Genomic DNA, 55,922 nt, shown 5'->3' on the forward strand with positions numbered 1-55,922 from the left:
CTTCGCCGCCAAGGCACCACGGACTCGATCCCACCCTCCGCCCAGCGTCCACTCCCACATTCGCAACGTGAGCCGGGCGCGGCGTGGCGACGTCCTGTCACACGTCCGTGGGGGTCTGTCGGCGTCCGAGTCCCTCGGTCACCTCATCCATGAGGCAGTGGCGGCTGCAGGATCCATTTCTGACACCCCCGGACAATCTGATGACAGTTCACCACCATAAGTGTCAACAGAATGAGTGTCGAGCCTTGTTCGTCCTGCGGCCAGTGGGGCCCGCACGTGCCAGATGCACCTGCGGGCCCCGTGGGATGTCAGAGGTTGTTGATCCAGGCCCGGCGGTGCCCGAACAGCGAGAGTGTGGGCTTGTAGAGGAGCACGTACTGTCCTCCGGCCGACACGTCGGCATCGAAGCAGACATCGCCGCTGACCGAGCCACCCGCGATGAGCTTGGAGGAGGACAGGTGGTTGCTCGACCCCAGGAAGCCGCTGTTGCTGATCGCCCCGGCCGGGTCCTGCAAGGTGAAGTCCAGGGCGTTGACGTCCAGGGTGTTCTTGGAGCCGTTGGTGATCGTGATGGTCGAGCAGGCGGTGGGGCCCAGGGTGGCGTCGCCCGCGGCCACGGGCGTGGCACTGACCTTGATGCCGCCGTCGTCGATCGTGTCACCGGCGTTTCCGACGACGTCGCTGCTCTGCTTTCCGGGGAAGCTCAACCCGGAGTCCGACTTATCGCCGTCCTTTGTCGGCTCCTGCTGCTGCGGGCTGGGTGCGGCTGCGGAGTCCTGGCCGGCGGTCTCCTGAGCGGGCGCGCTGGCCATCGACTGGACGGAGGGCGGGGTGGTGGCGGCAGTGCTCGAGTCGCCCGAGCCCCCACCACCGTTGAGTGCGGAGGCGATCATGCCGACGGCGACGAAGGCGCCGATACCGGTGAGGATCTTGTGCCGGGCGAACCAGGAGCGCTTCGGCTCGGGGGCGGGCATGCCCATGCCTGCGGCCGGGGCGGGGAAGCCCGCGGCGGGGACACCGGCGGGCGAGGACGGGACTGGGTTGACGGGGCTGGTCATGATGGGTCCTTCGAGATGCGGGAGGTGAGGCACTGAGCGGGATGCGGCAGTGCCCATCACGGTGTGAGTCGTCACCGGAGCTGACGGGATCAGCTGACGGGAACAACGATGGCCCCGGCCGTGCGGCGCGCACATCGACCGATGAGTTCGAGGCGGCCATCCGAAAGGGCACTCATCGCGACTGTCCAAAAGGACGATGCCTCCCGCGCCCTAGCGCCCGAATCGTGTCCTATCGGGCGATCATGCGTGTCAGTGCCCGGTTCTACAGTGAGCACATGTCAGTCCCCACCTACCCGCCCACTCCTGCACCCGGCACGCCACCCGTGTCGGGCTGGAGCGGTGGCCCTGGGGGCGGTCAGACTGAGCCCACTGCGCCTCCCTTCGGGGCGCGGGCCCTGCCATACCCGCCGAGCCCACCGGCCTACCCCTACCCCGCCTATCCGGGATATCCGGGGTACCAGGGGTACGCGGGGTATGCGGGACTCGCCCCGCATCCCTCATACCCCGCTGCTCCCGGTACTCCTGCGGCGCCGGGGCCGCGCCTCCGGTCCCCGATGACTGCGGCTCCCGCCAGTCCTGCGCCGTACACGCCTGTAAGACCGGCTCCGTCGTTCACAGGGTCCCTGTCCCCGTCGCAACGCCGCGCCCTGCACGTCACCCTGACGATCCTGCGATCCGTGGGCCTGTTCGCCCTGTGCGCCATGGGGCTCCTCATCGCGCTGGGATCACGCTTTGATCATGAGCAGGCTCTTAAGACAAGCAACCCAGTCCTTGATGTCGCAGGGTTTCTGGTAGGGCTAGCGCTCCTCGTGGCGGTCTTCCTGCGTCGGCGCTGGCCGGTGCCCATCACGGTCGTCTCGGCGCTCGCGAGTGTTATCGCCGCCCTGGACACCACGGTGGGACTCATCGCCTTCACTACCGTGGTGCGCCGGGCCCGGTCCCTGCGCGACCCTGTCCCGTGGGCCACGGGTGCGCTGCTCGCCGTCGGCACCCTGACGGCGCTCTTCCGAGACGCGAGCTACGGATCCACCGGGAGCTCGATGATCGGCGTCATCAACTCCTCCTCCCCTGATCCCCATGCCGTGACCCATGTCTCGGTGCAGCAGGTACTGTTTCTCGCGGTGGTGGCCATGTCCCTGCCGGTCGGCGTCGGACTGTGGCTGCGCGCGCGTGACGGGGAGAAGAAGGCCCGACGCCGCGCCCAGGAGGCGGCCGACGCCTCAGCCCAGGCCGAGCGCACCGCCCAGGAGCAGACTCGGACCTCCACCCGGTTGGCGGACACCGTCAGCCTGCAGGCCGAGCGTGAGCGCGTGGCTCGCGAGGTGCATGACGGACTCGGCCACCGCCTGTCGCTGCTCGCCCTCCACGCCGCCGCCCTGGAACAAGGCGTGCTGGAGACGTCGGAGAACGCGAATGGCCCAGAGGGCTCGGACGCCCCGGACTCAGCCGACGCTGTCGGTGAGGATGATCCGCGGGCCGCCGCCCAGCGCGTGCGGCAGGAGGCCCAGGGCGCCATGCGGGACCTGCGTTCTCTGCTCGCCGTGCTGCGTGAGCCAGTGGGGGCGGTCGAGCCCGCCCCGCGCCTGGAGGACCTCAGAGAGGTGGTGGACGGGGTCCTTGCCGCCCGCCAGCCGCTCAGCTCCTCGATCTAACCTTGACCGCGCTGCGCAGGCCGACGAGGTGCTCTCGCGGGCCGTCTACCGGATCGTCCAGGAGTCCCTGACCAACGCCCGCAAGCACTCGCCCGGTACAAGTGTCCAGCTGCGCGTCGAGGGCGGCCCGGACACCGGCATCGACATCACCTGCTCCAACCGGATCTCTCGGACCGAGCCGGAGGCTGACGACGCAGAGGCCGGTGAGGCGCCGCAGGCCGCGGGCGCTGACCGAGGTGCAGCGTCAGGACCCGGAGTCGTCGTCGGTGACCCCCAGGGCGGCTCGGGCCTGCGCGGCATGGCCCAACGGGCGGCGATCTGCGGCGGCACGTTCCACGCCGGCCCCGACGGCCAAGGCAGATTCGTCGTGAACGCGCACCTGCCCTGGCGCTCGGCGGAGTCACGCCGTACCGACCGCTGAGCGGCCGCCCACCAGTATCTGAACAGCCCGAGATCAGAGATACCGGTCGGTGCGCAGCTCACCGGCCTGCACCATCCGGGGCCTGGGCCGTTGGGATGGTGATTGTGTGGGCGCACGCACCTAGGCTGGGCTCCGTGCCCAATCCCTCCGCCGCCCCGGCCGCCTCGGCCTCCTGGTCCGCGTCCCCCGCACCGGCCTGCCCGGTCCGTGTCATCCTCGTCGACGACGACCCACTGACTCGCGCCGCCATCAAGCCGCTCCTGCGGCCGCGCGAGGACTATGTCGTGGTCGCCGAGGCCGGTGACGGCCGTGAGGCGATCGACATTGTGGGCCGTATCGAGGCCGATATCGTGCTTATGGACCTGGGTATGCCCGTCATGGACGGGATCGAGGCCACACGCCAGATCTGTGCGGCACCGCGCCACCCCCACGTCGTGGCGCTGACAACCTGGGACGTCGACGACGCCGTCGTGCGCGTCATTGAGGCCGGTGCCGTGGGCTACCTGCTCAAGTACTCCGCCTCCGAGGAGCTCCATGCCGGATTGCGTCGGGTCATGGCGGGTGAGTCGGTGCTCTCGCCGGGGGCGCTTGCGGAGCTGCTGCGATACGTGCGTTGCCAGCCGACGACACCGACGGCTGCGGCTTATGACGTTCGCTCTCAGGAGCGTCAGCACGCGGTGGCTCAGGCCCGGCAGGCAGCGGCAGGGCTCAGTCGACGCGAGCTCGAGGTCATTGCGGCGGCCGCCGAGGGGCTGACCACTGAGGAGATCGCGAACCGGCTGTACATCTCGGTCTCGACCGTCAAGGCCCACCTGCGCAGCGCGCAGGAGCGGGTCGGTGCCCGTAACCGGGTGCACCTGGCGGTCCTCGCCGAGCGCGCTGGGCTGCTGGGATAGGGACGGTCCACCCCTGATCGGTGAGGGCCGGTGGCGAGAGCCTGCTGGATACGGGTGCCCAGACGCTCGACGACGCACCTGAAAGCGCGCGGGCTGTAGCCGAAGGGCCGTACTCACAGACTGAGGCGCGTTCTCGACGACGCGCTGCTCACCTGTCTGCGTGCAAGGCGTCATAGGCCGAGGACGGGGTGCGCCGGCAACGGACCCCGGGGTCGGTTGTCCGCGTGCAAGGAGTGACAGGACGACAGCGGGTGCATCCCGACGCGCAGAGCTGGCCGCACCTCTAGGGTCGACGTTGATCGTCACCACACGGCCCCATCGAAAGGATGCGGCCGGCGTCCCAGCTAGGAAAGCCTGAGGCGCCAGTCACTACGTTGTGGGGACCACGGGGTTTGGCGTCGCGGTAACTACTTGGCGACGTACAGAGTGATCTCCTTGTTAGGGCCGATCGGTTGGCCCTGCTGTGGGTTGGAACTGATCACCATTCCAGGTTGGGTTTGCGGATCGTTGGCCTTCTGCTTCTCAACCTTGACTTTGAAACCTCGACTCTCGAGGTCCGACTGCACGGTTTCGTAGTCCTTCCCGTTCACTTCCGGCATGATGGTGGCGTTGGGATCTCCTGTGGCAGTCGGGTTCGGCGTCGGCGTTGCCCCAGCGCCGCTGGAGAAGCTCACAGTGATCGTGTCTCCCGCGGAGACGCTGGTGCCCGCGACCGGGTTGGAGGAGACGGCCTTGCCGCGCTCGACGTCGTTGGAGGTGACGTCGTTGCCCTTCTTGAACTGCAGGCCGGCGTCCTCGATGGTCTTCTTCGCCGTGGCCTCGTCCTGGCCGGAGACGTCGGGGACGGAGGTATTGCCGGTGGAGAGCACCAGGTCCACCGTGGTACCGCGCGCAACGGAGTTCCCCGCCTGCGGGTTGGTGTAAATGACCCGGTCCTTCGCGACCGTGGCGGAGTCCTCCTGGGAGGTGTTTCCACCCTCGAGCCCGACATCCTTGAGGGCCTTGCGGGCGTCCTCCTGGGTCTTGCCGGACAGGTCGGGAACCTTGACCATGGCCGATCCGGTGGAGAAGTGCACGGTGACGGTGGAGCCCGGCTCGACCTTCGTACCGTTGCCCGGGTCGGAGGAGACGGCCAGGCCCGCGCTGACCTCCTCGTTGGCGACCTCGTCCTTGGCGAACTTCAGGCCGGCGCCCTCAATGGTCTTCCTGGCCGAGTCCTCGTCCTGCCCCTTGGTGTCGGGGACCTCCACCTTGCTGATGGTCGGGCTCGGCGTCGGAGTGGGCACGTTGTCGAAGGCCCCCGAGGCCCACCGTCCGGCGACGACGGCCAGCGCCACGAACAGCAGGAACACGAGGACCCAGATCCAGGCGTGGCTCTTGGACTGCTTCTCGGGCTCCTCGCTCTCCTTGACCGTGGACGCCGGAGAGGGCTCGGAGGCCACCTGGGCGAAGGTGGAGGTGGGCTGAACCGGCTCGGTGGCCGGTGAGGCCATGACCGAGGTGGCCGGGGACCAGGAGTCGGCGGCCGGCGCGGCCACGGACAGGCCCCGGGCAGCCGCCTGCAGGTCGGCGCGCATGTGGGCGGCATCCTGATAACGGTCCTCGCGGCTCTTGGCCAGGGACTTGAGGATCACCCGGTCCAGGGACTCTGGCACGTCGGCCGCCAGCGACGAGGGGCGCTTGGGGATCTCCCGCACGTGCTGGTAGGCGATGGCCACGGCGGAGTCGCCCTGGAAAGGCGGCTGGCCGGTGAGCAGCTCGTAGAGAAGACACCCGGTGGAGTACAGGTCCGAGCGGGCGTCCACGGACTCGCCGCGGGCCTGCTCCGGGGAGAGGTACTGGGCGGTGCCCACCACCGTGTGGGTCTGGGTGACCGTGGAGGCGGAGTCCTCAATGGCCCGCGCGATGCCGAAGTCCATGACCTTCACCGCGCCGGTGGAGGTCAGCATGATGTTTCCGGGCTTGATGTCACGGTGGACGATCCCCACCCGGTGGGAGTACTCCAGGGCGTCCAGGACCCCGGAGACGATCTCCACCGCCTCCGCGATCGGGACGGCCTCGCCCTCGCTGAGGAGCTCACGCACCGTGTGCCCCTCGATGTACTCCATGACGATGTAGGGGACGGTGCGGCTGGCGCCACCGGGCTGGAGGAGCTCCTCCTCCCCGGAGTCGTAGACGGCGACGACGGCGGGGTGGTTGAGTGCCGCCGCGGACTGGGCCTCCCGGCGGAAGCGGGCCTGGAAGGTGGGGTCGCCGGCGATGTCCGAACGCAGCAGCTTGATGGCCACGACCCGCGACAGGCGAGTGTCGTAGCCGAGGTGCACCTCTGCCATACCACCACGTCCGATGAGGTCGCGGATCTCGTAACGGCCGGCGAGGACCTGGGGGAACTGACTGGTCACAGTACCTCCTTGACAGGGATGCTCAGCATCAAGGCTGGCATGACCTGATGCGCATGGGCAAGCGTACCCGTGCTGTGCAGGGCGATGAGCGAGAGGACCGGGATGATGACCCTCAGCGTCAGCAGGTTGAGGCCGAGGAAGGAGCGTCCTGAGGCGTGCCGGGCGGTGCGCGACGGCGTCGGATTCTCGGCTGCGTGACGGCCGGGACGCATGGCGGCGGGCTGGGGCAGCTCGCGGGTCTGCGGGCCACGGCGGCCGGTGGACTCCCAGCTGAGCGCCTCACGGGGATCCCACGCATCCGTGGGCAGGTTCACCACCGCCCGGTCCAGGGCGCGGGCCACCTCGCGGGCGGAGCGCGGCCGGTCGGAGGGCTTCTTGGCGAGCAGCTTGAGGATGATGGCCTGGACCTGAGGCGGGACGGTGTCGGGGAGGGCGGGCACCTCCTCGTTGACGTGCGCGAAGGCGATATCAACCTGGGTGGCTCCGCTGAAGGGGCGCCGCCCCACCAGGGCCTCGTAGGCGATGATGCCCAGCCCGTAGAGGTCCCCGGCCGGGGTGGCCATATTGCCCATGGCCTGCTCGGGGGCGAGGTACTGGGCGGTGCCCATCACCATGCCGGAGGCCGTCAGCGGGCGCTGGTTGATGCCGGTGGAGATACCGAAGTCGGTGAGCTTGGCCAGGCCCTCGCGGTTGATGAGGATGTTGGAGGGCTTGACGTCCCGGTGGACGACGCCGGAGTCGTGGACGACCTGGAGGGCGCGGGCGACCTGCGCCAGGACCGGTAGGATCTCGGCGGGTGACAGGGTCCCCTTCTCAGCGATGATGTCGGACAGGGCGCGCCCCTGGACGAGCTCCATGATGAGCCAGCCGGTGCCGTCCTTCTCCCCGGAGTCCAGGACGACGGCGAGGTTCGGGTGGCGCAGGCCCTTCGAGTTCTTGGCCTCCGCACGCAGGCGGGACAGGAAGATCTCGTCGCCGGTCAGCTCGGGGCGCAGGATCTTGGCGGCCACTGCCCGGCCCGAACGCAGGTCGGTGGCTCGCCACACCTGGCCCATGCCGCCCAGAGCGATCTGCTCGACCAGCTCGTAGCGGCCCTGGAGCTGGAGCCCGGCAACAGGTTTCACTGGTTCACCGCCGCATCGATGACCTTGGCGGCGACGGGTCCGGCGATCTTGCCGCCGGTGGCGCCGTCCTCGGTCTCCGCATTGCCGTCGAGCACGACGGCCAGGGCAATCTCAGGCTTGTTGATGTCGGTGCCGGCGAAGCCCACGAACCAGGTGGTGGGTCCGTTGTCCGAGCCGGTCTCGGCGGTACCGGTCTTGCCGGCGACCTGGACCCCGGAGACCTGGGCGCTCGTGCCCGTGCCGGTGGCCACGGCCTCCTGCATGAGGGAGGACAGGGAGGTGGCGGTGGCCGAGTCGATCGGGGTGCGAGCCACCTTCTTGGAGGTGGAGCTGACCTCGTTGAGGTCGGGGTCCAGGGTGCGCGAGACCAGGTAGGGGGTCATCTGCTCGCCCTTGTTGGCCACGGTGGCGGCCACCATTGCCATCATGAGCGGGGTCGCCTGCACCGAGGCCTGACCGATGCCGGCCATCGCGGTCTGCGCCTGCGAGTCGTTGTCCGGGTAGGTCGACGGCGTGACCTTCAGCGGGATGGACAGCTCGGAGTCGAAGCCCCAGTTCTTCGCCTCCTTGGAGAGCTCCTCGTCACCGACGTTCATGGCCAGCTGGGCGAAGGGGGTGTTGCAGGACTCGGCGAAGGCGTGGGAGAAGCTGGTCCGACCACCGCCGCAAGACTCCCCGCCGTAGTTCTCCAGGGAGTGGCTGGTGCCCGGCAGGGTGATGGAGTCGGGGGCGTCGACCTCCTGATCCGGGGTGATCTTGCCGGTGCGCAGCGCCGCCGCCGTCGTGATGATCTTGAAGGTCGACCCCGGCGGGTAGCGGTTGCCGGCGATGGCCCGGTTGTCCAGGGGGCGGGAGGAGTCCTGGCTGAGGGTCGTGTTGGCCTCATTGGCGGCGTTCCCGTTGCGGGTCGCGAAGGCCGAGGGGTCGTAGGAGGGGGTGGAGACCAGGGCGAGGATGGCCCCGGTCTTGGGGTCCAGGGCGACGACGGCGCCCTCGCGCCCGGCCAGGGCGTCGTAGGCGGCCTGCTGGATCTCGGGCTTGATAGTCAGCTCAACGGCCCCTCCCCGCTGGGAGTCACCGGTGATGAGGGTCTTGATCCGCGAGGAGAACAGGGAGGGGTCGTCCCCGTTGAGCACGGAGTTGCCCTCTTTCTCCATGCCGGTCATGGAGGCGAAGGCGGGCGAGAAGTACCCGGTCACCGGGGCGTAGAGCGGCCCGTTGGCGTAGACGCGCTGGTAGTCCTCGGCGCCCTGGCCGTCGTCGGACTTCTGGGTGCTGGCGATCGTGGTGCCGCCGGCCACGAGGATCGGGCCCCGCTCGGTGTCGAAGTTGCGGCTGACGGTGCGGCGGTTGCGCGGGTCGGAGTTGAGGGCCCCGTTGGCCGACCACGACTCCCACACGGAGGGACGGGCCAGGCCCTGGACGCTCGTGACGGACAGGGCCAGCGTGGTGAACATGACCAGCACCAGGAAGGCGACCTGGCGGATCTGTCGGTTCATGGCAGCTGCCTCCTGTCAGAGTCCTCAGTGAAGCCCGGGGCCCGCGATGAGCGCAGGGTCGCCCCGTCCGGTGCGGTGTGCGGCGGAGGCGGCGCCTCCGGACTGACGGCGACAGTGGGGCGGGCGTCATCCGCCAGGTCGCCGAAGCCGGGTGCGGCCTGCGGGGACGCGTAGCCCCCGGCGTCGGCCGGTGCGCCTTCGGCGGGTGCATCGCTGCCGGCCTCCGGCGTCGACTCCTCGGCTCCGGCGTCCTGGACCCGGCGGCGCAGGGAGAGTGGCAGCTCGGCCGTGTCAATGATCCGCGGCGCATGGGTGGCCGGCCGCCGGGCGGCGTCGGACAGGCGCAGCAGGAGAGCCAGGATGACCCAGTTGGCGATGAGTGAGGAACCGCCGTAGGCCAGGAAGGGCAGGGTCAGTCCCGTCAGCGGGATGAGCCGGGTGACACCGCCGATGACCACGAAGATCTGCAGGGCGACGGCGAAGGACAGGCCCACGGCCAGGAGCTTGCCGAAGCCGTCGCGCAGCAACACGGCGGTGCGCAGGCCCCGCTGGATGAGCACGAGGTAGAGCACGAGGATGACGAGTGTGCCGGTCAGACCCAGCTCCTCACCCAGTGAGGCGAAGATGAAGTCGGAGTTGGCGAAGGTGACCAGGGTCGGCGAGCCCTTGCCCCAGCCGGCGCCCATGAGCCCGCCCGAGGACATTCCGAACATGCCCGTCAGCAGCTGCCAGGAACCGCCGGCGGCGTTGTACACGGCGTCGTCGGTGGCGTGGAGCCAGCCGCTGATGCGCTGCTGGACGTGGTGGAGGTGCGTCGCCGCGAACCAGGCCGCCGGAAGGAACAGCGCGCCGCCGATGAGCAGCCAGGAGGGCCGGTCGGTGGCCACGTACAGGACGACGACGAATAGGCCGAACAGCAGCACCGAGGAGCCCAGGTCCTTCTGAAGGACCAGGACGCAGATGCTCACGACCCACACGATGAACAGGGGGCCCAGGTGCCGGGCGCGCGGCAGGCTCATCCACAGGACCTTGCGGCCCGCCAGGGCCAGGTTGTCCCGGTTGGCCACCAGGTAGGAGGCGAAGAAGACCGCCAGCAGCACCTTGGACAGCTCGGCCGGCTGGAAGCTCATCGGACCGATCCGGATCCAGATGCGGGCGCCGTTGATGCTCTGGCCGATACCGGGGATGAAGGGCAGGACGAGGAAGACCAGACCGGACCACATGGCCCAACGATCCCAGCGCCTCAGACGCCGGTAGTCGCGCAGCAGGAGGAGCGTGACGGCGAAGAGGATGACGCCCAGCAGTGTCCAGACCAGCTGCTTGGAGCCCACATAGAACTGCCACTGCTCGTTGGCCTCATAGGCCAGGTCCAGGCGCCGGATCATGGCCAGGCCGATCCCGTTGAGCGCCACCGCCGTCGGCAGGAGGACCGGATCGGCCCACGGGGCGGCGTAGCGCACACACAGGTGCATGAGGACGGTCAGGACGAGGAAGGCGATGGCCACGCCCACGGTCTGCGCCGGGGAGGAGCCGGTGCGGTTGAGGGCGGTGAGTACGAAGCCGCCCAGCCCCAGGACCAGGGCGACGCCGAGCAGCGCGGCCTCCGCCCACCGTCCCGGGTACTTCGCGACGCCGGCGGGTTGGATGGTCGCGACGCCCGCGGGGGCGCCCAGGGGGCTGGGAGCAGCAGTCATCTCACCCCTCCTGCCCGGGTTTGGCGGGCTGGGTCGGTGTGGCAGGGGCAGGCGACGGGGTGGAGGAGGGCAAGGATGAGGGCTTGGCCGTGGGACTCGAGGTGCCCTGCGGGGCGGGGGCCTGCTTGCGGTAGGAGCGGACCGTCTTGTCCACGTAGGTCTCCGCGTCACTCATCGACGGCTGGGTGACGGTGGCCTGCAGGCGCTCGCGGATGTTGTGATCGAGGGCCTCCACGGGCAGGTCCGCGTAGGTCTTGACCGAGTGGCTCAGCTTGAGCGGGCCGACGGACTGGGGGATCCCCTGGTAGATGGCGACCTCGCCCTTGTAGGTGGAGACGTAGTAGCGGGTCTGGGTCCAGCGGTAGAACAGGGCGCCGGCACCGACGAGCGTGGCCAGCAGGACGAGGCTGCCCACGAGGACCCGACGGCGGTGGCGGCGTCGGGCCTTCTCCTGGGTGGCGGCCTCGGCGGCGATGGCCTCGTTGACCTCGGAGGACTCCTTGGTGGAGGCGGCCTCGGGCTTGTCCTCCAGGGTGGCCATGAGGGCCGCGGCCTTGGCGGCGGGGCTGGCGGCCTCGGACTCCTTGTCCTCGGCCTGTCCGTCGCCCGCGCGGTGGGCGGCGGCGGCACGCTCCTGGGCCAGGCGCTCGGTGGCGGCGCTGCCCACCACCTGCGGGACGGTCTGGGGCTCGGGGTCGTCCTTGACGACGTCGAAGACGACGGCGGTGACGTTGTCCGGTCCGCCGGCGCGCAGAGCCAGGTCGATGAGCTGGTCGGCGGCCTGACCGGGGTCGGCGACGCCGGCCAGGACCTCGCCGATGGTCTCAGCGGTCACCGGGCCGCTCAGACCATCGGAGCACAGCAGCCAGCGGTCGCCGGGAACGGCCTCGCGGATCGACTCGTCGAGCTGGACCTCGCCCTCGGTGTCCCCCAGGACGCGCAGGAGGACCGAGCGCTGGGGGTGCTGGCGGGCCTGGTCCCGGGTGAGGCGCCCGGTCTCCACGAGGTACTCCACGAAGGTGTGGTCGGTGGTGACCTGGGTGAGGGTGCCGTCGCGCAGCATGTAGGCGCGCGAGTCGCCCACGTGGACCATGGCGAGCTTGTTGCCGCTGCGCATGACGCCGATGCAGGTGGTGCCCAGGCCGGCGAGGTCGGGGTCCTGCGAGGACAGGGTGACGAGCTCGGTGTGGGCGGCCTGGACGGCGTCGCGCATGAGGCCCAGCAGCTCGCCGGCCTGGTGGGAGTCGGCGTCCAGGGGCATGAGGTGCTCGACGGCGACCGCCGAGGCGATGTCTCCGCCCGCCGGTCCGCCCATCCCGTCGCACAGGAGGCACAGGTGGGGGCCGGCGTAGCCCGAGTCCTGGTTGGACTGGCGGACCAGGCCGACGTCGGAGCGCGCGGCGAAGCGCAGGGAGATGGTCATGAGCGCAGCTCCAGCGTCGTTTGGCCGATTCTGACAGGAATGTTCATGGGGAGCTCCACGGCGCCGTGCACGGGGCGGCCGTCCATCATGGTTCCGTTGGTGGATCCGAGGTCCTCCAGCCACCAGGTGCCGTCCTTGGGGAAGACGCGGGCGTGGCGCGATGAGGCGTAGGAGTCGTCGAGGACCAGGGTGCAGGAGGGCGAGCGGCCGATGATGATCGATGAGGGGCTCAGGGGCACGGTCGATCCGGCCAGGGGGCCCTCGGTGATGACCAGGCGGGTGGCGCTGCGGCGTCGTCCCCTGGGGGGAGGGCCCGACGGCTGCTCGGAGCCGCCCATGGAGCGTCGACGTGACGGGCCGGCGACGGGGGAGTCGGCCATATCGCGGCGCATGACGCGCACGATGAGGTACAGGAAGAACCACAGCAGGACCAGGTAGCCCAGCCGCAGGATCGTGAAGGCGAGTGCGCTCAACCGTTGACTCCGCTGTTCTGGGTGCCATCCCAGAACAGGATCTGGGTGCGGCCGATGGTGAGAGTGTTGCCGTCCACGAGCGTGACGGCGTCAACCCGCTGGCCCTCGACGAAGGTTCCGTTGGTGGAGCCCAGGTCGCTGGCGATGGCGTTGCCGTGCGTCAGGCGGATCTCCAGGTGACGGCGGGAGACGCCGGAGTCGTCGACGATGATGTCCGCCTCCGAGCCGCGCCCGATGACGGTGACCGGCCCGGTGAGCAGGTAGCGCTGGCCGTTGATGTCGACGATCGGGTGCGCCGGGGTGGCGGTGGCGGCGGCGGCCGGGGCGGCGGCGCCGCGCCGCGTGGAGGACTCGATCTCGATCGCCGGGGCGTTGGGGTTGTTGTTGACGAGGAAGGAGACCTCGACCGGGCCGACGAAGGAGTAGCCCTGGTCCGCGGCGTGTGAGGTGGCGACCTCCTCCATCTGACGCACCATTTCGTCCTGGCCCCAGGCGGTGATGCGCTCGATGCTCGGCGGGGTGAGGTGGATGCGGAAGATGTTGGGAACCACGGAGCGGTCGCGGGCGAAGGACGCGGCGCGCTTGTCCATGGTCTCGCGGAGCTTCGAAGCGATCTCGATGGGCTCGATGTCGTCCGAGAAACGGGACATGGCGCGGTTCGTGACGTTCTCGACGCCCTTCTCGAACTTGTCCAGGAATCCCATGGACAGTACCTCCCCCAAATTTGGTGTGGCGGCCCCCGGGATGGAGCCGGGAGACGGGACTGTCCCGCCTCGCTATGGGCCTGCACGGACCTGCGTGCAGGTCGATACCGTTCCCATCGTAACGGTAGCGAAGCCATCGCAGGGAAGACGGCCCCCTCTGTGTGAGGTAATTGTGTCGTGAGCGGTCTCACGGCCGGATATGACGGTGAGGATTGGACGCGGGCCGGGATGGCAGGCTAGTCTCATGCTCGCTTCTCGCGCGAGTGGCGGAATTGGTAGACGCGCACGGTTCAGGTCCGTGTGATCTTACGATCATGGGGGTTCGAGTCCCCCCCCGCGCACAGAATGGAAAGGCCCGGGCCACATGGTCCGGGCCTTTCGCCGTCTCGGGGTCCCCGCCCTTGAGTCAACGCAGTCCGCGCGTGGCGGTACGGCGTCGTTCCAGTGATGACAGGGGAGTCAGGCGGAGGCGGGCCGGGGGTGCAGGTGGCGCAGCAGGTACCAGGCGGCCAGGGCCCCGGCCCAGGCGCCGACGGCGTTCTGGCCGACATTGGCCAGCGAGGGGCGCCGCTCCAGCATCGGCAGGAGGCTCTGAAGCACCTCGGCGCTCAGCCCGACCACGCAGCCCACCAGCGCCCACATCCACCAGGGGATGTCCCGCCAGCCCGCGACCGCGCAGAAGGTGGCCGGAGCCAGCATCACCAGGTTGAGGACGACGTCCTTGCCCTCGGAGCTGAGGAAGGCCGGTCCTATGGTGTCCTTGAGCTCGGCGATCTCGCGCCCGGAGGGCCACACGACCGCCACGCAGACGATGGCCAGGAGGATGACCGCCGCGACGCGGGCGATCCGTTCGTAAGGGGAGGTGCTCGGGGGGAGGGGCGTGGGCGGGTTCGGGACCGTGGCGCGGCCGGCCGACGCCGGTGTCGTCCCCCGGGGGGTGTCGGGGGAGTCGGCGGACGTCAGTGCGTCGGGCGCGGGCTGCTGGGCAGGCACGCTCACGACGTTACCGCCCGCCGTCGGGGAATCCCGGAAGGCGGGCGGTAACGATCAGAGCACAACAGAGCGCAGGAGCGTGTCCCGGCTCAGCAGCAGCTGGCGTTGATCTCCGTCTCGGCCTGCTTGGCCCGGGCACGCCAGAACTCGCGCTCGCTCATGGGGCCGTGCCCAGAGCCGTGCCCCGGGTCGTGGACGCCCTCGTGCCCGTGGGGGCACTGCGCGTGCTCGCGGGCGTAGCGCTCCAGGTAGCGGTCGTAGGCGGACTCCCCGGTCATGTCCCGCCACAGGGTGCGGGCCCGCCTCAGGACCTGGCGGATCCGACGTCGGGCGCTCACCCGAACCGCCGGCTGCGGCGTCGAAGGAGGAGGTGTCATGACTTCTCCGCGTGGGCCTTGTGCGGGATGAGGGCCGGGTCGCCCACCTGCTCGTACTCCCGGGAGACCTTCTTCATGAGGGAGGAGGCGATCATCGTCTCGGGCGCGTAGAAGTTGGACTCCTGGTACGGGTCCTCCGACGTCGTCGTGTCCCCGTTGCGGATCGTCTGGACGATGCGGATGAGGGCGCAGACCATGACGAAGGCCACCATGACCAGGAAGACGACCGACAGCGTCCCCTGGATCATCGTGTTGCGCACGATGGCCCGAGTCTCCTCGATCTTGGCCGGGTCGGTGAGCGTGCCCAGCTTGGCCACGGCCTCACGATGCTGCTGGAAGTAGCCCACGAGCGGGTCGGTGGAGAAGATCTTCTGCCACGAGGCCGTGAAGGTGACGGCCGTGTCGAAGACCAGCGGGATCGCGGGGATCCACACCCACTTCGTGTAGCCCTTGCGCACCACCATGACGGTGACCACCAACAGGGCCACGGCCGCGATGAGCTGGTTGGCGATACCGAACAGCGGGTAGAGCGTCTGGATGCCGCCGCGGGGGTCGGTGACCCCCATGAGGAGCAGCGCCCCCCAGGAGGCGACGACGACGGCCGTGGTCCCCCAGGCGCCTACGTGCCAGGACGGGTCCTTGAACTTGGGGAAGGCGTTGCCCAGCGCGTCGGAGAGCTGGAAGCGGGCCACACGGGTGACGGCGTCGACGGCCGAGAGGATGAACAGGGCCTCGAACATGATGGCGAAGTGGTACCAGAAGCCCATCATGGCCCGGCCTCCGCCGATCTGGTGGAGGATGTGGGCGATACCCACCGACAGGGTGGGGGCGCCGCCGGTGCGCGAGACGACGTTGGGCTCGCCGACGTCGCTGGCCAGGCGCTCCAGGGCCTCAGCGCCCGTGTAGGTCTTGGGGTTGCCCTGATCGTCCCAGGAGTCCCACTCGGGGGTGGGCTTGCGGCCCTGGGCGTCGGTGACGCCGAGCTTGGCGACGGCGGCCTCGGCGAGCTTCTCGCAGTGGTGCTCGGGGTCGTTGGTGGTCTTGCAGGGGGCGGCGGCCACCGTCTCGGGGCCGGCGAGCTTGTTCATGGTCGCCGTCGAGGTGTTCATGGAGAAGTAGATGCCCGGGCTCAGGGAGACCGCGGCCGCCAGCGCCATGATGGCCACGAAGGACTCCATGAGCATGCCGCCGTAGCCGATCATGCGGACCTGGGTCTCCTTCTCCACCATCTTGGGGCTGGTTCCCGAGGAGACCATAGCGTGCATGCCGGACAGGGCGCCGCAGGCGATGGTGATGAACAGGAAGGGGAAGAGGGTGCCGGCGAAGACCGGGCCCGCGGTGTTGAAGGCGAACTCGGTGACGGCGGACATCTCCACCAGGGGGCGCACGATGATGATGCCCAGGGCCAGGATCGTGATCGTGCCGACCTTCATGAAGGTCGACAGGTAGTCGCGCGGGGTGAGCAGGACCCACACCGGCAGGACCGCGGCCAGGAAGCCGTAGATGATCATGGCCCACACCAGGGTCTTGGGGGACAGGTGCAGGTAGCGGCCGAAGGAGGACTCGGCCACCCAGCGCCCGCCGATGATGACGGCGATGAGCAGGCCGAAGCCGACGAAGGAGACCTGCGTGATCTTGCCGGGCTGGACGAAGCGCAGCCACAGGCCCATCGCGATGGCGATCGGGATGGTCATGCCCACCGAGAAGACGCCCCAGGGGGAGGCGGCCAGGGCGTTGACGCAGACCATGGCCAGGACCGCCAGGACGATCATGAGCATGACGAAGACGACGACGGTGGCCACGATGCCGCCGACCTTGCCGATCTCGTCAGTGGCCATCTGGCCCAGGGAGCGGCCGCCGCGGCGCATGGAGAAGAACAGGACGAGCATGTCCTGGACGGCGCCGGCCACGAGCACGCCGATGATGATCCACAGGGTGCCGGGCAGGTATCCCATCTGGGCGGCCAGGACCGGGCCGACCAGCGGGCCGGCGCCGGCGATCGCCGCGAAGTGGTGGCCGTAGAGGACGACACGGTGGGTGGGGTCGAAGTCGCGCCCGTTGTTGATGCGCTCGGCCGGGGTGGCGTTGGTGTCGTCGGGGCGCATGATGCGCCGCTGGATGTAGAGGGCGTAGAAGCGGTATCCGATCGCGTAGGTGCACACGGCGGTGACCACGAACCAGATGGTGTTGACGTGCTCGCCGCGCACAATCGCCAGCATCCACCACCCCAGGACGCCCAGGGCGGTGATGGCCACCCAGGTGGCGATCCGCGCGGGTGTCCATCGATTGTCAGGATGTATGCCGACGGGGACGCCGGCGGCGTTGCGGATGATCCGCTTCTCCTCCTGCGGTGAGTAGGTGGGCAGAGAGGCTTCTTTCTGGGGCATCGGGATTCCGCTCTCGTCGTCGAGAAAAGGTATGACGTCGTCGTCTTCGGTGACTCGTCCAGGGTATTCCTCCCGCTCGCAGAAGGGAAGCAATAGCGAGTCCGAAGGCGGGGCGTTCGTCTTTTGACCTCAATATCAGTGCCATTTATCCCACTCATTGAACAGTGCTTCCGGTGGCCGCTTCGCGGCGTCGCGCATGACGCTGCCGAGCCTGGGCCGGGAACCGGTGGTGCGCGGTTCGGGGCCTTCGGGGCGTGCGGCTACCCTGACCTCGTGTCCGTGCTCCATCCCGTCCTCGACGTCCTCGCGCAGGCGCCGATCCTCACCGTCTTCCTCGTCATCGGCCTGGGGACCGCAGCAGGGCAGATCCCGTTGGGGCCGATCCGCTTCGGCGCCGCCGGGGCGCTCTTCGTGGGGCTGGCGGTAGGCGCCCTCGACCCCCGGCTCGGCGCGAACCTCACCCTGCTGCGCAGCCTCGGCCTGGCCCTGTTCTGCTACACCGTGGGCCTGGCCGCCGGCAACACCTTCTTCCGCGACCTGCGCAGGCAGCTGCCGCTCATGGCCATGTGCGTCGTCGCGCTCGTGATCGCCGGCGCGGCGGGCGGCCTCTACTCCCACCTGGCCGGCGTGAGCCCCGCCATGGACTCCGGCGCCTACGCGGGAGCCCTGACCTCGCCGGTGCTCGACGCCGCCATCGAGGCGGCCGGCACCCAGGAGCCCGCCGTCGGCTACGCCCTGGCCTACCCCGTGGGCGTCGCCGTCGCCATCCTCATCGTGGCCGGGGTCGTGGGGCGCACCTGGCCCGGGCGGCGCGACCCGCGGCCCGCCAGCGCCGACGGCATCACCGCCACCAGCGTCTACCTCCTCCAGCGGGTGGCCCTCGGCGAGATGAAGGCCTTCAAGGAGGGCAGCATCCGCATCTCCTACCTGGAGCGCGACGGCGAGACCCGGGTCGTGGCCCCCGGTGAGGAGCTGCTGCCCGGGGACAAGGTCGTCATCGTCGGGGCGCCGTCCGCCGTCGAGTCCGCCGTGCACGACTTGGGCACCGGGCTCAACAAGTGCCTGGCCAAGGACCGCACCGTCGTCGACTTCCGGCGCCTGACCGTCTCCTCGACGCGGGTGGCCGGGCGCACCATCGCCGAGGTGGACATGCCTGGGCGCTTCCAGGGCGTCATCACCCGCGTCAAGCGCGGCGACCTGGACCTGCTGGCCCGTGAGGACCTCGTCCTGGAGCTCGGCGACCGGGTGCTGGCGGTCGTCCCCAGTGACGAGCTGGAGAAGGCCGCCGACTGGTTCGGTGACTCCGAGCGCTCCATCGCCCAGATCGATGCCTTCTCCGTCGGGGCAGGCATGGCGCTCGGTGTGCTCCTGGGGCTGGTGGCGATCCCGCTGCCCGGTGGCATCACCCTGCGGCTCGGGGTGGCGGCCGGGCCGCTCGTCGTCGGCATGGTCCTGGGGTGGGTGGGGCGCACCGGGCCCTTCGTGTGGGGGCTGCCGCATGCCGCCAACTCCACCATCCGGCAGCTGGGACTGCTGTTCTTCCTGGCCGCGATCGGGCTGGCCTCGGGGCCGGACTTCGCGGCCTCGGCCTTCTCGATGACGGGGCTCAAGGTGGGGGTGCTCGCCGCGCTCATCGTGGCGGTCAACGCGATCATCCTGCTGGCCGGGGCGCGGTGGGCCGGGGTGTCCGCGCAGCGCGCCGCCGGCGGCCTGGCCGGGCTCGTCGGGCAGCCCGCGATCCTCGCCTTCGCCCTGTCCAAACGCGATGACGAGCGCATCGAGGCCGGCTACGCGACCCTGTTCGCCCTGGCCATCGTCGTCAAGATCGTCATGGTTCAGGTCCTTGTGGCGCTGTAGGTGCGTGCATCGGGTCGTGATGATGGTGCGGAGTGCTGGTGACGTAATCGGCTGTCGATCTGGCGCCGAGGAACGTAACGGTGTCCAAATCTGTGACAAAGGCGGGGGCAGGTGCTGAGCGTGCCAGATGAAACCGCATGGTCCTGCGGTTCCTGCTGCTCAGTAAAAGGTGCTTGGACCTCTTTGTCACAGATTTGGACACGTACGCCTCTGTCGCGACCTGCTGAGGCCGCGCGATACGGGCCGATGCGGACGATCAGTCGGCGGCGTCGCGCTCGGCGAAGACCTCGCGGGCCACGAAGGTGGCGTTGAGCGCTCGCGGGAAGCCGGCGTAGACCGAGGCGTGCAGGATCGCCTCGACGATCTCCTCGCGGGTCAGCCCCACGTTGAGCGCAGCGCCGATGTGGATCCTCAGCTGCGGCTCGCAGCCACCCAGGGCCGTGAGCACGCCGATTGTGACGAGCTGGCGGCTGCGCGGGTCCAGGCCGGGGCGGGCGTAGACGTCCCCGAAGCCGAAGGCCGCGATGTGGTGGGCGAGCGCCGGGCTGATGTCCGCCAGGGAGTCGATGACGGCCCGGGCGGCCTCGCCGTCGACCGAGCGGGCGACTTCCAGGCCGCGCTCGCGCCGGGCCAGGTTCTCGGGGCTGTTGACGTCGTGCTGGGGGTGAGTGGTCTCAGCGGTCATGAGGGGTTCTCCTTGTCAGTGTCGAAGGTGTCGATGTCGTGTGCGGTGGCCTGCTCCTGCAGCTCCCGCGTGTAGGCGGCGATCTTGTAGTCGGTGGCGGATAGCGCCAGCTGGAGCTCATCGATTCGGGTGCGCAGGACACTGCGGTGCTCGGTGAGCATGGCCAGGCGCTCGGGTACCGTGTCCCGACCGGCCTCGACCATGTCGACATAGCGCTGCAGGTCGCTGATCGTCATGCCCGAGGTGCGCATCCGGGTAAGAAAGACCAGGCGCCGCACGGCCGTGGCGTCGTAGCGGCGGTACCCGGAGGCGTCGCGCCCGACCCGCACGAGCCCGATTCGCTCGTAGTAGCGCAGAGTGTGGGCGCTCACCCCCAGGCGGTCGGCGGTGGTCGCGATGTCCCATCCGGCCGCACCGGGCCCGTCTGTAGGCCCGAGGTTGTCGCTGCGTGGGACGGAGGCGAGCCGGAGAACCTCGCGGAGCCGGGCGTCGTCGGGCTCGCTGCCTGGGGCGATCGTGCTGGTCATGCCTGAGACCGTAGAGCTTCGAGCGCGCTCGAAGGCAAGAACGCTCGGAGCGGCGGTCCGGGCAGCGCGAGGCTAGCCTGGCCGCATGCTTGTTGCCTTTTCCGTGTCCCCGACCACCACCGACGACCCTGATGGCTTGGTCTCCGAGGCGGTGGCCCGGGCTGTGCGCGTGGTGCGCGACTCCGGCCTGTCCCATGAGACGACCTCGATGTTTACCACGCTCGAGGGTGAGTGGGACGAGTGCATGGACGTGGTCAAGCGAGCCTGCGAGGCGGTCGCCGAGGTGAGTCCGCGCGTGGCGCTCGTCCTCAAGGCCGACATCCGCCCCGGCTGGACCGGCCAGATGACCGCGAAGGTCGAGCGCGTCGAGGCCCGCCTGCGCCAGGCCGACTGAGCGGCGCCCGACAAACCGACCAAAACTTCACAAACGACGCGGCTCCGGGTCGATTCTGAAGATTCTGTCGAAGTGTGGGTGGGGAGGGAGGCGCGGGGCGTCAGCGACTCATCCGAGCAGAGCCAGGGCGACCGCGGCGCTGCGGGCGGCGGCCTCCTCGGCGGCGATGTGGAAGTCCTGGCCCGCCTCGGGGCCGCACAGGTCTGACACGCCGCGCACCGAGACGAAGGGGATGCCGGCGCCCGCCGCCACCTGCGCCAGCGCCGTCGACTCCATGTCCGTGCTCAGTGCCGTGGGGAACACCTCGCGGGTGTCGGCCATGTTCGCGGCCGTCACGAAGGAGTTGCCGGCCAGCATCTGACCGACGCGCAGCCGCGCCGAGCCCGACGATGCCGTGGCGCCGCGCAGGGCCTCCTGGCCCACCTGCTCCAGACGCTCCAGCAAAGCCGGGTCGCCGGTGAAAGTTTCTGGCTGGCCCGGGGTCTGGCCGCGGGCATAGCCGAAGGCGGTGGCGTCGGCATCGGTGTAGGCCAGGCTCGCCGAGGCGCACACGTCGCCGACCTCGACCTGCCGGCCGAGCCCGCCGGTGGTTCCCGCCGAGACGACGGCGCTGGGACGGACCCGGGCCAGGACCGTCGCCAGCGCGCTCGCGGCCGCCACGAGCCCGATACCGCTGCGCACCACGATGAGCTCGCGCTCGTCGCCGGGAAGCTGGAGGGACCAGGCGCGTGCGGCCCCCGGCAGGATCGGCGCCTGGGCCGCCGCGCGCTCGGGCAGGGCGTCCAAGAAGGGCTGGACCTCCTCGGCCATGGCGCAGGAGACGATGACGGGCGCGGCACAGGTGCGACTCACACGCCGAGCCTACAGGGGCGGCCGAGCCCTGAAAGTGTCCAGAGGGGACGGCTTTGACGGCCGATCGCAGCCACGATCAGGAAGTAACAGGGCGATGACCTGGGCTTTTGTCAACCGCGGTGCGGCTGCCGTGATTCAAAGTCGTCCCAGATGGACAGAATCGCTGCATGGTGACTCTGTCGGTGTCGTTGCCTCTGGAGACATGCTGCCGTCACACGCCCGCGGGTCAAGAGCTGGGGCGTCTGGTTCCTGGGCGGGGTAGGTACGGCGGATGCGCTCGCCAACGATCCAGGTGACGGTTCCCTCCGGTTCGTCTGCCGTGCCCGTCGCACTCGGAACCTATGAGGTAAGAGCGCCATCACCCTGCCTGGAGCGGGATGATCGGGGTGATCCCCATGCGCATGGCGATGGGGGCGACAATTTCGACCGTGCTGTGCTGGAGGACCTGTCGGCTAGTCAGACGCACTGGAACGTGACTCGCGGTGAGTGCGGCCTGGTCGCGCAGGTGGTCGTGCTCCCAGTCGAGATGGGAGGAGTGAAAGGCGTAGCCGTCCGTCTCGATGAGAAGTGCTGGGTGACTGTCTGCTCGAAGCGCCTTGGTGTCGGGCGTGAGACCGGGGATGAGGTCGTGTGGATGAGCTGTCAGCACCAGATCCACCTCTCCAACGCCCGGGACGAACACCGCCGTCGCCGGCCGGTATCCCGCCTCTTCCAGCTCGTAACGAGCGATCGTCTCCAGAAGAGAGCGGGCATCGGGGAGCGACCGCCACACAAGCGTGCGGGAGCGGTGGTTTCGCGGACCCCGTAGGAGGCTCTCAAGCTGAGAACGGGTCGTCAGCCCAAGTCGAAGGGCCGCATCGAGCGCGATGAGTGCATCAAGCTCATCCGCACAACGCAGGTAACAGATGAGTGCCTGCTCCACGGGTGCCACCGGTGCCGCATCTGCGGCGGGCAGAATGAGTCCACTCAACCGATGGGTGACGACGTGTCCGATTGCGTCCGGTATGTGACCCTGGTTGCAGGGGATGGCGATATGCAACGTTGTGGGCGCTGATTGCAGCGGTAGGCCGTAGTGCTGCATCGCGTGGGCGCAGGTGATGACACCCCTGATGCGTCGGCAGAGGATGAAACGAGGGTCGGCGCCCTTCAGTGCGGCCACGTGGTTCGGGTGAAGAGTGACGAGCCCGTCGGCGGCGGCTCGGGCAACCAGACGACGCTCGGTCCGCGTGCTGCACAGCGTGCTCAGGCGTGCTGCTCCCTGGTAAGCGGCGAGACGCGTCAGCAGTCCCTCGATCCTGGATGACTTATCCATATGTAAATGATGTCAAACATCATCAAAACGCGCCTTGCTGGAGTGGGGGGTTGTGGACTGAGGTGTGTCCGTTTTGTCCAGAGGGGACGACTTTGACGGCCGATCGCAGCCACGATCAGGAAGTAACAGGGCGATGACCTGGGCTTTTGTAGACTGCGGTGCGGGTGCCGTGATTCAAAGTCGTCCCATCTGGACAGATTCGCCGCACGGCAGTTCTGTCGAGGCGCTGTAGAGAGCGTGCAGTGGGGGTCGGTGGGGCGGTGGCCTTCTGTCGGGGTGGAATCCGTCGCTTCGCCAGGAGGCAAGCTCTGGTGCGGGGTGACGTCAGGCGTCGCCGGCCTTCGTCGGCGTGCTCAGCCCGATGATGACCGCCTCGATGAGGTCGCGCAGCCTGCCACAGTCGATGTTCGCGGCGATCGAGTCCATGAAGAGCAGGCTGACGATATCGGCCAGGCTCGCCGTGGGGACGGTGGGGCGGCGCCCCATGCGGGCGAGAACCTTCTCGACCGTCCCGGACAGTCTGGCGGTGAAATCGGCGCGCGCCGTGCCGGGGATCGTCGGGCTGTCGGGGTTGCGCAGCTGGAAGAGGGAGTACTCCGTGGTCAGCAGGTAGATGGTGCGGGCCTCGGGGCGGATGGCCTCGAGCAGCTCCATGAGCGAGTCCATCGTGGGGGCGCCCTCGAAGGAGTCGATGGCCTGCGTGACCCGTGACAGCAAGGTGTTGGAGCGCGTGACGATGGCCTCGGTGAGGATGTCCTGGAGCGAGGAGTAGTTGGAGTAGAAGGCGCCCCGGGTGAAGCCGGCCTGCTTGACGACGTCGTCAATGCGAGTGCTGGCGATGCCTTTGGAGGCAACGATGTCCGCAGCCGCCTCGATGAGGCGGGCGCGGGTGTTCTCCCGCTTGCGCAGCGTGCGCTCGGTGGCGGGCGGGTCGGTGCTCGGTGTCATGAGACCTCCCACCTTACCGGCGCCGTGGGGGTGCGAGGAGTCACAACGTCCTGGGTTTCAATACATGAATGTATCCAGTACGTTTGCGTATCGAATTCGATCATCTCCGTACCTTCTGGAAGGCCTGCCATGTCCAACTTCCTCTTATCCCTGGGGCGATGGTGCGCTCGTCACGCCACCCGGGTCCTCGCCGCCTGGGCGCTGCTCATCGCTGCCCTCGGCGGTGTCGTCGCCACTACCGGCATCCAGCTCGACGACACCTTCACGATCTCCGGCACCGAGTCGATGCGGGGCCTGGAAGTCCTCTCCGACCGGCTGCCCCAGGCGGCCGGCACCAGCGAGCAGATCCTCATCACCAGCTCCAACGGCCGCATCGAGAACCACGCCCCGGCGGTCAACGCCTTCGCCCTTCGGGCCTCACAGATCGACGGTGTCGCCACGGTCTCCCCGCCCTTCGGGGACAAGGCCGCCGGGGTCGCGTCAACCGTCTCCGCCGACGGCACCCACGTGCTCGTCCAGGTGCAGACGGACGCCTCGGTCGGCTCCATCACCACCGGAACCACGCCGAAGGCCAAGACCGTCGCCCAGGACCTCGACACCCTTGCCGAGCGCGCCGAGGCCATGGACCCGTCCCTGACGGTCCAGCGCAGCGGCAACATCGACCAGGAGGTGGGGATCGGTATCTCCGCCGTTGAGCTCGTCGGCGTCGCCATCGCCGCGATCGTCCTGCTCATCACCTTCGGCTCCCTCGCAGCCGCGGGTACCCCGCTCGTCGCCGCCACCGTCGGCGTGGGCGTCGGCATGCTCGGCATCCTCGCGACGGCGAGCATCACCGACATCAACTCCACCACCCCGGTCCTGGCCGTCATGATCGGACTGGCGGTCGGCATCGACTACGCCCTGTTCATCGTCTCGCGGGCGCGCGAGTACCTCGCCGACGGCGTCGATCCGGCCGAGGCCGCCGGGCGGGCCACCGCCACCTCCGGAGGGGCCGTCGTCTTCGCCGGCACCACGGTCATCGTGGCCCTGTGCGGTTTGAGCGTGGCCGGCATCAGGTTCCTGACCACGATGGGCCTGGCCTCGGCGGCGGTCGTGGCGGTGGCCGTGCTCGTTGCCCTGACGGTCGTCCCCGCACTCATCGGCCTCCTCGGTCAGCGCCTGCTCCCGCGTCGCCGCAAGGCCGCCGGCGTCGGTGCGGACGCGGACCGGAGGCCGGCGTCCCGCTGGGTGCGCACGGTGACCCGCCGGCCCTGGATGACCATCGGCGCCGTCGTCGTCCTCCTGGGACTGTGCGCCGTCCCCGCCAGCGGCCTGCGCCTGGCCCTGACCGACAACGGCTTCGCCGAGAAGGGGACGCAGCAGCGCGAGACCTACGACGCCGTCGCCGCGGCCTACGGCGAGGGCTACAACTCCCCGATCGTCGTGATCGCCGACATCTCGCAGCCCTCCGGTTCGGTCGCCGCGGTCCAGGGCCTGGCCCATGACCTCTCCCAGCTCGACGGCGTCGAGGGAGTCTCCCTGGCCACTCCCAACGAGGACGGGACGCTCGCCTTCGTCCAGCTCCGCCCCGAGAAGTCGCAGGCCGACCCCGCCACGATGGAGCTCGTGCGCAGTATCCGTTCCCACGCCGGTGATTACGAGAGCCGCTACGGGCTCAGCAACGTCATGGTCACCGGCCAGACCGCCGTCGCGATCGACGTCGCCGAGGAGCTCAACGCCGCCCTCATCCCCTTCGGCATCGTGGTGGTGGGCCTCTCGCTCATCCTCCTCATGGTGGTCTTCCGCTCCATCGCCGTCCCCGTGACCGCAACCCTCGGGTACCTGCTGTCACTGGGTGCGGGCATGGGGGCCGTGGGCGCCGTCTTCGGCTGGGGCTGGGCGGCCGACCTCCTGGCCGTCTCCAAGGTCGGTGCCGTCATCTCCTTCCTGCCGGTCATCGTCATGGGAGTCCTGTTCGGGCTGGCCATGGACTACCAGGTCTTCCTCGTCTCACGCATGCGCGAGGAGTGGGCCCGACGGCGCGGCGACGCGACTGCCGCAACGCCCGAGGCCCGCCGTGAGGCGGCCGCGGCGGCGGTCGAGGCGGGGTTCCAGGGCAGCGCGAAGGTCGTGGTGGCGGCGGCCGTCATCATGATCGGTGTCTTCATGGCCTTCGTCCACACCGACAACGTGTACGTCAAGCCCATCGCCCTCGGCCTGACCGTCGGGATCGCCGCCGACGCCTTCCTCGTGCGCATGACCCTCATTCCCGCGCTCATGGCGGCGCTGGGGGAGAAGGCCTGGTGGCTGCCGGCGTGGCTGGACCGGCTGCTCCCCGTCGTCGACGTCGAGGGGGAGGGCCTGGAGCAGGCACTGGAGCAGGAGGAGGCCGATGCGGGCCAGTCCGCCCGACCGGTGACGGACTGCTCGGACGATGAGGGCGAGGATGCTGAGGGCGCCGCGGACGCCGAGGGTAGGCAGGCCGCTGTCGTGTCCTGAGACTGGTGGCCGCGGTGTCTGGCGAGGGCGGGTCAGGTGGATTGCTGCCGGCCCGCCCTCGCCGGGGACATTGCGCGCGGTCGGATGCGTGTCCTTCCGGGCGGGGGCATTCGACGCCGTCGAGGGCCGTAGTCCGGTCCCCGGCCGTGCAGGATGTCCCCGCACGCATTGGGCCGGTCCACCGGGCCTCGCTTCGTCCCACCGCTGGGCCTTGCCTTGCCGCGCCCCATCACCAGGACCGGGCCCCATCACCAGGCCCCGGGGCCCGCTGTGTTCCGGCGGCCCGTGGTCTACGACGGCCTACTGACCGGTACCCTCGTCGTCCTGGGAGCCCGTGGCGGCGGTGACGGCCGCCGCCGGGTTGATGGGCAGCGCCCGGCGGGACTGGTCGCGGCGCAGCAGGAAGTTCCCCAGCCGGATCGGCCAGGCCACGTGGTTGATCCGCGGCCAGCGCAGCATGACGTAGTCGACGGCGTCGTCCACCTCCAGGCGCCGCGTCGAGTTGCCGACCCGCACCCACAGCGCCGCCCCGTCGCGCCCCTTGGCCGGCTTGAGGTAGACCGGCAGCGGGGACGGGGGCGCCGTCACCCGGCACACCTCCGCGGTCCCGTCCGGTGTGGGCGCGAAGTCCACCTGCGGCAGCGCCGCCGCGTTCGTGCCCATGCGCGTGCGCCACATGCCGCGCAGCCACAGCTCGAAACGGTCGGCGTCGGGCTGCTTGAGGGTGGCGTAGTCGGGGCCGAGCCCAATGAGGTTGCCGCCGTCATCGACGCCGAGCAGGAGCGTGCCGCCCGCGGAGTTCATGAAGGCCGCCACCGTCTTGGCCACGATCTCCTCCATGGCCTCATCGCGCTTGTCTGTGCGCAGGTTCCAGCGGGCCGAGGACTTGAACTCCAGGCGGTCGGACTCGCCCATCTGGGCGACTTCCGCGATCGGCAGCAGCGTGCGACGGTGCTGGACGCGCGCCAGCACCGCGGAGGTCGCGACCAGCACCACGACTGCCACGCCGCAGGAGGTCGCCAGCATCTTGACCGAGAACAGGTCGCCCTCGTCGAAGATCCACCCCGCCAGCAGCAGCCCCAGCCACAGGCCGATGAGCGCGATGAGCGTGGCCTCCGCATCCGACACGGAGACCCGTCCGCGCAGCAGGAACCGCGTCACCTGTCCCACGAGGTAGGACAGCAGGAGCAGCAGCGGCTGGGCGATGACCCACCAGATGAGGATGGGGTTGGCGGGATTGGCGATGACGGTGCTCTCCATGGTTGTCAATGCTTCTCGTCGCTTTTCGGGAAATCGGTGGGTTGGCGCCCCAGCGGGCGCGTGCGGAACAGCGTCAGGATACGGTGCCGGCCCCGTTGATCCGGGCCGACGTCGGAGCCCGGCGACGGCGCGACGTCTCACCCCGTCACTGTGCCGGGCCCGGTGTTGTCAGACTGTGAGGACTGTCCTCTCCTCGGCTCCTGGTCTTGGCGCTGTGTCAGGCCATGACCTGCGTCCACTCCTCGCGGGCGGCGAGGAAGTCGCGCACCGCCTCCTGGGCGGCGGCCAGCGAGTGGTTCGCCCCCCAGCCGCACTGGACCTCGTTGGCCGCCGGCACCTCCTGGGCGGAGAGGATGTCGCGGAAGGTCGCCTCCAGCAGCGGCAGGAACTCCTCGGTCCCCACCCCCAGCATGAGGGCGTAGAAGCCGGTCTGGCAGCCCATGGGGGAGAAGTCGATGAGCCGGTCGGTGTGGTTGCGCATGAGCTCGGCGCTCAGGTGCTCGATGGAGTGCACGGCCTCCATCTCCAGGTGTGCGCGGTTGGGCTGGCAGAAGCGCACGTCGTACTTGACGAGCACGTCCCCGCCGGGCAGCTCCTTGCGGTCGGCGACGCGCACGTAGGGCGCGGCCACCTTGGTGTGGTCCAGGTTGAAGGACTCGACGTTCATCCTCGGCGTGCTCTGCTGGCTCGTCTCGCTCATGGGCTCAGCCTACGGGGCGGTCACGGGGCAGGATGGGGGCATGACTTCACTGGCGCGCATCGTCGCGGGGCCCGACGCCGCCCCCACCCTGGTCCTGCTCCACGGCATCACCGGATCCGCGGTCTCCCTGGCCGAGGCCATCGACCACTGGGTGGGCCGCGGCTACCGGGTCGTCGCGGTCGACGCTCGCGGGCACGGCCTGTCCCCGCGGTGGGAGCCGGCCCAGCTCGAGCGGGCCGGGGAGGTCCTCGTGGGCGACCTCATCGCCGTCCTGGAGGACCTGGAGGCCGCCTCGCGCGGCCGGGCCGCCCTGGGTCTGCCGACGCCGCCGGCCCCGGTCGTCATCGGCCACTCGATGGGTGCGGCCACCGCCATGGTGGCTGCCGTCCGCCGCCCCGACCTGGTCTGTGGTGTCGTCCTGGAAGACCCCGCCCGCTTCGGCACCCGCAGCCCGCGCGAGCTCCTGGCCCGTGGCGCCGCCCGGGAGCGGGCCCGCGCCGCCGAGGTCGCCGACCTGACTGCCGCCGTCGGCCGCGCCCTGAAGACCATGCCCGACGCCGAGGCCCTCCCGGGCGTGTGGGCCTCCCAGCGCACCGACCCGGGCCTGCTGCTCACCGGCGTCGTCGCCCCCGAGGTCCCCTGGGACGAGGCCATGGCCGCGCTCGACGTCCCCGCCCTGCTGCTCACCGGCGACCGGCCCGGCAGCGCCCGCGTGGGCCGCGAGGGCCTGGCCACCGCCGCCCGCAACCCCCGCATCACCCCGGTCCTCGTGCCCGGGGCCGGCCACCAGGTGCGCCGCAGCGACCCGCAGACCTTCTACCGCGCCGTCGACACCTGGCTGGCCGAGGTCCTGCCGGTGGACTGAGGCGGGCCGGGGCCACCGGAGCGCCACCCGGCTGCCGCCGGACTGCCGCCCCAGCGCCGTCGCCGCGAGCGCGAAACGCGGAGAGCTCCCACGGCGCGCACAGGTCCGTCGGGGCGCAGCGCGCCGCCAGTCCGTGGGAGGATGCGCTCATGGCAGCTGTGTCGGAAAAAGCTCGGAAGGCCTCCGTTCCCGTCCCCGGGGAGCGCACGCAGGGGGAGACCATCGCCTACCTCCTGGCGGCACTGACCATTGGCGCGGTGGGGCTCTACCTCATCCAGGACCTCTTCGCCCCGGCCTTCTTCGCCCTGACCCTCGTGGTGACGGTCCGGCCGCTGGTGTCCTGGATGACGCGCCACCGGGTGCCGCGCGTGGTCGCGGCGACGGCGGCGATCGTGCTCATCTTCGCCTTCGTCGTCCTGCTGTTCGCGGCCCTGGCCGTCGCCGTCGCCCAGCTCGTCGACACCCTGCCGCAGTACGCCCCCAAGTTCCAGGCGATCTGGAAGCAGATCGAGACCCAGCTCAACAGCATGGGGGTCGACCAGTCCACGGTGCTCAAGCAGGTCACCAACGTGCTGGACACCTCCCAGCTCGTCATGGTGGCCCAGTCGGTCCTGGGGCAGCTGACCTCGGCCAGCGCGATGCTCGGCGTCATGTCGATGGTGGTCGTCTTCCTCATGTTCGACACCGCCAAGATCGAGATCCGCACTGCGGCTCTCAGTGTCCTCAAGCCGGGCATGGCCTCCGCCCTGGTCTCCTTCTGCGAGGCGGTGCGCTCCTACTGGATGGTCTCGACGGTCTTCGGTCTCATCGTGGCTGTCATCAACGCGGTCACCCTGTGGTACCTGGATGTGCCGATGGCCATCACCTGGGGCGTGGTCTCCTTCATCACCAACTACATCCCGAATATCGGGTTCGTCCTGGGCGTGGTGCCGCCGGCGATCCTGGGGCTGGTGGACTCCGGCCCCTGGACGGCGCTGTGGGTGGTGCTGTCCTACACGGCGGCCAACTTCGTCATCCAGTCCCTCATCCAGCCCAAGTTCACCGGGGACGCGGTGGGGCTCAACACGACGACGACCTTCCTGTGCCTGCTGTTCTGGTCCACCGTCGTCGGGGCGATGGGGACGATCCTGGCGGTGCCGCTGACCCTGTTCGTCAAGGCCCTCCTCATCGACTCCGACTCGCGCTCGCGCTGGGTGGGGATCTTCCTGTCCGCCGGCGACTCGCCCGTGCGTGACCCCGATGAACTCGACCAGGGCGTGCTCGACCAGCTCGACCTCGACGGCGACGGCGTCGGCGAGGCCGATCCCGACTACGGCCGGGCCGTCGTCGAGAAGCGCGCTGAGACGAAGGAGCCTGAGAAGGCCGGCGCCTTGGCCACGCGCGCCGACGGCGGAGGCGGCGTCGGGGGTGATGGCGACGGTGCCGGCGTCTCCGCGGCCGCGGACTCAAGCCGGGTCACCAAGGACTGAGCTCAGGCCTGCGCCCCGGCGCACTGATGGTCGCAGGGCGAGCCTGGCGCCCCAGGGAATCGGCGACTGCGTTTCGCCCCGAGAACGTACTTCTCCTCCAGATGACTGAGGTCCGCTTCCAGTCATCTGGAGGAGAACGCAGTCCTCGTGCAGAAAGTAAGTCCTCGACGACGTGGCCTCCGGTTCGGGCGGCCTGCGCCGGAGCCCTGCGGCCCTCAGGGCTGGCGGGCCAGGTCCGCGGCGCCGACGAGCCCGGCCTCCTGACCGCCCTCGGCCAGGCCGCCGGCGATGACGATGACCTCGGGGTCCAGCAGCGCGCACATGTCGGCCAGTCCCACCCCCAGCCAGTGGGTGAGCTGCTCGTAGCACTCCAGGGCTTCCGCGATGATTTCTGCAGTTGTTCGTCCTGCGGGGCTCATAGCGGGACCGCCTCGGAGAGGATCCGCTCGCGCATAGTTGGGCGGATGTTGGTGTCGGGCACGAGGTCGACGTCGGCATGCAGGATGGTCCCCAACTCGATCTCCAGCCCGGCCAGATCCATGAGCCCGAGTGGTTGATCCATGCGGAAGAGCAGGTCGATGTCGGAGCCCTCGTGCTCCTGCCCGGTGGCCACGGAGCCGAAAACGCGAACATTCGAGCCGCCGGCCGCTTTGACTGTCTCGATGACCTCTCGGCGTGCAGTCCGCAGCTGCTTGGCCAGCGGCGTGGTGCCGTGAAAGCGCAGAAGTCGGGAGACCTCTGGCTGGCTTCGGCCGATCAGCCGGGCGATCTCCTTCTGGGACAGGCCGTTTCTGGAAGCCTCGCGCACGGCCGCAACCAGCTGATGCCGAGCCTGACGGACTGCTTCATCCGTCTCCTGAGCGACGCAGACCAGGTTCTGACGCGTCTCCACAACAGACATGACACAAGTATAGCAAGTGCTATATCTGCTGAGTCGGCCTCAGTGCAGCCAGCTGGTTCGGCGACCGGTGCCCCGCGACCTTCAGGGCTGGCGGGCCAGGTCCGCGGCGCCGACGAGCCCGGCCTCCTGGCCGCCCTCGGCCAGCACCACCGGGATGGCGGGGCGGTGGGGGCCGGCCGTGAGGTTCTCGGCGAAGGCCCTGCGGGTGGGGGCGAGCAGGATGTCACCGGCCTCGGCCAGGCCGCCGGCGATGACGATGACCTCGGGGTCCAGCAGCGCGCACATGTCGGCCAGCCCCACCCCCAGCCAGTGGGTGAGCTGCTCATAGCACTCCAGGGCGGCCGGGTCCCCCTCGCGGGCCGCGGCGGTGACGGCCTTGCCGGAGATGTGCTCCGGGTTGCCGCCGGAGAGCTCGATGATGCGGGCCGCGTAGTCGGGGCGGAACTGCGCCAACTCCCAGGCGTTGATGCCCAGGGCCGTGCCGGCGCTGTAGCGCTCCAAGCACCCGCGCAGGCCGCACCCGCAGGGGCGTCCGCCGGGGACGACGTTGATGTGCCCGATCTCCCCGCCGAATCCGGCCGCCCCGCGCAGGAGGTGGCCGTCGACGATAATGGCCCCGCCCACGCCGGTGCCGATGGCCACGATAAGGGCGTTGCGCTTGCCCCGGGCCGCCCCGAAGCGGGCCTCGGCCCACCCGAAGGCGTTGGCGTCGTTCTCGACGACGACGGGCAGGCCCACGCCCTCGGAGACGACGTCGCCGATCCGCATCCCGGTCCAGTCCAGGTTGGTGCCGTGCGCCATCGTGTTGCGGTCGGAGGACACGAAGCCCGCCGCCCCGATGCCCACGGTGGCCGCGTCGGGGAAGTCCTCGCGCAGCCGGCGCACCACCGTCGTGATCGTGTCGATGATCGCCTGGCGGCTGAAGGCGGGGGAGTCGCGCCGAATCGTCTGAAGAACCTTCCCGTCGTCGTCGACGACGCCGGCTGCGATCTTCGTTCCGCCGACATCCACTCCGATGCTCAGTGCCATGCTCGCGCTCCTTAGTGAGATGACCGTTGGTGACGTCGCTGCTTGCGTCGTTGCTCGTCAGACGATCGATGGGACAGGTGGTGGAAGAATAGCGTCCCCCGGCCCGCCCATGGGGCGAGTCGGGGGAAGAGCCTCGGGGTGGAGTGGGCGTGCGTGCGCCGCCGGGCCCCGTCGGTGCTCCGCTGCGTGGTGGTCAGCGCGCCGGTGCCGCGGGGCTCGTCGGGCTCGCGGCACCTGTGGCTGCCTGGGCTCCCTTGGCCTCTTTAGCCTTGGCGGCCTGGCTCTTGACGACGGCCGTCATGTAGTTGGCGTCCTTGTACCCGTTGATGTAGGTCTCGCCCACGATCATGAACGGGGTCCCCTGAATGCCGATGGAGTGGACGTGGTTGGTGGACTCGGTGACGGCCTTGACGGTCTCGGCGGCGGTCATGTCGGTGCGGAACTTCTTCAGGTCCGGTACCCCGGCCTTCTTGGCGAAGTCGACCAGGGAGTCCTCGGTGTAGGTTGGGTGGCCCTTGGGGTCGGCGGCGGCGTAGACGACGTCGTGGAACTCCCAGAACTTTCCCTGATTGGCGGCGGCCCGTCCGGCCTGAGCGGCCAGGGGCGAGGTCTCCGTGATCTGAGCCAGGTCGCGCCACTCGATGCGCAGCGTGCCCTCCTCCACCAGCTTGTCCAGCTTGGGCTCGACATTCCGGGCGAACTGGGTGCAGAAGGGGCAGGCGAAGTCGGAGTAGATGACCATGACGACCGGTGCGTCGACCTTTCCCTTGGCCTGGGCGTCGGTCGGGTCACGGTGGATCTCGGAGTGGATGAGCTCCAGGGTCGACTGGTCGGCGACCGGCGGGGCCGGATCGGGCTCGGGGACCGCGGCGGCCGAATCGGAGGCGGAGGTCCGGCTGGTGGCGGCGGCTTGATGGCGCCGGGAGGCGACGTTCTGCAGCAGCACCGCGGCGAGGACGGCCAGGATGACGGCGATGACCACGAGGGTGATCACCGTGGCGCGGTTGGTCCGCGACTGCGTCTGCGTCGGCGTCGAAGAAGGCGGCTGAACACTCATGGCAGCGAGTCTGTCAGAGGAGGTACGCCCCGCAATACGCCTGATCAGGCTGATGAGAGCACAGTTCGTCACAGCCGTCTCGGGCTGATCTCGGCAGGCCCGCCAATCTCACGGGGCGCTCACGAGCCGCTTACGGCGCGCTCACGAAGGTCACCGAAGCTCATCGGTCCGGGGGCGGCGTCGTCTCGCATCCCTCGACCGACACACTTCGACCGAATCTTCACAAACGACCCGGAGCCGCGTCGTTTGTGAAGATTCGGTCGAAGTGTCGAAGTGAGGTGGGGGCCGGTCGGGTGACGCTCTAGCGCAGGGCTGCGCCGGCCACCAGCCCGAGCCCGACGGCGCCCAGCGTCGCCGCCGTCATGAGGGTCGCATGCACGAGGGCCAGTCCCCACCGCCCGGCCAGCAGCAGGCGCGCCCCCTCGACGCAGGCCGTGGAGAAGGTCGAGTACCCGCCCAGGAAGCCGGTCCCCAGGACGGTGAGCGCGGTGGCGGCCCAGGTCCCGGAGTGCGGCGGGTCTGCCGCCCAACCCACGAGCAGGCCCATGAGGAGGCAGGCGGTCACGTTGACGACGACGGTGCCCCACGGCATCCGTAGCATCCACGGCATCAACAGTGCCCGCACCCCGGAACGACGCCGCTGCCGGGCTCCCGCTGCGGCCTCCCGGGCGGCTCGGCCGCTGAGGCGGCTGACGGAGGCGTCCACGCCCCAGCGGCAGGCGGCCCCCACCCCGCCGGCCATCGCCAGGGGGAGCCAGTCGGCGAGCCAGGTCCCCAGCCCGGTGGCGGCCCCACTCATGACGCCTCCGGGACGAGGCTGCCGCCCACTCGGCCCGTGCCGTCGCCCGCGTCGCCCACACTGCCCGCTCGGCCTGCCTGGCCCATGTTGCCCACGCCGCCCGTGCGACCCGGACGGCGCAGACGGCCTGCCAGCCACAGCCCGAGCCCTGCCGCCACCAGCCCGGCCACCATCGACCCCACCAGGTAGGCGGCGCCGAGGACCGGGTGGCCGCCGTCCCCGCCGGAGGTCAGGAGCCGGTGGCTCTCCAGGATGAAGGTCGAGTGCGTCGTCAGCCCGCCCAGCACCCCCGTGCCCAGGGCCAGTCGCAGGCGGGGGCGCCCTTCGCCGAGAGCCCCGAGCAGCAGCCCCAGGGCCAGGGCCCCGACGACGTTGAGGGCCAGCGTCGTGACCGGCAGGTGCCCGGGGGAGGCGGGCCAGGCCCACTCCAGGGCCGCGCGCACCAGGGTGCCCGCGCATCCGCCCGCGGCGACCAGGGCCAGGGAGGCGGCCACGGACGGGGCCCGCCCGGCCACCGGCGGGGAGTCGGCTGCCGAAAGGGAGGCGGCGCCCGCTGCCGGTTCGGCCCCCGGCTCAGCCCCGACTCCGGTCCCCGGCGTGGGAGCACCCCCGGCCCCGGAGGCGTGGCGGGTCCCGGCATCGGCGCCGGGGTCGGCCTCAGCCATTGCGCTTGGCGATCTGGTAGTTGTCCTTGTTGAAGATGAGGGAGTAGCTGGCCCCCTGCTGGGAGTGCTGCTCGCCCCAGGTGGCGGCATTGGTGGTGCCCCACTGGCTGGCGCTGCCCGGGGTCATGACGATGTACTCCTTGTCGGGTCCGCTCGTGCCCATCCAGGAGACCTCGGCCCGGGGCACCAGGTAGGCCAGCAGGGACAGGTCGGTGACCACCGTGGCCCCCTCGGGGATGGTGGCGATGACCTCGTGGGCGACGGCCACCCGATGCGTCTCGGTTCTCTTCGCCTCGTCGGTCTGCTTGGCCTCGGCGGCGAGCGGGTCGAAGTTCTTGTTAGTGGCCTGCCACAGCGGGAGATAGGGGGCGGTGAGCACCCCGGTGGCTACGGCGGTGAGGATGCTCGTGGCGACCACGAAGCGGTGCCGCATCGGCACCGTGAGCCAGGTGGGGAAGGCGGCCGGGCGCCGGCGTGGGCCGTCGACGTCGGACTCATCGGCGGCGCTGGCATCCCCGGCGGCCCGGGCTGAGGGCTCCACGACCGCTCGGCCATCGACCCCCACCTGCCTGACGGGGCGGTCGGCCACGTAGGAGCCGTGCGCCCGGCGCCGAGCGACGACGTCGAGCAGCGCCCCCAGCGCGATGGGCATGAGGGTGGCGTTGTAGTGCCAGTTGTCCCACACCCAGTAGAACTCCACCGACCCCAGGAACCGCCACGCCAACGTCGGCAGCACCACGAGCAGCCACGGCGAGGTGACCCCGACGATCCCGCTGGTGAGGATCAGCATGACGACCACCGTGGCCTTCTGGGTCAGGGCGTCGGGTGAGGTGGGCTGGTCCTGTGAGCTCAGGCCGTAGTCCCACACCCCGTTGATGTTGAAGGCCGGCAGGAACACCTGGGTGGCGAAGAGGAAGGCCGCGATTCCGCCGACGACCATGCCCACGCCCAGGCGCAGTCCGCGCTGCCGGTTGCGGGCGGCGTCGTCCTCAGCGGCGTCCCCACCGGCCGCGTCGGGACCGTCGGTCCTGCGACCACCGGGCCCAATGACCGTGCACGTGCGGTACCAGGCCGGGACCGCCGAGGTCAGGATGACGGCCACCCCGATCATGAGCACCGTCAGCCCCATGTCCTCCTTGACCAGGACCAGGGGCACCGACCAGGCCGTCACCGCCCCCCAGCGCCGCTCCACGAAGGCCACCGAGGCGTAGGCCAGCATCGGCATCGCGAAGGCGATCTCATGGAACTGCGCCGCCACCGCCCCCTGCATCCCCCAGGACAGGACGTAGACGAGCCCCAGCCCACCGGCTACCCACCGATTCGTCAGCCGGCTGGCCAGGCGGGTCAGCGGCCAGGCCGAGAACGCCAGCAGCAGGTCCTGAGTGATGAGCAGGCTCAGGGGAGTGGGGAAAAGCCGCCAGATCGGCCCCAGCAGAATGAGAATCGGGTGGAAGTGGTCACCCAGGAGGTTGTACCCGTCGGCCTTGACCGGCACGATCGGGGCCTGGAAGTGGGCGTAGGCCTTGGCCAGCTCGGAGAAGATCGCCAGGTCCCAGCTGGGCACCGGCTTCATCGCCTCCCACTGGACGATCGAGTAGTAGATCATCACCCAGGCACCGATGATGACGACGATCGCAGCCGGAATCGAGTGGCGGATCTGCTCCTTGAGGTTCACGGCGCTGAGCCTACCCGTGTGAATCGGGGATGAACCTGGTAGCGCTAGGCTCGTGGCGTCACCCACGATCAGGAGACGAGATGCCCCTCACGCCGACGCCCGCCGATTCCGCCTCGGCGGCCGAGTCCTCGCCGCCTCAGCGGCCTGACCTCGACCAGATGGTGGACCACGACGCGGAGCCCCAGCTCCAGCGCCACCTCACCAACCGCCACGTCCAGCTCATCGCCATCGGCGGGGCCATCGGAACCGGGCTGTTCATGGGGTCGGGGAAGACGATCTCCCTGGCCGGCCCCGGTGTGTTCCTCGTCTACGCGGTCATCGGCGGCATCCTCTTCCTGGTCATGCGGGCCCTGGGCGAGGTGCTGCTGTCCAACCTGTCCTACAAGTCCTTCGCCGACGTCGCCCACGACCTCATCGGGCCGTGGGCGGGCTTCTTCGTGGGCTGGACCTACTACGTGTGCTGGCTGGTGACGGCCGTGGCCGAGGTCATCGTCATCACCGGGTACGTGAGGTACTGGTGGCCGGACCTGCCTCTGTGGATCACGCCAGTGGTGACCGTGGTCCTGCTGTTCGGCCTCAACCTCGCCACCGTCAAGGCCTTCGGGGAGATCGAGTTCTGGTTCTCCATCATCAAGATCGTGGCCATTATGGCGCTCGTCGTCGTCGGCATCTTCATGGTGCTGCGCGGGTTCACGGCGCCCAACGGCGCCCACGCCCAGTTCTCCAACATCTGGAGCGGCGGGTTCTTCCCCAAGGGCGCGAGCGGGTTCTTCGGGGCCTTCCAGATCGCCATCTTCGCCTTCGTGGGCACCGAGCTCGTGGGGACCGCGGCCGCCGAGGCCAAGGACCCGGAGGTCACTCTTCCGCGGGCCATCAACGCGATCCCGCTGCGCATCGTCCTGTTCTACCTGGGGGCGCTCGCGGCCATTATGGCCGTCACTCCGTGGCAGGAGATCAATCCCGAGGAAAGCCCCTTCGTGGCCATGTTCGCCCTGGCAGGGCTCGGCGTGGCCGCCAGCCTCGTCAACTTCGTGGTGCTCACGGCCGCGGCGTCGTCGGCTAACTCCGGGGTCTACTCCACCTCCCGGATGCTCTTCGGCCTGTCCTGGGCGGACAACGCCCCCCACGTCTTCCGCAGGCTGACCGCCCGCTCGGTGCCGGGTGTGTCCTTGGCCGTCACCTGTGCCTTCCTGCTCACCTCGATCCCGCTGCTCTACACCTCCAAGTCCATCATCGCGGCCTTCACGACGGTGACTACGGTGGCCAGCGTCCTGTTCATCCTCGTGTGGTGCGTCATCGTCGTGAGCTACCTGCGCTTCCTCAGCCTGCGGCCCGACCTGCACGAGGCCAGCGCCTTCCGCCTGCCCGGTGAGCGTGTGGCGGCCTGGCTGTGCCTGGCCTTCTTCGCCTTCGTCATCTGGACCCTCACTCAGGCCCACGACACCCGTATCGCGGTCTTCGCCTCGCCCCTGTGGCTGGTGGTGCTGGGCGTGGCCTGGCTCGTCCACAGCAGCCGGCTCGTCAGGCACCGGGAGCCCCAGTCATGAGCGCCGGTGGTGGGTCGGTGACACCGAAGTCCTTACAGGGGCCGACGTCGTCGGCCTGCTTGGAGGACCTGCTCGCCCACGGGGTGGCTGCGGTCCGCCAGGCGGCCGCCTTCGCCCTGAACCCGGGTGAGGAGCTGCGCATCGAGGCCAAGGCGCACCGCAACGACCTGGTCACCCAGGTCGACCGCGGCGTCGAGGAGCGCATCGCCGGTCACCTGGAGGCCACTGGTGTCCCCGTCCACGGCGAGGAGTCGCACCGCGTCGAGGACTTCGAGGCCTACCGCGGGCGGGCCTGGGTGCTCGACCCCATCGACGGGACTCTTAACTACGTGGCCACCCACCGCGACTGGGCCATCTCCCTGGCCCTGGTCGACGACGGCGTGCCCACGGTGGCGGTCCTCGCCGACCCGGTGGCTGACCGGCTCTACACGGCCATCCGCGGGCGGGGCGCATGGGTGCAGCCGCTTCTGGTGGGCTCGGCGGGCGCCGACGACGCGGCGCCGCGGGCGCTGGGGCGGGTGGAGGACCTGCCCCTGAGCGAGGGCATGCTCATCGCCCACTTCCAGCTCACGCAGGACGCGGGCATCAAAAGGGCCATTGAGGTCTCGCGGGGCATGCGCTGCTACGGGGCGGCCGCCCTGGAGATGGCGGAGGTGGCCGCGGGCGGCGCGGTCGTCTACGCCCAGCCGCGGCTCCAGCCCTGGGACGTTGCGGCCGGTGCGCTGTTGTGTGCCGAGACCGGCGCGGTCCTCACCCGGATGGACGGGGCGCCCTTCGACGTGCGCCGCGCCGGCTCGCTCCTCGTGGGCACCCCGACCGCCCACGCCGAGGTGCTGGGGCATCTGCGCGACGTCGGGGCCTGAGGCTTGCAGGGGCGGACCAGGGGCCCGCCCTCGCGCGTTCGTACCTTGTGCCGCGCGTTCGGGGGTTCAGGGTACGAACCGGCGACCTACCCTACGAACACACGGGGCATACGGGGGACACAGGTGGCATTCGTAGGATGCCACGCATGACAAGAACACTAAGGCGGCGTCCGGTCGATTCAGGGCGCGCCATCGCGGCGCAGGCGACCGCGGAGTCCTCGAAGACGGGCGGCCCGCCGCGCCGTCGTCGCACAAGCATCGGTGCCCTGGCGGTCCTCGTCGGCGGGTGCCTGAGCGCCTGCGGGACGGGACTGGCCCCCGCAGCGGGCGGCTCGGCCACCGTCCCGGGCCCGATTCCCTCCGGCCTGGAGTCCTTCTACCGCCAGGCCGTCAACTGGTACCCCTGCGCCTCCACCGACGGTATGGAGAAGGCCTCGGGCAAGACCGCTCAGGCGAGCGCCTCCACGACGACCGCCGCCACGGCGTCGGCGCAGGCAACCGCCGCCCCGAGCTCCGACGGTGCGAGCGGCGCGGCCGGGACGGCAGACTCCTCCGAGGAGACCGACACGGCCGCCTTCAGCTGCGCCGTCATCACCGTCCCCCTGGACTACGCCAACCCCAAGGGCAAGACCATCTCGATCGCCGTGAAGAAGCGCGCCGCCACCGGCGGCCACGCCCAGGGCGTCCTGTTCATCAACCCCGGTGGTCCCGGTGACTCCGGGGTCTCCTTCGCCGAGCGGGCGGGCAACGCCTTCAGCCCCGATCTGCTCAACGCCTACGACATCATCGGCTTCGACCCGCGCGGGGTCGGCTCCTCCACGGCCATCACCTGCTCCAGCGATGACGACTCATCCTCCAGCACCGCCGAGCCCTCCGCCTCGGCTGGGGCCACGGCGTCGCCGTTGGCCGAGAGTACGCCGTCGGCAGGCACTGAGCCCTCCGCGGAGGCCTCCGCCGGGACCGCCTCGGGCGGCGAGTCCTACGAGGAGTGGGCGGAGTCGACCCGGCAGTCCTTCCAGGAGCTGGCCGAGCAGTGCGCCTCCAACACTGAGCCCGCCGCCCTGCTCGACCACGTCGATACCGTCTCCGCGGCCCGGGACCTTGATATCCTGCGGGCGCTGGCCGGCCAGGAGAAGCTGAACTACCTGGGATTCTCCTACGGCACCTACCTCGCCTCCGTCTACGCCGAGACCTTCCCCGGCAACACGGGCCGCATGGTGCTCGACGGCGCCATCGACCCCTCCCTGTCCCTCGCCGAGCAGGGGCTGGGGCAGGCCAAGGGCTTCGAGCAGGCGCTGCGCACCTACGTCGACTACTGCCAGTCCTCTGTCGGCTGCCCGCTGAGCGGCGGCACCGACGCCGGAGTCCAGCAGATCCGTGATCTCATCACCTCCGCCAACAGCACGCCCCTGCCGACCGGTGACCCGAAGCGCACCGTGACCGGCTCGGACATCGTCACCGCCCTGAGCGAGTACCTCTACACCACCGAGCAGAACTGGGAGCCCTTGAACAAGGCCCTCGACCAGGCCATCAACCACCATGACGGCTCGTCCTTCGCGGCCTCCGAGGAGCAGGACTCCTCCTCGAAGGAGGACAGCGGCGGTACCTTCCAGGCCGTCACCTGCCTGGACTACCCGGTGGAGGGCGACAAGACGACCTGGGCCGCGCAGTATGAGCAGGCCAAGCGCGAGGCCCCGATCTTCGCGGACTCCGCGGTCGGCATGGACCTGGTGTGCAGCGTGTGGGGGCACAACGGGACCCGCAAGCCCGCGCAGATCCATGCCCGTGGGGCTGCGCCGATCCTCGTGGTGGGAACCACCGGTGACCCGGCCACCCCGTACGCATGGTCGAAGTCCCTCGCCGAGCAGCTCGACTCCGGCCAGCTGCTGACCTGGGAGGGTAACGGGCACACCGCCTACGGCGGCGACGCCTCCTGCGTCAACGACGCCGTCGACGCCTACCTGATCTCCGGCACCATGCCCAAGGAGGGTCTGACCTGCCACGGCAACGAGTAGGCGCGTCACCATCGAGTCAGCGGGCGGGCCGAGGGGCACTCGGCCCGCCCGCTGGCGTCATTGAGGGCGCGCGTTCGACGACAGGGGCGCAGGAGTGACTTTCCTCGACGAACGCGCGGCGGCTCAGGCGGCAATGTCGGAGCTTCTCGCTCAGCCCGGGTCGGCTGCAACAAGCATGTGTGTTCCGGTCAGAAGCCGTTATCTCCACATCCAAAAATTCCGCCATCGATATCTTTGCTGAAAGAGGCGGGGTTGAGTGAGAAGGCGAGGCGGAACATCGTTCGTCCTTTCCGGATACGGTGTTGGTGACGCACTAAGTATCTTGTGCTGGGTGACAGGGTGAATCACCCATCCGGATAGGCGGATCGGATGAGTCTGATCACACCAGATTGTGCTGCAGGGCGTACACCGCTGCTCCCACCCGGTCTTGGACTCCGAGCTTGGCAATAATGGCGGATACGTGAGTCTTGACCGTGGCCTCGCTGACTGGGGTGCGTGGGCGCCTCCGGCCAGGCGTGACCGGCCCGCACCGAAGGCACCTTCATGACAGGGCCCTGTCCGTGCACGCGCACTACAGGTCCCCGACCTTCTGGAGGCGCTGGAGGCTGAGCCAGCCCACCGGGATCGGGATCCAGAAGGTCACCAGGCGGTAGACGATCGCCGTGGACAGCGCCACCCCGTAGGGGACGCCGGCGGCGACGAGCCCGGCGGTCAGGGCGAGCTCGACCGGCCCGATACCACCGGGGGAGGGCACGATCGAGCCCACCGTGTTGGAGGCCAGGTAGGTGATGGCCAGGACCGCGAAGGGCACCGTGTAGCCGAAGGCCCACAGGCTCGCGCTGAAGGACAGGATGTAGGACAGGCTCAGCGTGAGCGCGCCGCCCACGCCCAGGGCCAGGCGCACCGGGTTGGACATGACCCACACGAGCCGCGGCCACACCTGGCGGTAGGTGGGCTCGATCTTGGTCCACGCCCAGGTGCGCGCCCTGGGGATGGTCAGGACCACCGCCGCCACCACGACGACGGCGCCCGCGGCGACCAGTACCCAGCCCGAGGGCAGGGTCAGCCCTGTGGACTGGCCGGTCATGGCCGCCAGCACCACGAGCAGCACCACGGTGACGATGAACTGGACCACCTGGACCAGGGCCACCGTGGCCACGCCGACCGCGGTGGGCACCCCCTTGCGGTTGAGGAAGCGCAGGTTGATGGCCGCCCCGCCCACGCCGGCCGGGGCCACCAGTGAGACGACGGCGCTGGCCAGGTGCACCTCGGTGGAGCGCCACAGGGAGAGCCGCTCGGGACTGAAGGCCACCAGCGTCAGCCCCGCGCCCACGTAGGTCGCCACCGAGAAGACCAGGGCCGCCAGCATCCACCAGCCATTGGCCTGCGAGACGGCGGCGGAGACCTGCTGGAAGTCCAGCTGCGCCAGCAGCGTCCACACAGCCACCAGGGCCACCACGGCCATGAGGACGGTGCGTGTGGAGAAGCGGTTGAGGCGGGCCGGCTCGGCGTCGGCCGTGGGGGTGAGCGCCACGAGGGCGTCGCGCAGATCCTGGAGGACCTGCCGGCTCGCTCCGCGCCGCCCCATGACCTCGCGGGTCTGGCGCGGCAGCACCACCCGCTGGAGCATGGGGGCGATCGAGGCCAGCTGCGCGGTGGTCAGTGAGCGGGAGGCGGCGTCGATGGCCCGCTCAGCGCCCACGCTCAGGGCGGTCAGCGCCAGGGCCTGGGCCAGGTCCACCCGGCGGGAGAGCTCAGAGGAGATCGTCTCGCCCGAGGCCCAGTCCAGGAGCCATAGCCGCCCGGACTCGTCGACGACGACGCTCGAGGCGTCGATGCTCCCGTGCGCCAGCCCCGCGGCGTGAGCGCGCTGGAGCTGGCTCCACAGCTGGTCCAGGACGTCGTCGTCGATCTCGGCCCCCAGGTCGCTGATGGACCGGGCGCCGACGACGTGGTCGGTCACCAGCAGCACGGACTCGGCGGCCTCGGCCATCCCCAGCAGGTCGGGGGTGCGCACGCGGGCGCGACGGGCCTCCATCGTCATGAGGGCGGCGTGCTCGGCGGCCGGGCGCAGGGACAGGTCGCGGGTGGGGGACAGGCCCCTGACGCGGATCTGGTCCCAGATGTTGGAGAGGAACCCGGCCACCTGCCGGTCGGCGTCGAGGAGGGTGACGTTGCGGCGCTCACCGGTCGAGTCCCACACGGCGTACATGCGGTGGACCGAGGCCCGCGCCTGGGACAGGGCCTCGCTGGAGGCCTCGGCCAGGACGGCGGCCAGGTCGACATCGGTGGCAGGCTTGATCGTGTTCGCGCTCGACGGCGTCGAGTCGAGGAGGGAGGCGGCCTCTGTGCCCGATGACCCGGTGGTCGCGTCGGTGACCTGCTCGTCGGCGGGGGCGGAGGCGTCGTCGGTGGCGGGCTCGAGGCCCGCCGGCTCCTGCGCCGGCGAGCTCAGCGGGTTCTCGCGCACCTGCTCACGGACCTGTTCGGTGTAGCCCAGGGGGGCGTCGGTGGTGACGATCCAGGCGCGCGTCTCGGGGGCGCGGTCCATGCGGACCACGCGCACGGCGTCGATCCCGGCCCGGCGCAGGGCGCGTACGAGCGTGACCCCGTGGGCGCGGCGGTCCTCCACACCGAAGACGTAACGCACCAGCAGGCCGACGACGCGGCCCAGCAACAGGGACAGCACCGCGCCCGGCAGGGTCAGGGCGCCGCGCAGGACCGCCATGCCCAGGACCACCCACAGGGCCGCCCAGCCCGAGCGCATCACGGTGGAGCTGTTGCGGTCGCCGGCGCCCGTGAGCAGGCCGGCCATGGAGGCGAAGACCGTGGAGACGCCCAGCTGGGCGGTGCCCGAGGCGGTGACCGTCAGCCCCATGACCAGGGCGGTGGGGCCCCAGGTCACGAGGCCGGTCATCGCGGCGACGGCGACCGCGTAGCCGGCGATCCCCGACAGGACGGCCTGGCCGCAGGAGCGCCAGGAGCGACGCAGGAGGCGGTCCAGCAGGACGGCCAGCGGCACGATGAAGGTGGCCAGGCCCTCAATGGTCTGCAGGGGGAAGACGAGGATGCGGCGCAGCACCACCGCCAGGGCGTTCTGGACGTCCTGGGTGACGCCGGTGGTGGTCTCGCGGGCGTAGATCGCCAGGACGAGGACGGCGAAGATGCCCAGGAACGTCAGCGCCAGGTCGAGCAGGTCCTCGGTGCGGCGCAGGCGGTGCGCGGTGGTGTCCACCAGGAGCGTCGTCGAGCAGGGGGCGGTGGGGCCGGAGGTCGGGGTGGGCTCGGCCATGGGGGTGACCCCGATGACGGGGATGCCGACCGGCGAGGTGGAGGTCGACTCGGCTGAGTGCGCGGAGGGTGTGGAAGCCGCGGAGGCGGCCGACGGGGCGGCCGCAGATGCTTGCTGGGCGACGGCGGTGGGGGACTCGCCGGGAGGGTCGGTGAGCGTCGAGGTGTGGTCGAGGTCGCCGGCCGGTGGGGGCGAACCTGGTGCCGCATCTGTCATGACGCCGATTCTAGGGGGAGAGCCTGAGCGGACCCTCCTACGCCGGAAGGAATCGCGCGCCGAAGGTAGCCCATTCAAAGTAGTTTGCAACGCAAACTAGATAGCGCTATCCTGATGCTGGTTTGAAACGCAAACCTTCGTTGACGAGGAGGTTCACCATGAGTGCGGTCACTGGTGATCAGAAGGTTCCGGCGGGGGCCGATGAGGCCCTCGCCGTCGTTGAGGCCCAGCGGAGCGCCTTTCTCAAGCGGCACAGGATCGAGGCGACCCCGCTCCTGATCGCCTGGGGGCTGGCCTGGCTGATCGGCTACGCCGCCCTGGCCCTCTACCGCAGGGCGGACTACAGCCTGCCGATCGCGCCGTACCTGTTCTTCTACGGCTGCCTCGCGGCGGCCCTGCTGTTCACCTTCGCCTATATCGTCCCCAAGGCGCGCGGCATCCGCGGCCGGAGCAACCGCGAGGGCGCCTACTACAGTCTCGCCTGGTTCCTCGGGATGCCACTGGGCGCCATCATCCTCGGCCGGGTCAATGCCTTCCTGGCCACCCTCAACACGAGTGAAGCCAACGAGGTTGCCGGCGTCGTGTCCAACGCCGTGCCCTGCCTCGTCGTCGGCGTCATCTTCCTCATGAGCGCCGCACTGTGGAATGAGGCGGTCATGGGGGTTCTGGGCGGCTGGATCCTCCTGGTCACCCTGGTGGTCACGATTGTCGGGATGCCCTGGGCCTGGTGGATCATGTCCGTGGCCGGTGGGGGCGGCATGCTGGCGGCCGCTGTCGTCGCTGCTGCCGCAGGATCGAAGCGAGGTGCGTGACATGACCGGAGGGGTGCGGGCGCGGCGGCCTGAGGGGTCGGAGGATGCCGGTGGGGCGGAGGAGTCGGCGGAGCCGGCCGGTGTGGGTGCTGGCGCTGGAGTCTCCGCTGCCGCGACGGCCTCCGCCGTCGATATTGACCCCGTCATTCACGCCCAGGCCCGCCTGCGGATCATGGCGACCCTGGCTGCCGTGCCTGTTGGCGACGAGCTGCACTTCCCGCGGTTGCGCGAGCTGCTGGATATGACGGCCGGCAACCTGTCCACGCACCTGTCCAAGCTGGAGGGGGCGGGCTATGTGCAGCAGAACAAGACCTACTCCGGGCGCAGTCCCGCCACGTACCTGGCGCTGACCCCCGAGGGGCGGGTCGCTTTCGAGCGGTACGTGCGCAACCTGCGTGCCCTGCTCGACGCCTGAGGTCGAGTGGCCGGAGTTCGGCCGAGGGTACCGGTGGTCACTCGGCCGACGTCGCATCGCCCCCGTTACCAGCCGAGTTGGGAGGTTCTGCAGCTGGCCGTGATGCTGGAGGTCTCGACGGACGCTGCCGGAGCGGGGGTGGTGAGGGGGCCGGTTGATTCGCGGACTGGGTGCGTTCCCTGGCGAGACCTGCTTCCACCTCATTCAATGAGGCGTACATCAGTTCCCGGACCCGTTCCAGGCCGTGCTGCTGAGTGAGTTCGTCACGAAGTTCAGGATGATCGCGGTAGAACACCAAGAGCTTGTGTAGCTGTTCGCAGCCGAAAGGTATGCCACCTATTGAGAAGTAGATCGTCTCGCTACTCGTTGCCAGGGTGACACGAGGGACTCCTCTTATTGTTCCGTATGTCTGAAACGTAGGCGATGAGTCCCAGGAGGCGAATGTACGGCGAAGCCCTGCTGTCCGCAGATGAATGCCGTGAGGAGATGCCTCGAAGACGGGAGATCCGGGGCGATACAGGGGAGTGGACGCCCATGCGAATGCACAAAAGGCGGTCGTCAGGAGCGAGAGCCAGAAGGCCTTGGTGTCACCTGGTTCATTGAGGCCAGAGAGTACTGCAAGACACAGAGAAAGCAGTGATGACAGCGTCATCATTGAGTTCACGAGAATCTCGCCGGTCTCGCACAGCCAAGGCGGGACGAATGCGATGCGAGTTCCATCGCAGTGCCAACGGTGTTCTGCCTGGTGGATTTGAGCGTAGATGATGTATCTGTGGAGCCCGTAAGCGATGCTGGAGCAGCCCATGAGCAGCATCCACGCAACGAACGCAGTGGATGAGTGATAGGTGAAGGACAGGAGTACCAGTCCGACCCCAGCTATCAGCATGATGAATGCCTCCAGGCCCCTCAACTGGTCTGCGCGTCCATAATTCTGTGCTGCGGACTTGCCTCCGCCCACGGGGGAGAGCTTCTGAAACACAGTCATACAAACACGCTTCCTGCTGAGGTGAGGTGATGGCCTGTCGGGCGGCAGTTCAAGTCGATAGAACGTCGAAGTTCACTGGCTATGAAGGTCCTTGGCTATTTCAGAGACTGGAAAATCCATCAGGCTTCGTACGTGTACAAGGCCTTGCGGCGTACCGATACTTCGACGCGCATCAGCGTAACCTGAGTAAAACTCAAGAACTCTTTGAAACTGGACGTACCCCAGGGGGAGCGTGAACATCGGAAAATAGTAAAATGAGTCGGTTCTGGTCTCTATGAGAGCAACGGGCGTGCCGTTATGTCTCACGCAGCCCAAAACTCTCGGCTGTGCCGCCCAAGGGATCATGGTTCGATAGCGCCCAGCGGGCCATAGGTGAACTCCGATCGAGTCGATAACGATTTCAGGCTTCGTCCATTTCCCAAATGGAAATGAAAGCAGGCTAACTAATGATAAGATCAGTAAGATCCCGACCATCATCGCGATTCTTAACTGTGTCCGGCTTGAGTATGGTGTTCCACCAAAATACGTCAGCCAGGCCGCAGTGACTAGGGTAAGTACCAGAATGATTATCGTCAGAATGCTCCACAAGTGGAAGAACCAGCATGGACCGAACTCAATGCAGTCTGGTCTAGCATTCCATTTTTTGTAAGAGTGCTGAGCGAACTTGAACTGCATATTTCGATTGATGGCATACGAAGTGAGGGACAAGCCGATCCCTAGGTATAGAATCTCCATAGGAGCGGGGATCAACTTGATAAACAGAATGGCTGCACCGAAGCACATAATAGCCGGTAGGCTAAAAAAGTAGGATTCATGCAGGCGGCTTAAGTCGGTACGATCGCACGAATGAACCTTATTCACGCACACCCTTTTCTGCTGAGGGAGCTTCCTTCAATGGATTCAGCCAACGACAGACTTCCAGCCGTGAGATAATTTTCTGCTTGCCCAATCCCAGCCGTCGTGAACCTCGTTCTTGATATCCTCCCACTCCTCCAAGTTGAGCTCTCCTTGTTCTTCAATGAAGTGATCGATCTTCCCTCGAATGTTTTGAGGAACAGCATACTCGTACGCATATCCCACCCCAGTCACGACAACGGTGCCAACGGCAACCGCGGTAGCGGCAACGGCGAAAGCTGAGGCTTCGGGAGCAAGAGCAGCAGCTGCCACAACAACTACTGCATCAGTTGCGAACGAGGTGGCTGTGGTGATGGCAACCTTACTTGGAGATTGTCCATTACCAAGGTCGTAAGCTGCAGTTGCAAGAGTCAGTGATGGCCCTGCAAGTTTCTTCATGAGGCCACCGACGTGCTCGAGACCATCCGCGGTGTTACTGAGAGCTTTTGGCTTTCCTCTTCCCATGTTTCTAGCAACTGCTTTGTCGCTTGGAGGTTTGCTTTTCGTTTTCACGGCTTTATTGTCTGATCTTTTGGCTGCGAGCTCCTTGGCCAATATACCCGCCTGGCCTCTAAGTGCATCTCCAGCTTTTTTGTATTGGTTTTCCAGGACTAGTTCTCCGCCCTTTACCGACGCTCCGAGCACGAAGTCTCTGAGCGCCCCCATTGCGGTGTCGTTTAATGCGTCGGTCTTTGCTTTGATGAGATTGTCGGTGATCCAATCATTGAGTTTTTTGAATGTCGCCTCTACGCGACCTCTTATCATTTCAAAGTCTCTTACCTTTGCGGTGTATTCTCCATAAGAATCGTCCGCTTTGTACCAGTCATTTTTTTGCTGCGAGGTCCCATTCTTTGGAAATTCTCCGGGGGGTGAAACTGTCGCTGGGTACTCAATAATGTTTCCTTTCACTGTCAGATTGGATTGCCTGGCGGTTTCCAGGTGCTGTTTCATGTCGTCTTTTCGGTATGAGAGTTGATCGGCAAAGGATCGAAACACAACAGCTGCGGCCTTAGCGCGGGTATAAATATCGTTTCCCGCGTCTCGTAGAGAACTTGCGTATGCGCCAACAGCGAGGGCGGTTTCGCCGCCCATCCCGGAAGTTACTGCGTTTCGGTTAAGCATGCCGCTTCCGTCACTTGCATCATCGTGTATATTTTCCAAATAGCGAGCAGCGTTGTCGACAGATGATACGCTTCCGGGAATCGTGACATCGATATTTCCATTGTCGCTCATGACGTTACCTTCTTGTCCATTTCTCGGAATGTTTGGGCGACACTTTCGTCAACCCCTTTAATTTTATCTATCGCCCCTGCCATTTTGTCTCCGCCAAGTTTTGATGCAAGTGCAACATATCCGGCGTCTTGTGCTATCTTAATTATTGATTCAACGATATAGTCTGTGCCGTCGCCGCCGTCAACACTTTCCGGCATAGTGTCTTTATTCTCTTCAAAATCACTTTGAGCGCTGTAGAAGTTCTTTTTGACGACTTCCGCGTCGTCGTAGCTCATTTTAAGTGTTTTAGCCATTACTATCTCCTTTCCTCTTGGCGCCAAAGCTCTTGGGGTATGCGCTGGTCCAGCATGATGACGTCGAAGGGCTGTTTCTCAGCGAGGTCTTTGAGGTTCTCCGTGAGGAACAGCGCCCAGGGCTGGTGGGGTCCCATGCACTTCACCAGGCGGTCGACGGCGGTGTATGCCAGCAGGGCCATTCGACCGTCTCTCAAGCGCCGCAGCTCGATCTCCGTGCCCTGCGCGTTGGGTACTCCAGTGGCGGGCAGGTACAGTGCGGGAGGCACGAAGGGGTGGTCGGGGTCAGGGCCGAGGGAGTCCTCGTCACCCAGGGGCGGAGCAGTCTCAGTCTGCTCTGGAGGGGTCAGCAGCATGAAGTCGCGAGCGGATCTCATGTCTCGACGCTATCGAGACACCGCGTCTCTCGCAGCGATTCTTACCGAGTAGATGGTGAGGCCGGTCACTGTGTTGGTGTAGCCGATGCTGTGGTCGCCAGCCCTGCCGAGCTTACGTGTGCGTCGGGCAGTTGGGTCTGTGGTGCCTGCTTGCCGGCGTCGTCGCCATTGAGGGGCAAGGCTGCGTCGCCTCCCGGTTCACCTCCCGGAACTCCGGAACCACCGGCATGTCCTGCCGAAAGGCCTTCGAGCGGTGCGTGCGCAACCTGCGTGCCCTGCTCGACGCCTGGTTCCCGAAGGGTGGGGCTTGATGGGGGTGGTATTAACCGAGCGGTTAGCGTATGGTGTGAAGCAAGTCTCATAGGTGGGCGCCGATGGGGGTACCGTCGTGAGGCCCCGTCGCAAGGGGCGACCGGTGTCCGTCGGTCGGCCGGACCCCGGGGCGGTAGGTCCGCCCCGCCACTGCCGTCATCGTCGACCACCAAGGACACGCCATGCCATTCAGCGCACAGACCTCGCCCGCCAACTCGCCATCCGGTCGGCGGCCCAGCCGTGCCTGAGCCCACCGGCTCAGCCGACGGACCCTGCTCAAGGGGTGGGTGGGCTCGCCGCCGCCTCCGTCATTGGGGGCGGCGCCGTCGTCGCCGGATCGGCCCCGGCCCAGGAAGCCCTCACAGTGGCCGAGCACGAGGACCACGGTCGTATGCAGTACTACAAGCTGGCCACGCCGTCGATCGGCTGGCTGCCCCGCGTTAACGTGCTGCTGCCCGACGGCTATGACACTTCGCGCCGCTACCCGTGCTCTTCCTGCCGCACGGCGGCGGCGAGGACTACTCGACCTTCGACGCGAAGTACGACATCCGCAACCACACCGCGGGGCGCGACCTCATCGTCGTCATGCCCGACGGCGGCAAAGCCTGCTGGTACTGCGACCCCGAGTCCTCCAACGTAAGGCCGCGCAACTGGGAGACCTTTCACATCAAGGAGCTCATCCTCTGGGTCGATGCCATCTTCGCCACCACCGGGCAGCCTTCCGGTTGCGCGATCTCCGGCTTCTTCATGGTCGGCTTCGGGGCCTTGAAGTACGCCGCGACGTACCCCGAGCTCTTCGGGTCGGTCTCCTGCCACTCGGGGCCGGCCGACCTGCGCATCCAGGACGGGGCGGTGGTCCACTGGGCGAACTTCACCGCCGGCGCCACCGACCTCAAGGGCGGCACCATCTACGGGATCCCGTGAGACCAGGCGCGGATGAGCGCCGACAACACGGTCGAGCACGTGGAGAGTTACCGCGGCAAGCGCGTCTTCCTCGTCTGCGGCACCGACAGCGATCGCTACGAGAGCGTCGTCCTGCCCAGCCAGCAGAACTTCGAGAAGGCGCTCGACGGTACCGGCATCGGCTATGAGCGCTACGAGGACACCGGCGCCCACATCGTGCGCTGGGGCCGCGTCCAGCAGGACATCGACTCCCTGCTCAACCACTTCGCCAAGGTCGGGTGAGGGTCAGGCGATCGCCGGCTGAGGTCGGGACGGCGCCGGATAAGCCCCTTGTCTTGGACACGATTCGCCTGCCAGGTGGAGCAAACGCACTGGATAGTGCCTGGAGATGCACGGAACTGGGTGACTCCCGGGCGGTGTGGTTGGCGACTGCGTTTTTCGCCGGGGACGTACTTTTCCCGCAGACGACTGAGATCTGTCCTCAGTCGTCTGCGGGAAAGCGCAGTTCTGGATGGAAATATACGTTCTCGACGGCGCTGGGTGGGTGCACTGGGCCGATCTGCTAGCGCACGCCTCCGGTACGGCGGGCGACGAGGGCCAGCAGGCCCCACATGACCGCGCCGATGCAGACAATGGCGAACACGAGGGGAAGCATGCTCGCCGCGTCAAGACTCCCGGCCGTCGATACGGCCGCCGATCCTAGGGTCAGGGTTTTGCTGAGGATTCCCTGAGGGACGGCGTATGCCAGGGGGTTCTGACTCGCCAGGAGGCCGAAGCCCATGACGCAGCCGAGGAAGGCGACTGCCACGGGTGCGGCGAAGGAACGCATGAGCATGCTCAGCAGCGACTGCATCGCGACCAGTGGTAGCGCGCCCAGGATGGCCAGCAGGCCGGAGGCGACGAAGGCTGCTGGTATTGCCGGCCCCAAGCCCGCGACGGTGATGCCCGCCAACCAGGTTAGCGCCAGCAGAACGCTCTGCATGGCCAGGACCGGGGCGAGGATGACCAGGGTTTTGGCCAGTGCCACAGCCGTCGGAGAGTGCGGGGTGGTGCGCATCGCGTTCCAGCTGGTGCCCCGGTGCTCCACGCGCCACACGGTCGAGGCCAGCAGAGCCACTCCCAGCGAGCAGAACATCATCGAGTAGAAGAGGGTGATCTGCGAGGTCAGCGACACCCACCCCTGGTGGAGTGAGCTGCGATTCATGATGAAGTTGACCGTACCTGTGATGACGGCCAGAAGCGGCAGTAGAACGGCGATGACCCATGCCGAGGAGCGCCTGAGCTTGATGGCCTCGGCGGCCAGCAGGGAGGCGAAGCCGCTTCGGCTACCGCCACCGCTGCGGCCCGATGCCGTGGGCACGGCTGGGGCGGGTCGGGCGCTGGAGCCGGCGCCGCGGAGCATGGTGGAGGTGTGGGCGGGTGTACTCATGGAGATCACCTCTCGATCCGGTCGAGCCGGCGGGTTGCGACAGTGAAGATGACGGCGGTCAGGACGAGAAAACCCGCGACCCAGCCCATGGGGACCTGGATGTACTCATAGACGGCGTGGCTGTCCACCATGGACACTTTGGCGGGCGTGATGATGGCGTAGTAGCCCCAAGGCAGTAGACGCGCCAGGGCCGGTGGTGAGAGCAGCATGTAGATGCCGATGAAACCCCCCAGTAGCCCCACGCTCATGACGACCAGCTGGTTCTCCACTACGGCCGCGAGCCACAGGTGGTAGGCACACATCGCCGTGTTCACCAGCGCGAGCAGAAGCGTGTAGGTGACCCAGGGGCCGACGTCGAGCGGGACACTGATGCCCATGATGCGGCCGAAGATGATGAGGGCAGAGTTCTGGAGGACGACGGTCGGTACGATGAGGAGTGTCAGCGCCGCGAGCTTGACCCGGCACAGTGCCCCGGGCGTCAGGCCCGAGGTGGCGGCCAGGTTCCACCCGGCCCCGCTGTGCTCGATATCGGTCTGCCGACTGGCGAGAACTGCGACGAAGACCGCGCCGGTCATCGCGTTGACGAAAGCAGTACCCAGCAGCAGCATCGCCCATGGCTTGGCGGCCGGGTTGTCGAGGGACCTGATCGTCGACTGGCTGAACAGGTTGGTGCTGCTCATCGCCACCGAGGCGATGGCGAGCAGGATCGCGATCAGCAGTACCCGCAGCCGGTGCATCTTGAGAAGCTCGACGCCGACTGACCTGAGAAAGCCTGGCGTGGCTGAGTCATGCGAGTGGTGCGGGCTGCGGCCCGATGTCAGGGTGCCGGGCGCGGGGGCAGGCCTGGCCTGGGTGCCGCCTTGTCGGCCGTCGGTTCCGGCTGTGGTTGGGGGCAGGGCGGGGGAGAGCGCGGCGCTGGTCATCACAGCACACCTCCCCGGCCGGTGAGGTCCATGAAGACGTCCTCGAGGCTTTGGGCCTCGCGGCGCACCTCGTGCAGCTCGACGCCCGCGGCGACCAGCCGGCTGATGAGCTCGGCGACCGCTTCCTTCGACATTCCCGGGATGCGTACGCCCTGTGGCGTCGGCGTTGGGCCGGCGACAGTGCCGGTGACAGGAACGGCGGCCGGGCTGGGCGAGGTGGACGCGCCGGGGGTGCCGGCCGCCGTCAACACCGCGAGTGCCTGCGCCGGTACGAGCCCGGCCAAAACCTGTGGGTCCAGGACGGCCTGCGGCGTCGGGGTGACGACGAGGATATCCGGCACCGAGCGCTCCATGAGCTCGGCGCGCGTGCCCTGGAAGACGAGGCGCCCGCCCGACAGGATGCCGAGCGTGGAGGCCATGCGGTCGATCTCGTCGAGCAGGTGGCTGGAGACCATGACGGTGACGCCCTCGCCGGCGAGCTCGACCAGCAGCCGGCGCACTTCCTCGATACCGGCCGGGTCCAGGCCGTTGGTGGGCTCATCGAGGATGAGCAGTTCGGGCTCGCGCGCCAGCGCCAGTGCGATCCCGAGGCGCTGCTTCATTCCGAGTGAGTAGGTGCGCACCAGGCGGTCCTTGTGCTCGGTCAGGCGCACGAGCGCGAGGGCGCGGCTGACCTGCTGCTCGCTCAGGCCCTGCATCTTGGCGGCAATCCGCATGTTCTCCATGCCCGTGAGGTGACCGTAGCCGGGCGGGTTCTCGATCATCGAGCCGGTGCGCGACATGATCGTGGCGCGCGTGGCCGGGGTGAAGGGCTGCCCGAGTACGCGGATCTGCCCGCGCGTGGGAGCCAGCAGCCCCAGCAGCATCTTCATCGTGGTCGACTTGCCCGAGCCGTTGGGGCCCAGGAAGCCGTAGACGCTCCCGCGCGGCACTACGAGGTTGAGGCCCTCGACGACGGTGCGCCTGCCGAAGGTCTTGGTGAGGTCACGGGTCAGGACGACGGCGTCGTCGGCCGTGGCGGAGACAGGGGCAGCTGCCTGAGAGTGGGGAGCCGGTTGGACGGGGGCGGCGCCGGGTGTCGAGGTCGCTGGGGGAGTGCCGGCGTCGGGGTGCAGCCGGAGGAAGGGGCGCGAGGCGGCCGGCGGCGCGGGAGTACCGGAGGGCGTCATCGGGGGTTGCGATGGTGTGGTCGGTGCTGGTGGGAAGCGGTGTGAAGCAGTCATGGGATCAGCCTGCTCGCCCCGGTACGGGCAATCATCAGCCTGTGGTCTGCTTCCTGGGGCGGCATGCTGGAGCGGCTCGTACCCGGGTATGAAATTCCGACGGTGGCCTCCGGGGTGCGTGGCCGCGACGGTACGGTTCAGGCATGAGAAAACGGGGACGTGGCGACTCTGTGCGGGTGGACTCGGTGGTGCCTGCGCCGTCGTCAGCCGGGCACGTGCAACCGGCGGACCCGATTCCGGCCGCCTGGCGCGCCCCGAGTTCGGGTCCGTGGACAACCACGTCGGACGTCGTTATCGCTCTGGCCTTCTTCTTTCTGTCGCCCATCGGTCGGCCAGAGGCGGCGGGTGGGCCCGCTTCGGGCGTAGCACCGGCGCTCTATTCCCTTCTGGCGGTGGCTTGCGCGCTGGTCATGGTGGTGAGACGCCACTCGCCGCTGCTCTTCGTCGTCGTGGCCGGCATCTGCCTGAGCGCACACCTCGTGGTGTTCGTTGATTTCTCCATCTTCTTCGTCGTGACGGGCGTGATCGCGGTGGAGACGACGCAGTCCCGCCTGGAGGCTCCGTGGCGGTGGGTGGGACTCGTTCTCGAGCTGGTGGGGGCGGCGGTGGCGGCGACGCGGGCGCACGAGCTCATCGGTGACCAGGTCCACGCGGGTGCCGGACGGCTCATCCTTCTCATCAACGCCTGGCTGCTGGTCTCGGTGGCGGCCTTCGTCGGCTCCGCGCGCCGTCGTAGCCGTGGCCGCTACAACCAGGCCTTCGAACGGGCCGCGGTGCTCGAGGCGCAGCAGGCCACCGAGCGGCGTCTCGCAGTGATTGAGACCCAGCAGCGCATCGCCCGCGACGTCCATGATCTGCTCGGGCACAGTCTCACCGTCATCGCGATGCAGGCAGAGGGCGCCCGCGCCATCCTGGCCACCGACCCGGCTGCCGCCGATGAGGCCCTGGCCGTCATCGGCGAGACCTCCCGCCGCTCTGTGGATGAGGTGCACGCCCTGGTCGACATGCTGCGCTCCGACGCCGACGGTGGCGCTGCCGCCGGCGACGGTGCTGGCCCCGACGATCGCTCTAGCAGCGATAGCGGTGCCGGCTCCGGGGCTGCCGGCGACACCGTCGAAACTGTCGATGCCGACATCGGTGCCTTGGCCGGGAGCGATGTGGCGGCGTCGGGTCATGACCGTGAGATGGAGTTTCTGTGTGAACCGGTGCGTCAGGCGCGGCGCGCGGGACTCCCCGTCACCTTGGGGACCGACTCGACCGACCGGATCCCCGCGGCGGTAGCGCAGGTCCTCCGCCGGGTGGCCCAGGAGTCATTGACCAACGTGCTGCGTCACGCTCCCGGGGCGGCCACGACCGTCTCGCTGCACACCGAGACGGGCTGTGTCACACTCGTCGTCGAGAACGCCCCGGCCCCGTACCCGCCGTGGACTCAGGCGCCCGACGCGCACGTCGGTGATGGAGAAGACGGTCCTGTGCACCGCGGCTTCGGCCTCATTGGCATGCGTGACCGGGTCACCGACCTCGGCGGCTCCTTCGTCGCCGAGCCAACCACTGAGGGAGGATGGCGGGTGAGGGCAGAGCTCCCCACCCCCACCTCCCCACAGTGAGAGTCAA

General features: G+C 68.6%; 50 protein-coding genes, 1 tRNA gene and 1 pseudogene. 18 read left to right on the forward strand and 34 right to left on the reverse strand.

The genetic code is table 11. The features are described 5' to 3' along the window. Positions 1-308: 308 nt before the first annotated feature. Positions 309-1,058 carry a DUF4352 domain-containing protein gene (locus tag BKH20_RS00640; protein ID WP_075389522.1) on the reverse strand — a complete coding sequence of 250 codons (750 nt, stop codon included), beginning with the start codon at positions 1,056-1,058 and terminating at the stop codon, positions 309-311. A gap of 677 nt (positions 1,059-1,735) precedes the next feature. Between BKH20_RS00640 and BKH20_RS14430 the strand changes: the two genes are divergently transcribed. From BKH20_RS14430 to BKH20_RS00650, 3 genes are all read left to right on the forward strand, one after another. Next, a complete protein-coding gene (locus tag BKH20_RS14430; RefSeq protein WP_256692951.1) occupies positions 1,736-2,710 on the forward strand; it encodes a histidine kinase in 975 nt (324 codons plus the stop codon). A 28-nt stretch (positions 2,711-2,738) separates the two neighbouring features. After that, the gene (locus BKH20_RS14435) at positions 2,739-3,131 is read left to right on the forward strand and encodes a sensor histidine kinase (RefSeq protein WP_256692952.1); all 393 of its coding nucleotides are present in this window, start codon (positions 2,739-2,741) and stop codon (positions 3,129-3,131) included. A 134-nt stretch (positions 3,132-3,265) separates the two neighbouring features. Then, the gene (locus BKH20_RS00650) at positions 3,266-4,027 is read left to right on the forward strand and encodes a response regulator (protein ID WP_081381545.1); all 762 of its coding nucleotides are present in this window, start codon (positions 3,266-3,268) and stop codon (positions 4,025-4,027) included. Between the two features lie 407 nt (positions 4,028-4,434). Here the strand turns inward: BKH20_RS00650 and pknB are convergent, their stop codons facing one another. From pknB to BKH20_RS00685, 7 genes are read right to left on the reverse strand one after another with little or no spacing between them, the layout of a single operon-like run. Next, positions 4,435-6,429, reverse strand: coding sequence for a Stk1 family PASTA domain-containing Ser/Thr kinase (gene pknB / locus BKH20_RS00655; RefSeq protein WP_075389523.1), 1,995 nt, complete (start codon positions 6,427-6,429; stop codon positions 4,435-4,437). Next, a complete protein-coding gene (locus tag BKH20_RS00660) occupies positions 6,426-7,553 on the reverse strand; it encodes a serine/threonine-protein kinase (RefSeq protein ID WP_075389524.1) in 1,128 nt (375 codons plus the stop codon). Before BKH20_RS00660 ends, pknB begins: the two co-directional genes overlap by 4 nt. Continuing rightward, positions 7,550-9,052 (reverse strand): peptidoglycan D,D-transpeptidase FtsI family protein, encoded by a 1,503-nt coding sequence (locus tag BKH20_RS00665; RefSeq protein WP_075389525.1) that lies wholly within the window; start codon positions 9,050-9,052, stop codon positions 7,550-7,552. Before BKH20_RS00665 ends, BKH20_RS00660 begins: the two co-directional genes overlap by 4 nt. Then, positions 9,049-10,746: an FtsW/RodA/SpoVE family cell cycle protein gene (locus BKH20_RS00670; protein ID WP_075389526.1), complete on the reverse strand. Its 1,698-nt coding sequence runs from the start codon at positions 10,744-10,746 to the stop codon at positions 9,049-9,051. Before BKH20_RS00670 ends, BKH20_RS00665 begins: the two co-directional genes overlap by 4 nt. 1 nt (position 10,747) lies before the next feature. Beyond that, on the reverse strand, positions 10,748-12,169 hold the full coding sequence (locus BKH20_RS00675) for a PP2C family protein-serine/threonine phosphatase (RefSeq protein ID WP_075389527.1): 1,422 nt from the start codon (positions 12,167-12,169) through the stop codon (positions 10,748-10,750). Beyond that, a complete protein-coding gene (locus BKH20_RS00680) occupies positions 12,166-12,642 on the reverse strand; it encodes an FHA domain-containing protein FhaB/FipA (protein ID WP_070658866.1) in 477 nt (158 codons plus the stop codon). Before BKH20_RS00680 ends, BKH20_RS00675 begins: the two co-directional genes overlap by 4 nt. Next, positions 12,639-13,346 carry an FhaA domain-containing protein gene (locus tag BKH20_RS00685; RefSeq protein WP_075372133.1) on the reverse strand — a complete coding sequence of 236 codons (708 nt, stop codon included), beginning with the start codon at positions 13,344-13,346 and terminating at the stop codon, positions 12,639-12,641. The genes BKH20_RS00680 and BKH20_RS00685 overlap by 4 nt, the downstream gene beginning before the upstream one ends. Positions 13,347-13,603: 257 nt before the next feature. Here BKH20_RS00685 and BKH20_RS00690 point away from each other — a divergent pair. Beyond that, positions 13,604-13,687, forward strand: a tRNA-Leu gene (locus BKH20_RS00690). A gap of 118 nt (positions 13,688-13,805) precedes the next feature. Here BKH20_RS00690 and BKH20_RS00695 read toward each other — a convergent pair. The 3 genes from BKH20_RS00695 to BKH20_RS00705 all read right to left on the reverse strand — a co-directional run bounded on the left by BKH20_RS00695 (position 13,806) and on the right by BKH20_RS00705 (position 17,103). After that, on the reverse strand, positions 13,806-14,345 hold the full coding sequence (locus BKH20_RS00695) for a VanZ family protein (RefSeq protein ID WP_081381546.1): 540 nt from the start codon (positions 14,343-14,345) through the stop codon (positions 13,806-13,808). A gap of 83 nt (positions 14,346-14,428) precedes the next feature. Next, positions 14,429-14,716: a CstA-like transporter-associated (seleno)protein gene (locus BKH20_RS00700; RefSeq protein WP_075389528.1), complete on the reverse strand. Its 288-nt coding sequence runs from the start codon at positions 14,714-14,716 to the stop codon at positions 14,429-14,431. After that, positions 14,713-17,103 carry a carbon starvation CstA family protein gene (locus BKH20_RS00705; protein ID WP_075389529.1) on the reverse strand — a complete coding sequence of 797 codons (2,391 nt, stop codon included), beginning with the start codon at positions 17,101-17,103 and terminating at the stop codon, positions 14,713-14,715. The genes BKH20_RS00700 and BKH20_RS00705 overlap by 4 nt, the downstream gene beginning before the upstream one ends. Before the next feature lie 273 nt (positions 17,104-17,376). Here BKH20_RS00705 and BKH20_RS00710 point away from each other — a divergent pair, with 273 nt between their 5' ends. Beyond that, entirely contained in the window at positions 17,377-18,960 is a 1,584-nt protein-coding gene (locus tag BKH20_RS00710) for an aspartate:alanine exchanger family transporter (protein ID WP_075389530.1), read from the forward strand. 256 nt (positions 18,961-19,216) lie between these two features. Here BKH20_RS00710 and BKH20_RS00715 read toward each other — a convergent pair whose 3' ends face one another. Further along, on the reverse strand, positions 19,217-19,645 hold the full coding sequence (locus BKH20_RS00715; protein ID WP_075389531.1) for a carboxymuconolactone decarboxylase family protein: 429 nt from the start codon (positions 19,643-19,645) through the stop codon (positions 19,217-19,219). Further along, on the reverse strand, positions 19,642-20,172 hold the full coding sequence (locus BKH20_RS00720; protein WP_075389532.1) for a MerR family transcriptional regulator: 531 nt from the start codon (positions 20,170-20,172) through the stop codon (positions 19,642-19,644). The genes BKH20_RS00715 and BKH20_RS00720 overlap by 4 nt, the downstream gene beginning before the upstream one ends. A gap of 85 nt (positions 20,173-20,257) precedes the next feature. Here BKH20_RS00720 and BKH20_RS00725 point away from each other — a divergent pair, with 85 nt between their 5' ends. After that, the gene (locus BKH20_RS00725) at positions 20,258-20,566 is read left to right on the forward strand and encodes a thiamine-binding protein (protein ID WP_075389533.1); all 309 of its coding nucleotides are present in this window, start codon (positions 20,258-20,260) and stop codon (positions 20,564-20,566) included. A 108-nt stretch (positions 20,567-20,674) separates the two neighbouring features. On the opposite strand, the gene mtnN is transcribed toward BKH20_RS00725, so the two are convergent. From mtnN to BKH20_RS00740, 3 genes are all read right to left on the reverse strand, one after another. After that, entirely contained in the window at positions 20,675-21,418 is a 744-nt protein-coding gene (gene mtnN, locus BKH20_RS00730) for a 5'-methylthioadenosine/S-adenosylhomocysteine nucleosidase (protein ID WP_075389534.1), read from the reverse strand. 358 nt (positions 21,419-21,776) lie between these two features. Then, entirely contained in the window at positions 21,777-22,730 is a 954-nt protein-coding gene (locus tag BKH20_RS00735; protein ID WP_075389535.1) for a hypothetical protein, read from the reverse strand. A 324-nt stretch (positions 22,731-23,054) separates the two neighbouring features. Further along, the gene (locus tag BKH20_RS00740) at positions 23,055-23,678 is read right to left on the reverse strand and encodes a TetR/AcrR family transcriptional regulator (RefSeq protein WP_075389536.1); all 624 of its coding nucleotides are present in this window, start codon (positions 23,676-23,678) and stop codon (positions 23,055-23,057) included. Positions 23,679-23,807: 129 nt separating this feature from the next. On the opposite strand from BKH20_RS00740, the gene BKH20_RS00745 reads away from it, so the two are divergent. Further along, positions 23,808-26,156, forward strand: a complete 2,349-nt coding sequence (locus BKH20_RS00745; protein WP_075389537.1) for an MMPL family transporter — start codon at positions 23,808-23,810, stop codon at positions 26,154-26,156. Positions 26,157-26,456: 300 nt separating this feature from the next. Here the strand turns inward: BKH20_RS00745 and BKH20_RS00750 are convergent, their stop codons facing one another. Both BKH20_RS00750 and BKH20_RS00755 read right to left on the reverse strand, forming a co-directional pair. After that, positions 26,457-27,416, reverse strand: coding sequence for an AlbA family DNA-binding domain-containing protein (locus BKH20_RS00750; RefSeq protein ID WP_430793217.1), 960 nt, complete (start codon positions 27,414-27,416; stop codon positions 26,457-26,459). Between the two features lie 217 nt (positions 27,417-27,633). After that, on the reverse strand, positions 27,634-28,116 hold the full coding sequence (locus BKH20_RS00755; protein ID WP_075389539.1) for an S-ribosylhomocysteine lyase: 483 nt from the start codon (positions 28,114-28,116) through the stop codon (positions 27,634-27,636). Between the two features lie 40 nt (positions 28,117-28,156). On the opposite strand from BKH20_RS00755, the gene BKH20_RS00760 reads away from it, so the two are divergent. Together BKH20_RS00760 and BKH20_RS00765 are read left to right on the forward strand one after the other, a co-directional pair. After that, positions 28,157-28,981 (forward strand): alpha/beta fold hydrolase, encoded by an 825-nt coding sequence (locus BKH20_RS00760; protein WP_075389563.1) that lies wholly within the window; start codon positions 28,157-28,159, stop codon positions 28,979-28,981. A gap of 149 nt (positions 28,982-29,130) precedes the next feature. After that, entirely contained in the window at positions 29,131-30,450 is a 1,320-nt protein-coding gene (locus BKH20_RS00765) for an AI-2E family transporter (RefSeq protein WP_075389540.1), read from the forward strand. 215 nt (positions 30,451-30,665) lie between these two features. Here BKH20_RS00765 and BKH20_RS00770 read toward each other — a convergent pair whose 3' ends face one another. The 7 genes from BKH20_RS00770 to BKH20_RS00800 form a co-directional block, all read right to left on the reverse strand. Next, complete coding sequence (locus BKH20_RS00770) at positions 30,666-30,869, reverse strand: ROK family protein (protein WP_075389541.1); 204 nt, start codon at positions 30,867-30,869, stop codon at positions 30,666-30,668. Beyond that, complete coding sequence (locus BKH20_RS00775) at positions 30,866-31,351, reverse strand: nucleotidyltransferase domain-containing protein (protein WP_075389542.1); 486 nt, start codon at positions 31,349-31,351, stop codon at positions 30,866-30,868. Before BKH20_RS00775 ends, BKH20_RS00770 begins: the two co-directional genes overlap by 4 nt. 81 nt (positions 31,352-31,432) lie before the next feature. Beyond that, positions 31,433-32,380, reverse strand: coding sequence for an ROK family glucokinase (locus tag BKH20_RS00780; RefSeq protein WP_075389543.1), 948 nt, complete (start codon positions 32,378-32,380; stop codon positions 31,433-31,435). A 193-nt stretch (positions 32,381-32,573) separates the two neighbouring features. Then, positions 32,574-33,509, reverse strand: coding sequence for a DsbA family protein (locus tag BKH20_RS00785; RefSeq protein ID WP_075389544.1), 936 nt, complete (start codon positions 33,507-33,509; stop codon positions 32,574-32,576). Positions 33,510-33,738: 229 nt separating this feature from the next. After that, positions 33,739-34,236 carry a fluoride efflux transporter FluC gene (locus BKH20_RS00790; protein ID WP_075389545.1) on the reverse strand — a complete coding sequence of 166 codons (498 nt, stop codon included), beginning with the start codon at positions 34,234-34,236 and terminating at the stop codon, positions 33,739-33,741. After that, a complete protein-coding gene (locus BKH20_RS14440; RefSeq protein ID WP_256692954.1) occupies positions 34,233-34,901 on the reverse strand; it encodes a fluoride efflux transporter FluC in 669 nt (222 codons plus the stop codon). Before BKH20_RS14440 ends, BKH20_RS00790 begins: the two co-directional genes overlap by 4 nt. Then, the gene (locus BKH20_RS00800) at positions 34,894-36,576 is read right to left on the reverse strand and encodes a DUF2079 domain-containing protein (RefSeq protein ID WP_075389546.1); all 1,683 of its coding nucleotides are present in this window, start codon (positions 36,574-36,576) and stop codon (positions 34,894-34,896) included. Before BKH20_RS00800 ends, BKH20_RS14440 begins: the two co-directional genes overlap by 8 nt. An 80-nt stretch (positions 36,577-36,656) precedes the next feature. On the opposite strand from BKH20_RS00800, the gene BKH20_RS00805 reads away from it, so the two are divergent. The 3 genes from BKH20_RS00805 (at position 36,657) to BKH20_RS00815 (ending at position 41,001) form a co-directional block, all read left to right on the forward strand. After that, positions 36,657-38,123: an amino acid permease gene (locus BKH20_RS00805; protein WP_178388529.1), complete on the forward strand. Its 1,467-nt coding sequence runs from the start codon at positions 36,657-36,659 to the stop codon at positions 38,121-38,123. Next, the gene (locus tag BKH20_RS00810; protein ID WP_075389547.1) at positions 38,120-38,986 is read left to right on the forward strand and encodes an inositol monophosphatase family protein; all 867 of its coding nucleotides are present in this window, start codon (positions 38,120-38,122) and stop codon (positions 38,984-38,986) included. The genes BKH20_RS00805 and BKH20_RS00810 overlap by 4 nt, the downstream gene beginning before the upstream one ends. A gap of 137 nt (positions 38,987-39,123) precedes the next feature. Continuing rightward, a complete protein-coding gene (locus BKH20_RS00815; protein WP_075389548.1) occupies positions 39,124-41,001 on the forward strand; it encodes an alpha/beta hydrolase in 1,878 nt (625 codons plus the stop codon). Positions 41,002-41,380: 379 nt separating this feature from the next. Here BKH20_RS00815 and BKH20_RS00820 read toward each other — a convergent pair. Next, positions 41,381-41,497, reverse strand: a pseudogene (locus BKH20_RS00820) (LuxR C-terminal-related transcriptional regulator); the annotation flags it as partial. 75 nt (positions 41,498-41,572) lie between these two features. Further along, a complete protein-coding gene (locus BKH20_RS00825) occupies positions 41,573-44,509 on the reverse strand; it encodes a lysylphosphatidylglycerol synthase transmembrane domain-containing protein (protein ID WP_075389549.1) in 2,937 nt (978 codons plus the stop codon). A gap of 158 nt (positions 44,510-44,667) precedes the next feature. Here BKH20_RS00825 and BKH20_RS00830 point away from each other — a divergent pair, with 158 nt between their 5' ends. Both BKH20_RS00830 and BKH20_RS00835 read left to right on the forward strand, forming a co-directional pair. Next, positions 44,668-45,321: a hypothetical protein gene (locus tag BKH20_RS00830; RefSeq protein ID WP_075389550.1), complete on the forward strand. Its 654-nt coding sequence runs from the start codon at positions 44,668-44,670 to the stop codon at positions 45,319-45,321. Position 45,322: 1 nt separating this feature from the next. Next, positions 45,323-45,736: a winged helix-turn-helix domain-containing protein gene (locus BKH20_RS00835; RefSeq protein WP_075389551.1), complete on the forward strand. Its 414-nt coding sequence runs from the start codon at positions 45,323-45,325 to the stop codon at positions 45,734-45,736. Positions 45,737-45,773: 37 nt separating this feature from the next. On the opposite strand, the gene BKH20_RS13875 is transcribed toward BKH20_RS00835, so the two are convergent. From BKH20_RS13875 to BKH20_RS00845, 4 genes are all read right to left on the reverse strand, one after another. Continuing rightward, entirely contained in the window at positions 45,774-46,721 is a 948-nt protein-coding gene (locus BKH20_RS13875; RefSeq protein WP_143224915.1) for a hypothetical protein, read from the reverse strand. Between the two features lie 900 nt (positions 46,722-47,621). Continuing rightward, entirely contained in the window at positions 47,622-48,848 is a 1,227-nt protein-coding gene (locus BKH20_RS13880) for a hypothetical protein (RefSeq protein ID WP_143224916.1), read from the reverse strand. Beyond that, positions 48,845-49,141, reverse strand: a complete 297-nt coding sequence (locus BKH20_RS00840) for a hypothetical protein (RefSeq protein WP_075389552.1) — start codon at positions 49,139-49,141, stop codon at positions 48,845-48,847. Before BKH20_RS00840 ends, BKH20_RS13880 begins: the two co-directional genes overlap by 4 nt. A 2-nt stretch (positions 49,142-49,143) precedes the next feature. Continuing rightward, complete coding sequence (locus BKH20_RS00845) at positions 49,144-49,518, reverse strand: SAV_915 family protein (RefSeq protein ID WP_081381547.1); 375 nt, start codon at positions 49,516-49,518, stop codon at positions 49,144-49,146. A 116-nt stretch (positions 49,519-49,634) separates the two neighbouring features. Here BKH20_RS00845 and BKH20_RS00850 point away from each other — a divergent pair, with 116 nt between their 5' ends. The 3 genes from BKH20_RS00850 to BKH20_RS14450 all read left to right on the forward strand — a co-directional run bounded on the left by BKH20_RS00850 (position 49,635) and on the right by BKH20_RS14450 (position 51,015). Continuing rightward, positions 49,635-49,829 carry a hypothetical protein gene (locus BKH20_RS00850; protein ID WP_143224917.1) on the forward strand — a complete coding sequence of 65 codons (195 nt, stop codon included), beginning with the start codon at positions 49,635-49,637 and terminating at the stop codon, positions 49,827-49,829. Positions 49,830-50,316: 487 nt separating this feature from the next. Further along, positions 50,317-50,754, forward strand: coding sequence for an alpha/beta hydrolase (locus tag BKH20_RS14445; RefSeq protein ID WP_256692955.1), 438 nt, complete (start codon positions 50,317-50,319; stop codon positions 50,752-50,754). 12 nt (positions 50,755-50,766) lie between these two features. Next, the gene (locus BKH20_RS14450) at positions 50,767-51,015 is read left to right on the forward strand and encodes a hypothetical protein (RefSeq protein ID WP_256692956.1); all 249 of its coding nucleotides are present in this window, start codon (positions 50,767-50,769) and stop codon (positions 51,013-51,015) included. A gap of 280 nt (positions 51,016-51,295) precedes the next feature. On the opposite strand, the gene BKH20_RS00860 is transcribed toward BKH20_RS14450, so the two are convergent. From BKH20_RS00860 to BKH20_RS00870, 3 genes are read right to left on the reverse strand one after another with little or no spacing between them, the layout of a single operon-like run. Then, positions 51,296-52,162, reverse strand: coding sequence for an ABC transporter permease (locus BKH20_RS00860; RefSeq protein WP_075389566.1), 867 nt, complete (start codon positions 52,160-52,162; stop codon positions 51,296-51,298). Positions 52,163-52,167: 5 nt separating this feature from the next. Next, positions 52,168-53,085 (reverse strand): ABC transporter permease, encoded by a 918-nt coding sequence (locus BKH20_RS00865; RefSeq protein WP_178388530.1) that lies wholly within the window; start codon positions 53,083-53,085, stop codon positions 52,168-52,170. Beyond that, positions 53,085-54,308 carry an ABC transporter ATP-binding protein gene (locus tag BKH20_RS00870; RefSeq protein ID WP_256692957.1) on the reverse strand — a complete coding sequence of 408 codons (1,224 nt, stop codon included), beginning with the start codon at positions 54,306-54,308 and terminating at the stop codon, positions 53,085-53,087. Before BKH20_RS00870 ends, BKH20_RS00865 begins: the two co-directional genes overlap by 1 nt. A 392-nt stretch (positions 54,309-54,700) precedes the next feature. Here BKH20_RS00870 and BKH20_RS00875 point away from each other — a divergent pair, with 392 nt between their 5' ends. Next, complete coding sequence (locus tag BKH20_RS00875; protein ID WP_256692958.1) at positions 54,701-55,915, forward strand: sensor histidine kinase; 1,215 nt, start codon at positions 54,701-54,703, stop codon at positions 55,913-55,915. The last annotated feature ends 7 nt before the right edge of the window (positions 55,916-55,922 follow it).

This window comes from Actinomyces oris (assembly GCF_001937445.1).
GTDB classification, from domain to species: Bacteria; Actinomycetota; Actinomycetes; order Actinomycetales; family Actinomycetaceae; genus Actinomyces; species Actinomyces acetigenes.

Excerpts from the sequence above, each read along its gene's own strand:
- BKH20_RS00640 (WP_075389522.1), bottom strand. The coding sequence starts at position 1,058 with ATGACCAGCCCCGTCAACCCAGTCCCGTCCTCGCCCGCCGGTGTCCCC.
- BKH20_RS00665 (WP_075389525.1), bottom strand. The coding sequence starts at position 9,052 with ATGAACCGACAGATCCGCCAGGTCGCCTTCCTGGTGCTGGTCATGTTC.
- BKH20_RS00670 (WP_075389526.1), bottom strand. The coding sequence starts at position 10,746 with ATGACTGCTGCTCCCAGCCCCCTGGGCGCCCCCGCGGGCGTCGCGACC.
- BKH20_RS00675 (WP_075389527.1), bottom strand. The coding sequence starts at position 12,169 with ATGACCATCTCCCTGCGCTTCGCCGCGCGCTCCGACGTCGGCCTGGTC.
- BKH20_RS00685 (WP_075372133.1), bottom strand. The coding sequence starts at position 13,346 with ATGGGATTCCTGGACAAGTTCGAGAAGGGCGTCGAGAACGTCACGAAC.
- BKH20_RS00700 (WP_075389528.1), bottom strand. The coding sequence starts at position 14,716 with ATGACACCTCCTCCTTCGACGCCGCAGCCGGCGGTTCGGGTGAGCGCC.
- BKH20_RS00705 (WP_075389529.1), bottom strand. The coding sequence starts at position 17,103 with ATGCCCCAGAAAGAAGCCTCTCTGCCCACCTACTCACCGCAGGAGGAG.
- BKH20_RS00715 (WP_075389531.1), bottom strand. The coding sequence starts at position 19,645 with ATGACCGCTGAGACCACTCACCCCCAGCACGACGTCAACAGCCCCGAG.
- BKH20_RS00720 (WP_075389532.1), bottom strand. The coding sequence starts at position 20,172 with ATGACCAGCACGATCGCCCCAGGCAGCGAGCCCGACGACGCCCGGCTC.
- BKH20_RS00725 (WP_075389533.1), top strand. The coding sequence starts at position 20,258 with ATGCTTGTTGCCTTTTCCGTGTCCCCGACCACCACCGACGACCCTGAT.
- BKH20_RS00735 (WP_075389535.1), bottom strand. The coding sequence starts at position 22,730 with ATGGATAAGTCATCCAGGATCGAGGGACTGCTGACGCGTCTCGCCGCT.
- BKH20_RS00740 (WP_075389536.1), bottom strand. The coding sequence starts at position 23,678 with ATGACACCGAGCACCGACCCGCCCGCCACCGAGCGCACGCTGCGCAAG.
- BKH20_RS00745 (WP_075389537.1), top strand. The coding sequence starts at position 23,808 with ATGTCCAACTTCCTCTTATCCCTGGGGCGATGGTGCGCTCGTCACGCC.
- BKH20_RS00750 (WP_430793217.1), bottom strand. The coding sequence starts at position 27,416 with ATGGAGAGCACCGTCATCGCCAATCCCGCCAACCCCATCCTCATCTGG.
- BKH20_RS00755 (WP_075389539.1), bottom strand. The coding sequence starts at position 28,116 with ATGAGCGAGACGAGCCAGCAGAGCACGCCGAGGATGAACGTCGAGTCC.
- BKH20_RS00760 (WP_075389563.1), top strand. The coding sequence starts at position 28,157 with ATGACTTCACTGGCGCGCATCGTCGCGGGGCCCGACGCCGCCCCCACC.
- BKH20_RS00765 (WP_075389540.1), top strand. The coding sequence starts at position 29,131 with ATGGCAGCTGTGTCGGAAAAAGCTCGGAAGGCCTCCGTTCCCGTCCCC.
- BKH20_RS00770 (WP_075389541.1), bottom strand. The coding sequence starts at position 30,869 with ATGAGCCCCGCAGGACGAACAACTGCAGAAATCATCGCGGAAGCCCTG.
- BKH20_RS00775 (WP_075389542.1), bottom strand. The coding sequence starts at position 31,351 with ATGTCTGTTGTGGAGACGCGTCAGAACCTGGTCTGCGTCGCTCAGGAG.
- BKH20_RS00780 (WP_075389543.1), bottom strand. The coding sequence starts at position 32,380 with ATGGCACTGAGCATCGGAGTGGATGTCGGCGGAACGAAGATCGCAGCC.
- BKH20_RS00790 (WP_075389545.1), bottom strand. The coding sequence starts at position 34,236 with ATGAGTGGGGCCGCCACCGGGCTGGGGACCTGGCTCGCCGACTGGCTC.
- BKH20_RS14440 (WP_256692954.1), bottom strand. The coding sequence starts at position 34,901 with ATGGCTGAGGCCGACCCCGGCGCCGATGCCGGGACCCGCCACGCCTCC.
- BKH20_RS00805 (WP_178388529.1), top strand. The coding sequence starts at position 36,657 with ATGCCCCTCACGCCGACGCCCGCCGATTCCGCCTCGGCGGCCGAGTCC.
- BKH20_RS00810 (WP_075389547.1), top strand. The coding sequence starts at position 38,120 with ATGAGCGCCGGTGGTGGGTCGGTGACACCGAAGTCCTTACAGGGGCCG.
- BKH20_RS00815 (WP_075389548.1), top strand. The coding sequence starts at position 39,124 with ATGCCACGCATGACAAGAACACTAAGGCGGCGTCCGGTCGATTCAGGG.
- BKH20_RS00825 (WP_075389549.1), bottom strand. The coding sequence starts at position 44,509 with ATGACAGATGCGGCACCAGGTTCGCCCCCACCGGCCGGCGACCTCGAC.
- BKH20_RS00830 (WP_075389550.1), top strand. The coding sequence starts at position 44,668 with ATGAGTGCGGTCACTGGTGATCAGAAGGTTCCGGCGGGGGCCGATGAG.
- BKH20_RS00835 (WP_075389551.1), top strand. The coding sequence starts at position 45,323 with ATGACCGGAGGGGTGCGGGCGCGGCGGCCTGAGGGGTCGGAGGATGCC.
- BKH20_RS13875 (WP_143224915.1), bottom strand. The coding sequence starts at position 46,721 with ATGACTGTGTTTCAGAAGCTCTCCCCCGTGGGCGGAGGCAAGTCCGCA.
- BKH20_RS13880 (WP_143224916.1), bottom strand. The coding sequence starts at position 48,848 with ATGAGCGACAATGGAAATATCGATGTCACGATTCCCGGAAGCGTATCA.
- BKH20_RS00840 (WP_075389552.1), bottom strand. The coding sequence starts at position 49,141 with ATGGCTAAAACACTTAAAATGAGCTACGACGACGCGGAAGTCGTCAAA.
- BKH20_RS00845 (WP_081381547.1), bottom strand. The coding sequence starts at position 49,518 with ATGAGATCCGCTCGCGACTTCATGCTGCTGACCCCTCCAGAGCAGACT.
- BKH20_RS14450 (WP_256692956.1), top strand. The coding sequence starts at position 50,767 with ATGAGCGCCGACAACACGGTCGAGCACGTGGAGAGTTACCGCGGCAAG.
- BKH20_RS00860 (WP_075389566.1), bottom strand. The coding sequence starts at position 52,162 with ATGAGTACACCCGCCCACACCTCCACCATGCTCCGCGGCGCCGGCTCC.
- BKH20_RS00865 (WP_178388530.1), bottom strand. The coding sequence starts at position 53,085 with ATGACCAGCGCCGCGCTCTCCCCCGCCCTGCCCCCAACCACAGCCGGA.
- BKH20_RS00870 (WP_256692957.1), bottom strand. The coding sequence starts at position 54,308 with ATGACTGCTTCACACCGCTTCCCACCAGCACCGACCACACCATCGCAA.